The sequence below is a fragment of the Streptomyces sp. DF42 genome, assembly GCF_058267695.1.
The window spans coordinates 7,989,638-8,047,308 of record NZ_CM177859.1 but is presented as its reverse complement, the minus strand read 5'-3'; the positions used below and the strand labels follow the sequence as shown (position 1 = coordinate 8,047,308).

At 67.2% G+C, this 57,671-nt stretch carries 34 protein-coding genes and 7 pseudogenes (2 of these 41 running past the window's edge); 16 read left to right on the top strand and 25 right to left on the bottom strand.

The window, feature by feature from the left end; all coding sequences use genetic code 11:
• Positions 1-444, bottom strand: the 5' portion of a protein-coding gene (locus ACYUED_RS36810; protein ID WP_069762004.1) for a PadR family transcriptional regulator. Its footprint begins 81 nt before the window's first position; only the first 444 of its 525 coding nucleotides appear in the window; it begins with the start codon at positions 442-444; its stop codon lies beyond the left edge, outside the window.
• Positions 445-820: 376 nt separating this feature from the next.
• On the opposite strand from ACYUED_RS36810, the gene ACYUED_RS36805 reads away from it, so the two are divergent.
• Positions 821-1,525 (top strand): SPDY domain-containing protein, encoded by a 705-nt coding sequence (locus ACYUED_RS36805; protein ID WP_491288891.1) that lies wholly within the window; start codon positions 821-823, stop codon positions 1,523-1,525.
• A 242-nt stretch (positions 1,526-1,767) separates the two neighbouring features.
• Positions 1,768-2,628 (top strand): nucleotidyltransferase domain-containing protein, encoded by an 861-nt coding sequence (locus tag ACYUED_RS36800; protein ID WP_491288890.1) that lies wholly within the window; start codon positions 1,768-1,770, stop codon positions 2,626-2,628.
• A 105-nt stretch (positions 2,629-2,733) separates the two neighbouring features.
• Here ACYUED_RS36800 and ACYUED_RS36795 read toward each other — a convergent pair whose 3' ends face one another.
• The 3 genes from ACYUED_RS36795 to ACYUED_RS36785 are packed head-to-tail and all read right to left on the bottom strand — an operon-like array spanning position 2,734 to position 8,489.
• Positions 2,734-5,808: a type I restriction endonuclease subunit R gene (locus ACYUED_RS36795; protein ID WP_491288889.1), complete on the bottom strand. Its 3,075-nt coding sequence runs from the start codon at positions 5,806-5,808 to the stop codon at positions 2,734-2,736.
• 1 nt (position 5,809) lies between these two features.
• Entirely contained in the window at positions 5,810-7,015 is a 1,206-nt protein-coding gene (locus ACYUED_RS36790; protein WP_491288888.1) for a restriction endonuclease subunit S, read from the bottom strand.
• Positions 7,008-8,489 carry a type I restriction-modification system subunit M gene (locus ACYUED_RS36785; RefSeq protein WP_491288887.1) on the bottom strand — a complete coding sequence of 494 codons (1,482 nt, stop codon included), beginning with the start codon at positions 8,487-8,489 and terminating at the stop codon, positions 7,008-7,010. The genes ACYUED_RS36790 and ACYUED_RS36785 overlap by 8 nt, the downstream gene beginning before the upstream one ends.
• Positions 8,490-8,966: 477 nt before the next feature.
• On the opposite strand from ACYUED_RS36785, the gene ACYUED_RS36780 reads away from it, so the two are divergent.
• The 3 genes from ACYUED_RS36780 to ACYUED_RS36770 all read left to right on the top strand — a co-directional run bounded on the left by ACYUED_RS36780 (position 8,967) and on the right by ACYUED_RS36770 (position 10,306).
• Positions 8,967-9,383 (top strand): type I restriction-modification enzyme R subunit C-terminal domain-containing protein, encoded by a 417-nt coding sequence (locus ACYUED_RS36780; RefSeq protein ID WP_491294604.1) that lies wholly within the window; start codon positions 8,967-8,969, stop codon positions 9,381-9,383.
• 139 nt (positions 9,384-9,522) lie between these two features.
• Entirely contained in the window at positions 9,523-10,077 is a 555-nt protein-coding gene (locus ACYUED_RS36775; protein ID WP_491288886.1) for a hypothetical protein, read from the top strand.
• Positions 10,070-10,306, top strand: a complete 237-nt coding sequence (locus ACYUED_RS36770; protein WP_491288885.1) for an RNaseH domain-containing protein — start codon at positions 10,070-10,072, stop codon at positions 10,304-10,306. Before ACYUED_RS36775 ends, ACYUED_RS36770 begins: the two co-directional genes overlap by 8 nt.
• A 129-nt stretch (positions 10,307-10,435) precedes the next feature.
• On the opposite strand, the gene ACYUED_RS36765 is transcribed toward ACYUED_RS36770, so the two are convergent.
• Complete coding sequence (locus ACYUED_RS36765; RefSeq protein WP_142157648.1) at positions 10,436-10,903, bottom strand: NUDIX domain-containing protein; 468 nt, start codon at positions 10,901-10,903, stop codon at positions 10,436-10,438.
• Positions 10,904-11,109: 206 nt separating this feature from the next.
• Between ACYUED_RS36765 and ACYUED_RS36760 the strand changes: the two are divergent.
• Positions 11,110-11,993: pseudogene (locus ACYUED_RS36760) on the top strand (hypothetical protein).
• Positions 11,994-11,996: 3 nt separating this feature from the next.
• On the opposite strand, the gene ACYUED_RS36755 reads toward ACYUED_RS36760, so the two are convergent.
• From ACYUED_RS36755 to ACYUED_RS36735, 5 genes are all read right to left on the bottom strand, one after another.
• Positions 11,997-12,452: an NUDIX domain-containing protein gene (locus ACYUED_RS36755; RefSeq protein ID WP_491288884.1), complete on the bottom strand. Its 456-nt coding sequence runs from the start codon at positions 12,450-12,452 to the stop codon at positions 11,997-11,999.
• A 177-nt stretch (positions 12,453-12,629) separates the two neighbouring features.
• On the bottom strand, positions 12,630-13,277 hold the full coding sequence (locus tag ACYUED_RS36750) for an HAD family hydrolase (RefSeq protein ID WP_491288883.1): 648 nt from the start codon (positions 13,275-13,277) through the stop codon (positions 12,630-12,632).
• A gap of 619 nt (positions 13,278-13,896) precedes the next feature.
• Positions 13,897-14,787, bottom strand: a complete 891-nt coding sequence (locus tag ACYUED_RS36745) for a DUF5655 domain-containing protein (protein ID WP_491288882.1) — start codon at positions 14,785-14,787, stop codon at positions 13,897-13,899.
• An 832-nt stretch (positions 14,788-15,619) separates the two neighbouring features.
• On the bottom strand, positions 15,620-17,725 hold the full coding sequence (locus ACYUED_RS36740; protein ID WP_491288881.1) for an N-6 DNA methylase: 2,106 nt from the start codon (positions 17,723-17,725) through the stop codon (positions 15,620-15,622).
• A 136-nt stretch (positions 17,726-17,861) separates the two neighbouring features.
• Positions 17,862-19,184: a serine/threonine-protein kinase gene (locus ACYUED_RS36735; protein WP_334450383.1), complete on the bottom strand. Its 1,323-nt coding sequence runs from the start codon at positions 19,182-19,184 to the stop codon at positions 17,862-17,864.
• 108 nt (positions 19,185-19,292) lie between these two features.
• On the opposite strand from ACYUED_RS36735, the gene ACYUED_RS36730 reads away from it, so the two are divergent.
• Genes ACYUED_RS36730 through ACYUED_RS36715 form a run of 4 tightly spaced genes read left to right on the top strand, consistent with a single transcriptional unit; the run spans position 19,293 to position 28,609 of the window.
• Entirely contained in the window at positions 19,293-20,951 is a 1,659-nt protein-coding gene (locus tag ACYUED_RS36730) for a PD-(D/E)XK nuclease family protein (protein WP_159083318.1), read from the top strand.
• 11 nt (positions 20,952-20,962) lie between these two features.
• Positions 20,963-22,126 carry a pPIWI_RE_Y domain-containing protein gene (locus ACYUED_RS36725; RefSeq protein ID WP_491288880.1) on the top strand — a complete coding sequence of 388 codons (1,164 nt, stop codon included), beginning with the start codon at positions 20,963-20,965 and terminating at the stop codon, positions 22,124-22,126.
• On the top strand, positions 22,119-25,691 hold the full coding sequence (locus ACYUED_RS36720; protein WP_107446502.1) for a pPIWI_RE_Z domain-containing protein: 3,573 nt from the start codon (positions 22,119-22,121) through the stop codon (positions 25,689-25,691). The genes ACYUED_RS36725 and ACYUED_RS36720 overlap by 8 nt, the downstream gene beginning before the upstream one ends.
• A 47-nt stretch (positions 25,692-25,738) precedes the next feature.
• Positions 25,739-28,609 (top strand): pPIWI_RE module domain-containing protein, encoded by a 2,871-nt coding sequence (locus ACYUED_RS36715; RefSeq protein ID WP_491288879.1) that lies wholly within the window; start codon positions 25,739-25,741, stop codon positions 28,607-28,609.
• A 331-nt stretch (positions 28,610-28,940) separates the two neighbouring features.
• Here the strand turns inward: ACYUED_RS36715 and ACYUED_RS36710 are convergent, their stop codons facing one another.
• From ACYUED_RS36710 to ACYUED_RS36700, 3 genes and pseudogenes are all read right to left on the bottom strand, one after another.
• On the bottom strand, positions 28,941-29,171 hold the full coding sequence (locus tag ACYUED_RS36710) for a DUF6308 family protein (protein WP_367881091.1): 231 nt from the start codon (positions 29,169-29,171) through the stop codon (positions 28,941-28,943).
• 329 nt (positions 29,172-29,500) lie between these two features.
• On the bottom strand, positions 29,501-30,859 hold the full coding sequence (locus tag ACYUED_RS36705) for an AlbA family DNA-binding domain-containing protein (RefSeq protein ID WP_491288878.1): 1,359 nt from the start codon (positions 30,857-30,859) through the stop codon (positions 29,501-29,503).
• A gap of 89 nt (positions 30,860-30,948) precedes the next feature.
• Positions 30,949-31,251 (bottom strand): annotated as a pseudogene (locus ACYUED_RS36700) (transposase); the annotation flags it as partial.
• Positions 31,252-31,499: 248 nt separating this feature from the next.
• Between ACYUED_RS36700 and ACYUED_RS36695 the strand changes: the two are divergent.
• Complete coding sequence (locus ACYUED_RS36695) at positions 31,500-33,023, top strand: hypothetical protein (RefSeq protein ID WP_491288877.1); 1,524 nt, start codon at positions 31,500-31,502, stop codon at positions 33,021-33,023.
• Positions 33,024-33,060: 37 nt separating this feature from the next.
• On the opposite strand, the gene ACYUED_RS36690 is transcribed toward ACYUED_RS36695, so the two are convergent.
• Positions 33,061-35,991 carry a putative dsRNA-binding protein gene (locus ACYUED_RS36690; RefSeq protein ID WP_491288876.1) on the bottom strand — a complete coding sequence of 977 codons (2,931 nt, stop codon included), beginning with the start codon at positions 35,989-35,991 and terminating at the stop codon, positions 33,061-33,063.
• Positions 35,992-36,487: 496 nt separating this feature from the next.
• Between ACYUED_RS36690 and ACYUED_RS36685 the strand changes: the two genes are divergently transcribed.
• Positions 36,488-38,770, top strand: a complete 2,283-nt coding sequence (locus ACYUED_RS36685) for an argonaute/piwi family protein (protein ID WP_491288875.1) — start codon at positions 36,488-36,490, stop codon at positions 38,768-38,770.
• On the top strand, positions 38,767-40,080 hold the full coding sequence (locus tag ACYUED_RS36680) for a PD-(D/E)XK nuclease domain-containing protein (RefSeq protein ID WP_491288874.1): 1,314 nt from the start codon (positions 38,767-38,769) through the stop codon (positions 40,078-40,080). Before ACYUED_RS36685 ends, ACYUED_RS36680 begins: the two co-directional genes overlap by 4 nt.
• A 309-nt stretch (positions 40,081-40,389) precedes the next feature.
• Here the strand turns inward: ACYUED_RS36680 and ACYUED_RS36675 are convergent, their stop codons facing one another.
• Positions 40,390-45,723: a sacsin N-terminal ATP-binding-like domain-containing protein gene (locus ACYUED_RS36675; protein WP_491288873.1), complete on the bottom strand. Its 5,334-nt coding sequence runs from the start codon at positions 45,721-45,723 to the stop codon at positions 40,390-40,392.
• 532 nt (positions 45,724-46,255) lie between these two features.
• Between ACYUED_RS36675 and ACYUED_RS36670 the strand changes: the two genes are divergently transcribed.
• On the top strand, positions 46,256-46,684 hold the full coding sequence (locus ACYUED_RS36670; protein WP_445042639.1) for a helix-turn-helix domain-containing protein: 429 nt from the start codon (positions 46,256-46,258) through the stop codon (positions 46,682-46,684).
• A gap of 954 nt (positions 46,685-47,638) precedes the next feature.
• On the opposite strand, the gene ACYUED_RS36665 is transcribed toward ACYUED_RS36670, so the two are convergent.
• From ACYUED_RS36665 to ACYUED_RS36645, 5 genes and pseudogenes are all read right to left on the bottom strand, one after another.
• Positions 47,639-47,953 (bottom strand): HNH endonuclease signature motif containing protein, encoded by a 315-nt coding sequence (locus ACYUED_RS36665; protein ID WP_491288872.1) that lies wholly within the window; start codon positions 47,951-47,953, stop codon positions 47,639-47,641.
• Positions 47,950-48,726 carry a site-specific integrase gene (locus ACYUED_RS36660; protein ID WP_491288871.1) on the bottom strand — a complete coding sequence of 259 codons (777 nt, stop codon included), beginning with the start codon at positions 48,724-48,726 and terminating at the stop codon, positions 47,950-47,952. Before ACYUED_RS36660 ends, ACYUED_RS36665 begins: the two co-directional genes overlap by 4 nt.
• Before the next feature lie 118 nt (positions 48,727-48,844).
• Positions 48,845-49,173, bottom strand: a pseudogene (locus tag ACYUED_RS36655) (transposase); the annotation flags it as partial.
• Between the two features lie 511 nt (positions 49,174-49,684).
• The gene (locus tag ACYUED_RS36650) at positions 49,685-51,034 is read right to left on the bottom strand and encodes a hypothetical protein (RefSeq protein ID WP_491288870.1); all 1,350 of its coding nucleotides are present in this window, start codon (positions 51,032-51,034) and stop codon (positions 49,685-49,687) included.
• A 366-nt stretch (positions 51,035-51,400) separates the two neighbouring features.
• Entirely contained in the window at positions 51,401-52,546 is a 1,146-nt protein-coding gene (locus tag ACYUED_RS36645) for a glycosyltransferase family 4 protein (protein ID WP_491288869.1), read from the bottom strand.
• A 484-nt stretch (positions 52,547-53,030) separates the two neighbouring features.
• Here ACYUED_RS36645 and ACYUED_RS36640 point away from each other — a divergent pair.
• Positions 53,031-53,216: pseudogene (locus tag ACYUED_RS36640) on the top strand (transposase family protein); the annotation flags it as partial.
• 138 nt (positions 53,217-53,354) lie between these two features.
• Here the strand turns inward: ACYUED_RS36640 and ACYUED_RS36635 are convergent.
• The 4 genes and pseudogenes from ACYUED_RS36635 to ACYUED_RS36620 form a co-directional block, all read right to left on the bottom strand.
• A complete protein-coding gene (locus tag ACYUED_RS36635) occupies positions 53,355-53,828 on the bottom strand; it encodes a hypothetical protein (protein ID WP_491294849.1) in 474 nt (157 codons plus the stop codon).
• Between the two features lie 196 nt (positions 53,829-54,024).
• Positions 54,025-54,411 (bottom strand): annotated as a pseudogene (locus ACYUED_RS36630) (hypothetical protein); the annotation flags it as partial.
• 88 nt (positions 54,412-54,499) lie between these two features.
• Entirely contained in the window at positions 54,500-55,192 is a 693-nt protein-coding gene (locus ACYUED_RS36625; protein ID WP_491288868.1) for an IS110 family transposase, read from the bottom strand.
• A gap of 223 nt (positions 55,193-55,415) precedes the next feature.
• Positions 55,416-56,230, bottom strand: a pseudogene (locus ACYUED_RS36620) (IS630 family transposase); the annotation flags it as partial.
• Between the two features lie 187 nt (positions 56,231-56,417).
• Between ACYUED_RS36620 and ACYUED_RS36615 the strand changes: the two are divergent.
• Entirely contained in the window at positions 56,418-57,158 is a 741-nt protein-coding gene (locus ACYUED_RS36615) for a tyrosine-type recombinase/integrase (RefSeq protein ID WP_491288867.1), read from the top strand.
• A 482-nt stretch (positions 57,159-57,640) separates the two neighbouring features.
• Here ACYUED_RS36615 and tnpC read toward each other — a convergent pair.
• Positions 57,641-57,671 (bottom strand): annotated as a pseudogene (gene tnpC / locus ACYUED_RS36610) (IS66 family transposase); its annotated part runs 959 nt beyond the window's last position; the annotation flags it as partial.

The following is a 57,671-nucleotide window of genomic DNA, read 5'->3' as shown; positions in this document are numbered from 1 at the left end:
CACGCCGTGATCGGCCAGCAGCGAGTCGATCGTGCTGCCGGTCCGGCGCAGTTCGGTCAGCTCCCTCATCCGCTCCATATGGGCGGCGCGCTGGATGTCGAGGTACACGCGGGGGTCGCGCTCGAGCAGCACCGCGAGTACGACCTTGGTGAACAGCACGGTCTGCAGGTGCGGTTCACCCGCGACCGGCTCGGTCAGCCAACTCTCGACCTGCGTGACCCCGAGCTCGGTGATCACGTAGCGCTTGCGGTCCGGCCCCGAACCGGGCCCGGTCTCGCCGATCTCGACCTTCCCGTCACGGGCCAGGCGCCCCAGGGTCGAGTAGACCTGCCCGGCGGGCAGCGGCTTACCTCGGCCGAAATAGGTGTCGTAGTCGCGCTTGAGGTCGTATCCGTGGCTCGACTCCCGTTCAAGGAGTCCGAGAAGTGCCAGAGGAACAGTCATACCTCAGTATCTACACTCAGTACCTAGTTGGCGTCAATGGATGACTTGACCCGGCACCAGGCTGGGATTACGTGAAGACAGCGACGGCTGGTCAGCGGATGCGGGCCCCTGGAAGCGCATGACCGCCAGGGCGGGCAGGCCGGTGCGATCGCCTTTGGGCCCAGCCCTCACCGAGCATTTCCATCTTGCGGTATGACCGGGGTGTAGATCGTCAGGCTCAGAACTTCCTGTTGATCGGCTCCAACCTGGACGCCGACGACGGTGCCCGCTACCTCCCCCGCCATAGTCCGCCCCGCGTTGCCTCACCTACCAACGCACGGCGCACTTCGCCGGCTGTAGGACGCGCCTTCAGTGTCTCCCGTGGTCCTGCGCAACCATGGACGGAAGAGAATGGAACTGGGTCTTGGGCCAGTGGCGCAGGCCAACAGCACTTCAACACGCAGAACTTGACAGGGAACGAACCTGGTCAGACGAGACCACCCACGCGATCCACGAATCGCAGACCCTGCGCATCGAGCGGATCCACGAAGCCCACCCCCGCGAAACCGCCTGGACCGTGGCCGCGTACGAGACGCCAGTGTCCGACCGCATGTGGCACCTGACCGCCACGGGCACTGCCCCCGCCCCCATCCTCCAGGCACTGCTGAACCACCTCGCCGACGGTGACGGATGGGACACCGCCCTGGGGAGCCCCGTTGACGAGAAGACCGTCACCGCCGCCACGAGACCCCTCGCTGACGCCGGATGGAAACACACCGTGGACGGACGCTGGCTCCGCTGGACGAACGCCTCCCAGGATGCCGGTGTCCAATTCGACGCCTTCGCCGCCCAGCAACCGAACAGCCCCCTCGCCACCTGGACCATCTGGGCCGGCCCCACCATCGACCAGCCCACCTGGACGATCCACGCCTCCCCCTGCACACCCGCCCCCATGATCGCCGACCTGGCCGAGGAACTCGCGCACGGCACCGGCACGCGGCAGTTCAGCCCCAGCGTCCAGCGGCAGCCTCCGCATCTCACCGCTACCGCACCGGCCATCGCGACGACCGCCGCCAGACCTCAGGCGAACCGAAGTCGCTGACCAGCACACTCACGCACGCGAACAGCAGTGTGGCCCTGCGGACGGGGGATGCCGCAGGGCCACACTCGCACCGTACCGCGCCTGTCCGTTTCACGGGGGCTTACTCTCGCTGAATGCCGATGAGGCCCCCGCCATCGGCAACCCAGCGCGGGACGCTCGTGGGTTCACTCTGCAGAGCGCTCTCTCCTTAGCTTGTGGCCCCTAAGGTCCAAGCAGTGCTCGTGCGCGGCAAGGGAGTCCAAGTGAAACGTGAACGGGCAACGGAGATGCTCCACGAGATGCTCGACAATCTGGACGCAGGCAGTCGCCCCCTCGACCTCGTAGACGAGGTCTATGTATTCGGTTCCTACGCCCGAGGCGCGCTGCAGCCAGGCGACCTCGACGTGGCCGTGGTCCACCGGACCGACACCGAATTCACCGAACACGTCGTCGGCGCCCTCATGTACGGGCGGGATCCGATGGCGGGCATGAAGCGCGCACTCAAAGGCAGCAAGCGCGGCTTCCAGTTCCAGTTCAACCAGAACGACCGCCTCCCCGAAGGCTCCGAGCCGAAGCTGCTGTGGAAGCGCGGCGACACCCGCGCCACAGCAGAGGCACGGCTACAGGGGCTGACAGCGGACCCGTCCGCCGGCCGTGCGCCTCGTGACGCGATGGTCGAACAGTTCGAAGGACTCGACCGGTGGACCCCACTCCCCGTGCGCACCCAGCTGGTGGAACTGCTGAACGCCGGCGGGATCGAGATCCGCCGCATCGAGCTGGCGGCTGCCGAGCCCACGAGCCCCGCAGCCGTGGCCGCGCTGGGGCGCCGCTGGAAGCCGGACAGCCCACTGCGCCGCGCAGCCGCTGCCGCAGTGCGCTTTACGGAGGACACCGGCATGTCCCCGCCGTCCATGTGGGTGCAGGGACAGCCACTCGACCACCGCCGCGACCAGTACGGCGCCGGCGCCCTGTGGATCAACCTCGGCTGGTACCACTTCGACCAGCTCGTCTTCCGGCTCCGCGAGGGCGCACAGAGTCTGGAGGTCGTCCGCCCCACACGGACGCAGCCCCTTCACGCCCTCCACATCACCGTGCGCGACGCCGCGGCCCTGCCCCCGATGTAGCACTCCCGCCAGCCACAATGACGACGAAACGGCGTAGCTCAAGAGACAGATCAGGGCGCCCCAGCGCTTGGGCACTCTTTGCAATGGTCCCGGTCGTGACGTCGTTCAATAGTTCTCCCGCACGTACTCGTACGTTCGGTCGAACAGCTCGCCCTTGATCGGCAAGCTGTACTCCTTCAGGACGGAACGCAGCTCGCGACGGACGCGTTTGTCGCCCGCGTCGCTCGCGCTCCAACCGGCATAGGCGACCTCGACGACGATCGAGTCGATCCGCGAGGCTATGTCGGGGACGATCTTGTGCAGCCCGGGCGGTGTGTTCTCCGCGACGATCTGAGTGAGCGCCCCACGCTTCGGATCGGCCAGCCGGTCGAGCGCTCCCTGGTCGCCCTGTTCCGCTGCTCGGTCCGCGGCAACCACGTCCTGAGCGATCTTCAGCGCTTCCTCGAGGAACGCCAGCGAGTCCTCGACGTTCTCGATCGCCTTGGCACGGAGCTTCTCGATCCGCTCCGCCAGCGACTGGTACGCCGGGCTCTCGGTATCGGCGAGCCGACGCCTGAGGCGCGCCTCGATGGAGTCGAGGACCTCCTGGTACACGTCATCGGCTTTCGACTCCGGCTTCTGCTGCTCGGAGAGTTTGAGCTGCTCGGCGATCTTCTTGACCAGCGCCAGGCCGGCAGCGTCGAGCGTGACTGTCTTCGACGGCATCGACTTCACGCCCACATCGGTCATGTGACCGTGGATCAGGTCAGTGGTCTTCGCGCCGAGACGTGCCCAGAGGAACGTCTTGGAGACGTCCTTGGGCCGGATCGACTCGTACACCTTCGCGAGCCAGAAGTACTGCCCCTTGAATGGCCGGAGCATCGGGTGCGGGTCGAGGAACTCCCACACCGTCTGCAGCGCGACGTAGGTCTCGATGAACTCGGTGCGCTGCGCGCCGCCCTCGGGGATTCGCTCGTGGGCCTCGGCGAGCGACTCGAATGACGAGTCACTGGTGTCGATGCCGTCGAACAGATGGAGTAGACGCGTGAGGTCGGCGACGAATTTCCCCGCCAGCTTGGAGGCGTCGGTGACGTTGAGCTCGTCCTCTTCGTCGTCCTTCACCTTCGGGCCGGCGACTGCCTTGCCGATGGCCCTCGCGAGCCCGATGTAGTCGACGACCCGCCCGAAGTCCTTGCGCTGACCGGTGACAGGGTTCTTCCACGGACGGTTGGGCCGCGTGATCGTCTGGAACAGGTTTGTGTCCTTGGCGGGCTTGTCGAGATACAGCACGCCCTCGATGGGCGCGTTGAAGCCGGTCATCCACTTCGCGGTGACGACGATGAACGACATCGGGTCCTCGACCTTCTTGAAGCGGCGCTTAAGTGCCTCCTCCTGCTCCGGAGTGAGCAGGTGCTTCTTGTGCTCCTTGGGGGTCTCCTTGCTGTCGGCGACGTGCATCACCACACCGACCTCACGGAGTCGTCCGTCCGGCATGACTGCAGCACGGCGCTCCAGCTCGGCCTCGATGGCCTTGGTGTACGCGATCACAAGGCGCTGGTTGTAGGCCACGACCTGAGCCTTCTGCCCCAGAGGCGCGACATAGGTAAGGAAGTGGTCGACGATGTCGGCACACACAGCAGCCACACGCTCGGGGTTGGAGAGGATCGTCTCGATGTGAGAAGCCTTTCCCGACAGGAAGACCTTCTCCTCCTCGTCCAGGTCCTCCTCCCTGGCCAGCTCGTCGAATGCCTCGTCCAAGGCTTCTTTGTCGAGGTTGAACCCGACAGACCGGCCCTCCACGATTACGGGCTTGGTGAACCCATCGGCGATCGATTGTTCCGGCGTGTACCGCGACATCACAAAGTCCGGGTCGCCAGGGTCGCCGAACAGCTTGAACGTCGAACGGTCCTTGTCCTTGATCGCGGTACCGGTTGCACCAAAGAACTTCGCGTTCGGCACCGCCGCGCGCCATGCGTCGCCGAACTTCCCCTCCTGTGAGCGGTGCGCCTCGTCAACGAGGACCACAATGTTCGACCGGTTGTTCAGATGGCCGGCCTCAGCGAACTTGTGCACCGTCGTGATGACCACGCCCGACTCACCACTGCGCAGCAGAGCGTGCAGCTCCCGCCGGTTGCGGGGCACCGACATCCGCGGCATGCCAGCAGTCTCGAACATCTCCGCCGTCTGCCGGACCAGATCCTTACGGTCGGCGATCACGATGACCGTCGGCGCGCTCCCAAACTTCCGCGTCACCGCGTCATCGCGCAGCAGACGGGCAGCGGCGAACGCCATGAGTTCGGTCTTGCCCGACCCCTGGTGATGCCAGATCAGTCCGCCAGGACGGCCTGCAAGCACCTTGGCCTGGATCGCCAGAGCCGCCTCGAACTGCGGGTAACGAGGCAAGAACTTGATGTCCACCTCGGAGGCGTCCCGAGCATGACGGAACATCACCAGGTCCTTGAGGATCGGCAGGATCGTCTCAGGCCGCAGCAGCAAGCGTGCGGCCCGCTCGACACGAGCCGGACCCGTAACGGTTTTTGGGTCGTCCTCAGTGGCCCCCCACGGGGCCCAGATCTCGGAGTCGGGGTCCGGCACGGCACGGATCGGAGCCATCCGGAATTCCAGGCCCTCGGTGGCGACGTTGAAGACATTCGTCGCGAAGAAGCTCGGGTACTCCTCCTCGTACACGTCGTAAAGGTCCTTCGCGGCGTTGACCCACGAGACCTGATGCTTCACAGGCGTCTTGGTCTCGGCAACGACCAGCGGAAACCCGTTGACGTAGTAAACGACGTCGAACCGGCGCGGTTTGGCCGCGCCGTTGACGGTAACCTCGTGAGCGACGGTGAAGCGGTTGTTGTTGAGGTCTTTAAAGTCGATCAGCCGACGAGGCACATGCCTACCGTCGATCGTCGTGAACGAGTGGTCGCCACGAAGCATCACGGTGAGTCGCTCGTTGGCCGCGACGAGACCGTTGTGCGCATCGAGGACAGCCTGATTGAGCTCATGCAGAACGAGATCCGCCGAGTCGGGGTCGTCGACCAGCTCCGGGTTCAGCGCGAGCAAGGCTTCGCGTGCCCAGTCCTCGACGATGACGTCATGCTCATCGCGCGGTAATCCTTCCCCTTGGAGACGCTCCCAGCCGGCTTCCTCCGCCCACTCGAGCAGTGAACGCTGGATCGTGCTCGCTTCCGTCCACCCCATGTCAGGACACCTCCTCGAGTAGAGCGTCGTACGCCTCCGGGATCTCGATTTCCTGGTTCAAGAGGGAGGCCATCAGCGCCGAACGGAAGGCTCGGAGATTGGCGAGCTCCAGATCCAGGTCTGCTACTGCGAACGCGACAGCATCACAGTGCTGAACGTACTTGGCTTGCTCCTCAAGCGACGGGATCGGTAGACGCAAAGAACTCAGCAGGGCCTTATTGATCTTCCTCATCGATGCGGTCCCGCGCGCTGATGCTGTGATAGTTGAGCGCACTGACGGGGAGCACAATAGATGTGCCAGGAACGTCGCCTGGCAGACTTCGGGCTTTGTTTGAATTCGCCAGATAAGGTCAGACAGGTAGGTCTGGGGTGCTACATTTCGCGCGATGGCCGCATAGCCGACGCGATCGAATGAACCACTGGCTCTAGTAATAAGGAGGTCACCCTCTGTCACTAGATGGGCATTGGTGTAACTCGTCAGATCAGCAAGCCGCTTTGCTTCGGTGCCCACGAAAGCGCCAAGTTGGATTGCACTCAGTTTCAGGACAGCCGGATCTCCGGTTCGCGGCTTTTCATCCGAAGTCTGAACGCTCTTTCCGCCTTGGATTCCGGAAATAATGCTGCGTAGTTCGTGTTCGGTGCCTTCGGGATGCGCGTTGCGAACGAGTGCCAGCAATGAGGCTGCCTTCTGCTTCTCGGCATCCAACGCTTCAATCTGCGCGTCCACCGATGCCATAACGTCGACGATGCGGTATTGCGCCGGCAAGGACGGGAGGGCAACTTCAATCGTCAAAAAGTCGGCAGGCTTGACCCGTTCCCGCCTGCCGCCCATGCCGGTCGACAACGCCTGCAGTTGCTCCCACAGCCGTTTTGTGGTCGTAAGGAGCCGGAAGTATTCGGGAAGCATTCGTTCGCCGCAGGTGAACGTGGGAAACTCTTGCGACGCGTAAACCTCGCCCAGATCGTTAGGAGCAACGGTGATCGCTCCTTCGAACGCCTTCAAGCGGCTGTAGACGATCTGGTTCGGCCGGATGCGATTCAGTGTCTTGTACGAGGTCTCATCGCCGCCAATCGGATCCCGGAGCAACAGGCCCCGACCGCGGTTCAAGACGCCGACGATGTTGTAGGAGGCCGTCCCCGTGATCGGGACCGCGTCGACGTCCAGCGCGACGACCTCGTTGAGCCGGATCCGCTCCCACTCACTCACTGGACACCCCGAACACGCTCAGGTCGACGCCGGCCGCTGCGAGCCGCTCGAACATGACAGCCTCGGTGTCGATGCGATGCTGCCGGGCGTCGGCATACGCCACGAGCGCGGTGCCCATATCGGCGGTCTCTTCTGCAGCGACCTTGATGTAGCGGCCGATGTTCAGGTCGAAGCCGTTCTGCTCGATCTCCTCGAGCGGCACTAGCCGGACGTTCGCACCGCCTTCACCCGCTGAGTCGCTACCTGTCTGGTAGGCCCCGATGACAGCTCTGACGTCATCCTCGGACATCAGGTTCTGCTTCTTGCCCTTGGCGAACCGCGCCGAGCCGTCAATGAAGAGCACGTGATCCTTGCGCTCAGCTGGCTTCTGGTCGCGGAAGATCAACAGGCATGCTGGGATTTCAGTCGAGTAAAAAAGCTTGGGTGGCAGCCCGACGACGGCTTCCAGGACGTCTTTCTCGATGAGGCCCTGGCGGATCTTCGCCTCCGCGCCTCCGCGGAACAGCACGCCGTGGGGCATCACCACACCGACGCGGCCGGATCCAGGCTTCATGGAGGAGACCATGTGCTGGACAAAGGCGTAGTCGCCGTTCTTCGCGGGCGGAACGCCGCAGATGGCTCGCGGGTCCGAGGACCAGCGGTCTGCTCCCCAATCCGTCAGCGAGAAGGGCGGGTTGGCGATCACGGTGTCGAACTGGCGGACGGCACCGCTGGGGGCCTTGAACGCCGGAGCACGGAGGGTGTCTCCGCGCTTGATGTCGAAGTCCTCGATCTCGTGCAGGAACAGGTTCATCCGGGCGATCGAGGCCGTCGTCAGGTTGATCTCCTGGCCGTATGCCCTGAGCGTGCGGTGGTCCTTGCCGGACTCGCGCAGCTGGTTGATCGTTGCGACCAGCATGCCGCCGGAGCCGCAGGCCGGGTCGTAGACGGACTCGCCAGGCTCGGGCTGGAGGATCCCGACGAGCAGGTTCACGACCTCGCGGGGGGTGAAGAACTCGCCGGCCTTCTTGCCCGACTCGTCGGCGAAGTTCTTCAGCAAGTACTCGTAGCCCGCGCCGAGCAGGTCGTGCGAGACCGTCGACGGATCGAGCCTGATCTTGTTGAATGCTCGGATGAGCCCCAGCAGTGCCGACTCCGGGATGCGCTCCTGGTTGCCCCACGAGGCGTCGCCGAAGACGCCGGCGAGCGAGCGGGGGTTGGCCATTTCGATTCGCTGGAAGGTCTTCGCGATCTCCGCACCGAGATTGGTGACCTTCTCGGTGACCTCGCTCCATAGCGTGCCTTCGGGCAGCTCGAACCTGTGAAAGTCGGCCTCGATCTCGTCGTCGAGGTCGTCGCCGTACGCATCGAACGCCGCGTCGTGCTCGTGAACCCAGGTGTCGCTGATCCACTTCCAGAACAGCATCGGGAAGACGTAGGTCTTGAAGTCAGCGGGGTCGACGGGGCCGCGGAGCGCGTTCGCGGCGTCCCACAACCGGGATTCGAGCTCGTGCTGGGTGATCGTCACAGAGATGAGGTCCTTCGTTGAAGACGGTGCCCCGATTATGGCGGAGGGCACTGACATCTCGGGAGTCCGGTACGGCAGGCAGCGACGATCTGTAGACGAGGACCAGCGCCCATGCTTCGAACCGAGCGTGATCGCGGACAGACTGAGAGTCTATCTCTGCGCTTCCAGTCCGAGTCTCGACATATGAGACGGGCCCGTCTCCTCGGAGCGAGAACATGAAGGCTAAAGAGGGAGGCCGAAGAGCCGCAGGCTGGCCTACTCGGTGAGGTCGGATAGGCCCTCACCAGGCTGGCACTGCGTGAGCGGACAGGTTGGCACCCGGGTGGACCAGGCGGCATGGCGGTCACAGCCATAGGCTTCTGATCGGCGAAAACAGGACTCTGTGGCAAGGTCCCGCACAGTCCAGGATGATCTTGCAGGCCCTCGTAACTCGCCGTCCAGAAGATCCGCCGCAACAAGCAGATCACGGCCCTGGACCTGTCGGAGCTGGAGCAGATCTTCGTCGAGGCCGGCCTCGGCACCCCGACAGACATCGACTACATCAAGGACACCAAGGGCGGCCTCGGCCTATTCCCGCGGTCGCTGACGGGGTTGGAGCGGGATGCGGCTGCGCTAGCCTTCGATGCCTTCCAACAGGGCAAAGCGCTGACCGCCAATCAACTCCGCTTTGTCAACGAGCTGATCGACTACCTGGCACACAACGGCACGATAGACGTCGACGCGCCGTACGAGTCCCCGTTCACTGCGCTCGCCCCTACCGGCCCCGAGGCGATCTTCGCTGGGCCGAGGTGGACGTCATGGTGCCCGTCATCCACTCGGTCCGCTCTACCGCCGTTGCCGCGGAAGACGCGGCCTAACTAATCAACCGGGTGCGCAGGAGAAGCGAAGCGTCAAGAAGGTGTCACCGAAGAGTGCCCCAGGAGGGGCAGCAGGGGCACAGGGAGCGGGAGGCTACCAGGCGCGAGTACTGGGCGAGTAGCAGTCCGTTAAGGTGATCTGTATGGCGTCTACCCACCTCGTGATCCTCGGCGAGCGTAGCGCGTTGCGATGGGTGTTGACCGAGCAGCGCATGGCTTTTCCTGCAGGGCGGGTGCGGCAGGCACGTGCTCTACACGAAGGTGACGAGGTCATGCTCTATACGACGCGTGGCTGCTTCAGGAACCCAGCCCGTGACGTCGGCCGCGTTATTGGTCATGGCGTGGTGGCCACGCCGGTGAGTGTCCTGACAGACCCCGTGCGCTTCGGTGAACGCGAGTTCACTATGGGATGCAATATCCAGATCCAGGGCCTTGCTCTGTACCGTGATGGGCTGAACCTCCGAGAACTCGTGCCTGCACTTGACATGTTCCCCAACCCGCGAAGTTGGGCTGCGAAGCTCAGGAGGACCACACTTGCGCTCCCTGCGCAGGACGCAGAGTTGCTCCGAAGGAAGCTGAAGCCTTATCTCAAGCCGTATGCGGAGGCCATTGCGGGATACAAGGAGCTTCCGGTAGCTCCGTCGGTTCCCTCGCGTGGCCTGTCCGAGTCATCGCCTGCGGCAGCCCGTCATGCGTGAGCGGACGCTCACCAAATTCGACCCTGCCCAGACCGCCAACCGGACCTGGACCTGCTCCAACCCCACCTCCCTGGAGATGGTGCCCGCCTTCCTCCAAGACGGCGACAACCCAGCCGACTGGGCCATGTACGTCCACGCCCAACGACGCCTCCACGCCCACACCAACATCGCCACTGCCTGGCCAGCCATCGTCCCCCTCACCGAACTGATGGAGGAATACATCTTCTGATCGGCCAGCCCATGCCACAACTGACTGGTCAGGTCACACGCGCTAGCGGCGCGACCACAGCGCAGGGGGGCGGGTATCGCAACCGCCGGGTCGGGTGACCTGATTATCTGAAGATGTACGCGGGTCGGGTCAGCGCAGGACGATGGGACGCTCGGGCACGCCTTTGGCGAGTACCTTCCTGATGAGGTCGAGGAGACCAACGGGGTAGATCGTCTCCGGGGTGTCCCTCAGCTCCTGAAGCGTCCACCAGCGATGGGCCTGGATGTTGTCGGGCTGAGTGGCACGGGCGGGGTCGACATCCTCGGGCGCGAGGTGGGCGAGAAAGTACCGCTCGACCTGCCGGACTTCCCGCCCGCCGACTGCGTGATCCGTGCTGCGCTGGGCGAGCTGCGTGCCCAGTACGACGTCCTTCTCGTCGACGCCGAGCTCTTCGCTCAGTTCGCGGAGCGCGGCTGCGGCGTGGTCCTCCCCTGCCTCCAGGGAACCGCCGGGAGTGGCCCAGTAGCCTCCGCCCTCGCGGTAGCGCAGCAGGAGGACCCGCTGGGCATCGTCAAGGGCGATGACGCGTGCGGCTTCCCGCAGGGGTGAGGTCGTCATGCCGCCCATTGTGTTAGTTCAGCCCCGTTCGACGAGGCGGCTCCGACCCAAACGGTGTCCTGCTCTTATGCCTGAGGGTCACGAGTGCGTGGGCTGGGAGTTCAGACCGGCCTTGCGGCGGAGGTCACGGCCGGCGCCGCCGCACAGACCGAGGCGGCTGCCCATCTCGGGATTCGGCCCCCTGCGTGGTTGCTACGGTCCCGCATATGACGCTGCCTGTACCTCGTGCTGTTGATCTACGCCGGGAACCCCTTGACGGGTGCTGGAGCGTGTAGAGCGGTCGCTGCAGGTATGTCTCGACCGGGAGACAGCGGTGCGCAAGCGCCGGACGGTTGGGGCACGGACGGACCGCAATACATGGGTGCGCATCGAGCGGCGAGGGTTCGACCGGATCGGCGCCCAGGGATGGAACGGCCCCGAATCCGCTGCTGTCCTGAGCGGAGTCGTCATGCCGCAGTGGTACACAGGGCTCGCTTGGCACGAGCCGGGGGAGCCGGTGATGTGGCGGGCGGATGAGATGGAACTGGTCAACGCCGCGCCGGTCGGGCAAGCCGCTCTCGTGATCGAAGACCCTCGTCTCGCGGATGCGTGGTGGTCCGCGCTGAACGCCTCGCTGGACGCGCTCGCTGCCCAGTCCGCACCCCGCGTCGCCACGCCGGATACCGAAACCATCAGGCAGGAGCTGGTGACAGCAACCCTCGGGAAAGCCTTTCCCGAGGTGACCGACACCACGGTGGAGGAGTGGCTGCCGGCCCACGCCGACCTGACGTGGGCGAACGTCACCGGCCCGGAGTTCTGCATGATCGACTGGGAAGACTGGGGCATGGCGCCACGAGGGTTGGACGCGGCAACGCTATGGGGCCACTCCCTCGCTGTCCCGGCCTTGGCGGAACGTGTGTGGAGCGAGCGTCGGCCGGACCTGGAGAGCAGGTCCGGCCGGCTGATGGCACTGTTCGTGTGCGCGAAGATCGCAGGGCCACACGCGCGCCCCGAGGATCCCCGGCTGGAGCCGGCCAGGAAAGAAGCCGCGCGGCTCATTTCTGAGCTTCACGACTTCGGGCGACGGCCCTGCGGCAGCTGCCCGGACTGACCGTCATCCGGCCTCTGGCCAGCCGTCGAATGAGAGGATCGGGCCGCCGTCCAGGTACCGCTTGACGGCGACCAGGGTGGTGTGTGTAAAGGGTTGGGGCAGGTCATCCGGCGGCACCCAGGCGATGGTGTCGTGCTTGTGCAGCTCCGCGTTGTGGGGAGTACCGCTCCACTGGTCGGTGTGGAAGACCAGGGCCATGAACATCCCTGAGACCTCCGCCCCCCAGGAGCCGTGGACGACGTGGACCAGGCGTAGGTCCGCCTCGGCGGCCACGACGCCCGTCTCCTCCTTCAGTTCCCGTGCCGCGGTCGCGGTGATCGGTTCACGGGGCTCGCCCTTGCCACTGGGGACGTCCCACTCGCCAGGCGCGAAATCCAAGTGCGCGCTCCGCCGAAGGACGAGGAGTCTGCCGCTGTCCGGATCCGTGACGAGAACAGCGGCGATGAGCCGCGTCGTCATCGGTTCGCTCTTCCACCGGGCTGCCGGCTGATTCGACTCAGTCAAATCGCCTTCCTCCAAACGATCTCGAGCTGTGGGCGCGATACACCCAGCACAGGGGATCGGTCAGTCTGCCGCAGCAGCCGTTTGGGCCGCCTCGATTTTTTCGCGCTCCCTGGGGCGGGCTCGTGGCGTCTATCACGTCGTGCTGATAACGAAGTTGATCGCGGAGGAGACATCGCCGGCAACATGAGTGGGTCGGTAGGCGTCCTGGAGCCACCGCCGCCCACCCGACACCCACACGCTTCGAAGACCGAGCGCATTCGCGCCCGCGATGTCGGCGTGCGGTGAATCACCGATGATCCATCCGCCAATGAGGGGAGCTCCGACGGCTTCCGCCGCCGCTTGGAAGATCTCCGGGCCCGGCTTCTTATGACCGACGTGTTCGGAGATCACCCAACCCTGGACGAGCCGGTCAAGCCCCGTGTTGCGGATCTTCGCTTCCTGCTGCACGGTCCGGCCGTTGGTGACGATCACGCAGGTCCAGCCGCGGGACAGCGCCTTGGCGAGCGCCTCGCGAGTGGTCCCGGCCAGTACGACGCGATCAGCCGCGCCACGGTCAAGAAGAGTCCGGATAGCACTCTCAGGAAGCGCCGTCCCATAGCGGTCCGCCATGGCCTCGGCGACAGCGGGTTTGGGTGTGTAGCCGCTCGCGTCGAGGGTCATCAGCCAGTCGATGTCGGTTTCAGGCAGTACATGCTCCGCCAGGAGAGCGGTCGCCGCGGCCCGGAAGGCGGCGTCGCGGTCTACCAATGTGTTGTCGAGATCCAGCATCAGCAGCTGCATGAGCGGCAGTAGACCACGAGCCATAGCCTCCGGGCGGGTGGGTTTCCCGGCCGCGAACCGCGTGATCTCAAGATGAACCAACGTAGGTGGTCGCGCTCGGACTGGCCTTCGAACCGGACCGACGTCAGTGTGAGAGCCGGGCATCCACGAGTAGGCGCACACGATGAGCGCTCCGTCCCGGAGCCCACTCGACGAGTTCGGCCGGGGCCTGCCTCCGGGCGCTTGGCCCTGCCCGGCCCATCGGCTGGGGCCCGCACGACGAGTACGGCCTAGCCGGCGCACCGTCGACTGACCAGCATCGGTCGGCGCGGTCGGTGACGGCTTCGGTCTCCTCCCTTCCCCCGATGGCTCAGGGAGGGTGCGGGCTGGCATCGCAGGCCGCCCGGCACCCGAAGCACCGCTGACGATTGCGGCGAGCTGATGACGGCTCGGGCAGGTGAACGCAGCCTGCTTCGAAGTGGGGCAACATAGCGCGGGATCGCCGGTTGGCCAAACCGGCGATCCCGCGCATCATCGGTGGTCCACCGCCATTACCTGCCCGTACGTCGGAAGGCACGACCACCACAACATCCAAAGCAGCCCAGCCCCGTACGCCCTCACGGTCACAAACACCGGACGGCTACGCCGCCGCGTAGCTGGCGCGGAAGAGGTCCACGGCCCGCTCCATGTCACGCTCGGAGCGCAACTGCACCTCCAGGTCGCCCGTGCCGTGGTGGCCCAGCACCGTCACATCCCGAGTGAAGCCAGGTATGAGGTCGACCTCCTTCGGGTCGGCCTTGAGATAGACGAGGAGCTTGGTCTTCTGCGGCGGGCAAACGCAGGCGAAGTTCCGCAGGCGCTGATACGCCCGGTACTGCTTGCGCTGCACCCGGCTGACGCCGTCCCCGAGGCCGAGCAGCACTTCATCAACCGCCTCCGCCAACTCCGCCAGCGCACCGCCCTGCTCTCGGGCGGGTGGCAGCCCGGCAGCGCTCCGGCGAACCCTCCGCGCGGCCGGCGTCCGCCCGGTGACGGAAGCCACGGTCTCAAGTCCGATCAGGTCCTTGCCGAAGAACCGGTAGCGGACCAGGTCGATGCTGCGCCTGTGCTCGCGTACGGCGTGCGCGTCGTAGCGGGTGAAGTCGCCGGCGACACAGATCAGCCGGGGTGCGCTCCACAGCACCTGGGACGCGGCCGATACCCCGAGCCGGTCGCGGACCAGGTGCCGGAAGGCGTCCTTGTGCGCCATCAGCCACGCCATGTAATACAGGCCCTGATTGATCACGCCGGCCGCGGTACCGCGCTTGAACTCCACGACCACCGGCGCCCCGTTCTCATCGAGCCCCAGCGAATCGATCCGGCCGCCGTCAGCACAGTCGATGACGTACTCGCTCGCCAGGAACCGTACCCCCAGCATCGTCTCCATGTGCGCCTCGACGAGGCCCTGCACATCCGCCTCGACCTCGGCAAGACGCGGCGCGACCTCCGTCACGCCGCCATTCGTCGTGTGGAACAGCTTCAGGCCCGACACCTTCCCCTCCTCGGCTCAAAGATCGAGAACGCAGGAGAGGGGTAGATCTATTTCCGCGCGGGCGCACCGAACAGGTGAGGAGATCTGAGACGGTGACCACCTGGCCCAGTCGGGAACCCCTGCATCCCATCCGTCCCAGAGGTGCCCTCGTCCCACATACGTCCCACAAAACCCCTGACAGCGTGTCAGTGAGGAAGAAAGTGGCAGGTCAAAGCACCTGTCGACGAGATGCGCCAGGCGCCTTCTAAGCACCTGGCGCTTCCAGTTCGGATTTTCCGGCACAAGTCGCTTGCAACGCTCGACGATCATCCGTAAGCCAGCCGACGCGGTCGCCAGCGCGTCGTTAGTACCACTACCCAGCCGTTCCTCAGCTGAATGCCGGCAAGACTCACGACTCGTTCCATCGAACTCGCCGCCCGTCAACGAATTCGCGACGCTGCAGTCGAGAGTGGGGTGCGCCTCCTCGCACAGGGAGCCACCTGGCAGGGCCCGCCGCCTCTCCTAGCCCCCGTGGATGCAGCGAACACGCCAGAAAACGACATCGAACAGGCATGCACATTGGAGTGAAGGCGACGAGCAGACCCGCGCGACGGGCACTCTGCCAAACTGCGCGTACGTCTGCCGGCACGAGCGGAGATCGTCGGCGTTTTGCCGATCCCCGCCCCTTGTCGGCGCTCGAATCCCTCGCTCGCCGTCGTGGTCTGCCAGTGCCCCGGATCAAGAACGCCGGACTCGAGCCCTGGCTGGATCAGGCCGATGCCGTGCGGACGTGCCCGCCGGTGAGGCGAGGAACGGCTTCCCGGATCCGTTCTTCACGGCTACTGCGTCCGATTCATTTGTCCAACGCGTCGAGCGCCCCGTCAACCAGGGCGCTGGTCAGGGCCCGAACGGCTTCATGTCCTGCCTCGGCAAGCCGGGACAACGCCGCATCCCACTCGGTAAGACGACGCAGGGTTTCGCTCCGGCGTCGTTGTTCCTCGATTGCCAACACGGGCAGACGCAGCCGTTTCACATCGATGCGGAGGGCTCCGCTTGTTCCGGTGGACGTTCGGGCTGCCTTCGTGGCGTTCTCGGAGCGTGTGAGAGCGCCGGCCGCGAACCACGGGTCGAGGAACTCCAGATCCACGCGCACGGCGTGCACGCCCGGCCCCAGCCGGGCTCCGATCTGCTCATCCGTCGCGACCCGGGCGACCAAGGTTTGGGCGATTGCTGGGATGAGGATGTCGTGGGCCCGTACCCGGGCCGCCGGGTCGTCGTCGGGGCTGACGGGAACTGAACCGCTGGCGGGTCGGCCGGCGATGACGTCCTGGCTCGTCAGCGCTGGTTCGTGCCGATCAGGGTCGGGGGCATCGCGGTGTGCGGCGCGGGCCGCATGGCGGTGCAGGCTCAGCGCCCCGGTCCGAGAGAGTTCGCCCAGCGTCGCAGTGGGACCGCCAGACGCCGTAGGCGCCTGGGCGGGGGCAAATTCTGGCAACGTATTTCGGAGGGAATTGAGTTGAGCCTTCACGACCGCTGGCATCTTGAGCAGGTCGTCGGGCGGGCACGGAATGGAGTCCGGGTTCGGCACGCGATGCCGGGGGGTGAAGTCAACGTCCTCGTCGAGCAGCTCGGCCAGCGGCACATCCCGGGCGAAGTCTGCATCCGTGGCCAAGGGTCCGTGTCCCTTACGGTAGCGGTCCCACAACGGAGCAATGTGGCGGCGCAGCGCCTCGAGACGGACCTTCGGGCGCACGTTCGCATCCAGAGGCACGTCGTCGCCGTTGACGAACAGCACACCTGTAGGTGGGGTGCTGTCCTCGTAGGGACGTTGGAGAAGCCATACATGCACGCCGTTGCCGCTGCCGACGGTCGCCGTCGGGGGGAGCCCGACGACTGCCTGCAGGGCGCCGCGCCGGACCAATTCGCTGCGGATGCGGCGTCCCGCGGGACGCGCAGCCACTGCGGGCGGCAGGAGCAAGGCGGCCCTCCCGCCGGGCTTCAGCTGAGCCAACACGTGTTGTACCCAGGCAAGTTCGGGTTCGGTACGCGGGGGCAGACCTCCATAGGCCCACCGGGGATCGAAGGCGAGGCGGTCGTGGCCCCAGTCGCGGGGACTGTGGGGAGGACTGCCGACGACGGCATCGACGTGGTCGACGGGGAAGGCGCCCTCAAGGAGCGGATCGCCGACGCGCAGGCACAGTTCGTCGCCGGTGCCCGAAGCGGCCCTGGCCTGCTGCCGCAAGACCAGCAGGCGCAGCAGCGCGATGCGCACGTGTTCGGGACGGGCGTCCAGCCCCAGAAGCTGTGGCGTGCCGCCTGCCGCGTTCACCCTGTCGAAGGCGGCGCGCAAGAATGTGCCGGTGCCGCAGGCGACGTCGAGGACAGAGGCGGCAGGGCCGACGAGATCCAGCATCAGGCTGACGACAGGCACGGGCGTATCGGTGAGGCCGGCCGCGCCTCGGGCTGTCACGTATTGCGCGTGAAGGTGCTCCAGAATTCCAACACGGTCCTCTTGGTCGCTCAACGAGCACGAGACCTCGAGGATCTCTCGGTGCGTTGGTGACCATGCGACCGGGAGGTCCGTCAAGAGCACGTCGGCGTGACGGGGTGAAGTCAGCAGACGCACGGCGTCGGCAAGTTGGCGAGGGGTGGGCACTTCGGCAGGCGCCGTCAGGAGTGTCAGGCCGACCAGGACGAGGGCCTCTGCGGACTGCCCGGCCGTCCCGAGCGCTTCCAGACGCTGCTGGAGTCGGTCGAGCGGGCCGACAGTGCGGAGCTTGCCCTGCTGGTCGAGCCATAGCTCAACCTCGTCCAGGTCGAAGGCGGGGCTCGCGGCTGTGCCGGCGATCGGCCGAGGGAAATCCTGGTGGCGTCGGCGCCAGTTACTCACTGCGGCCCGGCCGACACCTGCGATCCTGGCGATGCCCGTGGCCGTCACGGTGGTCGGTTCTTCTGTCACGCCATGCTCCCTGCGTCCTACCCTGTTTCTGCAGACAGAGCGTGAAGCGTACCTTCGTTCTACCGTGCGTGTATGTTCTTCACGCGTCGATGACGGCACCGCGCTCGGAACCGCGTGCAGTGCATCGAGGCACGGATCAGTTCCACGTTCCGTCCTCCTCGCATCCCTCGATGCCTTCGTCGATCTCGCGCACTTCTGGACTCTCCTCTCCGAATGCGAGGACGGCGTCGGGGCGCACGTCGACGTAAGCGGCGTGCGCCTGCTTCGACAACCCCTGTTCACACAGCAGGCCGGCGTGGTCGATGCCCAAGCGGACCACACCCTTCTCGATGCGACCGAAGTGGCCGACGGCCGATGCCAGGCACTCCTCGATGCGCTGGACGGCGCCTCGCAGATCACCATTGGCCGCCTGTGCGGCAGCGTCGGCGCGAACCTGGGCCAGGTCGTCCCGTCTCAGGTCGGTTCGCCGCGTCCGGCTGCGGGCCAAGGCATCCATCCGGGTACCGGGAGAGCGCCGCGGAGGCGGCGTTGACGGTTGCGGCGGGGGCGGTGGTGAGCACGGGGCACGCCAGAGCAGGGCCGGATCGAAGCGGCCGAGCCGGGGGCCACCCGTTCCCCTGAGGTCGTCCAGATGCGGGTGGCAAGCCCCGTACAGGGCTCGCGCGTCGGGGAAGCGCAGTTCCGGGTCCTTGTGCAGCAGCCGATCGATGATGTGGGCCAGCCATGGTGGGGTTTCGGGGCGCACGTCCCGGGTCTTGCGGGGCGCCTGATCAATGTGGGCGCGCGCCATCGCGTGAGCGGTCGGCGCGTTGAAGAGGAGTTCTCCCGTGACGAGTTCGAATACGAGGCAGCCCGTGGAGTAGAGGTCACTGCGGGGCTCGGCGAGACCGTCCGCGGCCTGCTCAGGGGCCATGTACGCCGCGGTGCCCGGCACCTGGCCGGTGGCCGTCAGTCGCGTCGCGTGGGGGTCGGAGACGGCGACGATGCCGAGGTCCACCACCTTGATGACGCCGCCTGACGCGATCATGACGTTGGTCGGCTTGAGGTCGCGGTGGACGAATTCGGCGTCGTGCAAACAGGACAGCGCGGTGGCGAGTTGAGCCAGGATCGCCGTGATCGTGGAGAAGGACAAGGGGTGATGGTTGGCCGCCAGCTCCGCCAGGGTGGGTCCCTCGATGTACTCCATGACGAGATAGGGCTCGTCGGCGTGGTATCCGAAGTCGTACACCTGGGGGAAGTGCCGGCAGCGGCTGAGCCCGGTGGTCGCCTTGGCCTCACGCTCCAGGCGATCCGCGTAACGCCCCTCTTCTCGTTCGACGTTGTGCGCGTGAAGCTGCTTGACGGCGACCTGCCGGTCAAGGCTCAGGTCGTACGCCAGGCTCACCTCGCCCATCGCGCCGCCACCAAGCCGGCGCACGAGGCGGTACCGCCTGGCGATGATTTCGTTCTGTGAACCCACCTGAGGTCCGTTCTCTGCAATGAATTTGACGAATCATCCGCGCGTGAACCGTAGCAGCATGTAACCTCCGGTGAATGTTGTTCACAGACACGGGTGTGAGGAGTGCGCGTGACTGAGTGGCCGCTGCCCGCAGGAACCACGGGTGACTCGGGCCTGATCAGAGTGTTCACCGGAGGCGCGAAGGAGGGGGACGAGGACTGCCCCACGCTGCGGGCCGTCAAGGCCCGGCCACGCCTTCGCCCCACGCACCGCACCCCCTACAAGCCGGCGGACTACGAACCGTTCGCCCTAGCCGCCGTAATGCGCCGGCTCGACACCGTAGAGTTCGGCCGCCCCCGGGACGATCCGGCCCGAGTGCGCCCCTCGCACCCCGGGCTCGAGCGCTATGCCGAGCATGCCGCAGCCCAGTACCTGGACGCGGTCAAATCCCTCGATCCAAGAGGAGAGTTGCTGCCCGATCCGCAGTACTGGGTCAAGCAGTCGAGGACAGCAGCCGAGGGTCAAGGCACTTCCACCGTGTACGAGTTGAGAGTCTGGGGGCGCTGCTACGCCAGCCGTGACCGTGCAGTGTGTGAGCTGCGCCTGCTCCGGTTCGGATCGGTGCAGCCCGGGCGACGCGGGCCGGCTGAGCGGGATCCGGCGGAGGTCGCGATGGCGGCATACGTCGCTGCCCACGGCGGCCGTGCACCGGAACCCACCCGATGGGGTGACGCGCACGACGTGCACAGCGCCGTCACCCCGCAGCGGGTACGGGTCGTGGAGATCGGCTGCCTGGACGGCTCGGTCCGTCCCCCGCTGTTCGACGGGACGCCCCAGGAAGCCGAAGCCGCCTATCACAAGCTCGCCGCGCCCCGCCTGCGCGCCACGGTCGATGCCGTGGACAGGCGCCCGGGCCCCGGATGCGCGACCTGCAAGCTCGCCGCTTCCTGCCCTGACCTGGCGCGCACGCCGGGCATCTTGCAGATCGCGGACGGGGCACGGCCTCGTCGCACCCTGTCCGTCACCGATCTGCGCCGCCATGCGAACTGCCCCGCGCAGGAACATCTGCGGCGCATCCATCTGCCCTACGACAAGGACGTCGAGCACGACCATCACGTGGTGCGCGGGCACGCGGTGCACGCCTGGCTGCAGCATCTGCACGCGCGCACCCCACAACGCCCCTGCACGCCGGACGACGCCCCCGCCGACCGGTCCGACTGGGCGGTCGACGACTGGCACCTGACGGGGGACGATGCCGAACTCGGTGCCCGCCTGATCGCCCGTCATGCCGCCGTGTGCCCGCTGCGCCACGCCGATCCGGATGCCGCGCTGGTCGCGGAAAGGCTCCTCACCTTCCACGACACACAGGCCGATGTCGTGCTCGTGGCCAAGCCGGACCTCCTGTACCGCAGTGGCGGTTCGGTGGTGTGGCGTGAGGTCAAGAGCACCAAGTACCGCACCCCGCGCGGGGGCAAGGACATCCTGGAGCTGTATCCCCAGGCGGCCCTGGCCGTGGTGTTGCTGGCCGACGGTGCGCTCGGCGGTGACGTGCGCCGCTCCCGCGTCGAGGTGGAGATCCTGCGGCCCACCGGACCGGACCTGGAACTTGTCTCCCCCCGTCAGGCCGACCGTGTTGCCACAGCCCGGCAGGTGCTCCACGACCTCGCCGCCCCGTGGCATGCGGACCGCACATCCGCCCCGAACCCGGGAACCCAGTGCGCCCGCTGCGAGGTGTCCCGTTGGTGCCCCGCCGCACCCTCCTCCTCTGCTTCGTCGTCCCTCCAGTGAAACGGACCACCGTGCCCCCCGATGACTCCGCGCTTGTCCCGCACCAGGGTCTGACTCTGCTGCGCACCGTGGCCTCCGCCGTCCTCGATCTGGATGCCCTGTCCGACCTCGGTACCTTCACCCTCCCCTACCCGGACGAGGCACAACGCGCCCTGGACCGAACCGTGCTGGCCTGCCTGCTGCGCGGCGCCGACCCACCCCTGAGCGTCAGCGACCTGCTCGTGTGGTGTCGCCAGCGGCCGGTGACCGAGTGGCCGCTGGACCTCCCCGACGGTCTGGCGGGCTCGGAAGACCGCCTCATCGACGAGGACGCCTGCGTGCCCACGGACCTGTGCTACGAGTGGGCCGTCGACCGGCCCGACTCGGCGACCGAGCAGATCGACCGGGCCCTGATCGGCCTGGCGATGGACCGCTGCCGCAGCGCCAAAGCCCCGGCCAGTTACGTGGCCTTCCGGCGCCTGCTCATCGAACATCCCGTGCTCACCCGGGACAAGGCCGCCGAGATCGCGCTGGAGCCGGCCTTCACCCCACTCGACGGACTGCTCCAGCAGATCTACCTGCCGGCCCCCATCGGCTGGGCCCGCGGGGGCCGGTTCACGTCGTGCCGGCGCTGCCACACCCTGCTCGCCCCCATGCGGGAGGGCGGTTGGTGGTGCGAGAACGCGCGCTGCCGGCACCAGGGTGACGCCCCCGTCGGCCCCGCGTACGACGAGCTCGAGGGCGGCGGCGTGCTGCTACTCACCCGGCCTTTGCGCCTGTTCGTCACCTCCCCCGGGGTCGCCGAACTGAGCCTGGAGCGGGCCCTGTTGCGCCTTCTCCTCACCCCTGAGCTGTGGCCGAACTACGACGCATACGACCTGCGGATCCCGCTGCCGGACGGGCGAGTATGGGCCGTCGATGTCAAGGACTGGGCCAACCCAGCGCTTCTCGGCCGCAACGCCGGGCCGCTGCCCAAAGATCCTCCCTACGACGAGGCGTTTCTCCTCGTACCCGACCACCGGATCGCCTTGCGCCGCGACTACGTGTCCGTAGTCCGCCGGTACCTGAGGGCCGAGGTACGCAAGTCGACGACCGTGCTCAGCCACCGGCAGCTCATGGCAAGGATCCGAACCACCCTGGCCGACGGCCCCGGCGGGCCGTTCGCCGACGACCAGGCGGAGGACGCCGATGCGTGACCAAAAGCAGTGGCGCGACGATCTCATCGCGAGCCTTCTTCCGTACTTCGCCGACGATCCCCAGCCGGACCTCGCGGCAGCCCGGTTGTGCGAAGTCGAACTCGGGCTCTGCCTGGTGGAACAGCTGCTGCCCGGGCATCCCGCACAGGCCGGCTGGACCCTCTTCGGCGGATACCCCTTCGCCGCCGCACTCGGACACGCCCAAACGCCCGCACAGCAGCGCATGCTGCGCATCGGCCGCCACCTGCTGTGGCCGCTGCGTCGGCGCCGCATGTGGACCCAGTCCCTCGACACCTATCTGACGCTCCCGCCCGAGCTGCGCGGCTTCCATCTCGCCGGCAAGGACGACACCCCCCGGCGGCGGAGCGTGTCCATCGCCCACCACCGGTGGGCCATCTACGCCCAGGCCCTCGCCGCGGCCCCGCCCTACCAGACCCGGTCGCTGCCACTGGCCGAGCCCGGCGCATGGCGCTTTCTGGAAAGCCGCACCTGGACCTCGGTGGAGCTGCCCAAAGAACTGCCCGCCGAGGAAGCGACGCCCCACGCTCTCGGATCATCGGCCGCCCCGGACGGCAAGCCACTGGAGGCCCCCTGGGAGGAACTCCTCGCAACCGCCACGTGGATGGAGGACCAGCTGCGCGGCCCCGACGACCCCGACGGCGGCGACTGGCGGCACAGACTGGAACGGGTCGAACTGTGCGTCCGCAAGCCCGAGTCGGGCGACTTCGCACCGGAGCACGAGGTGCTGCGGATCGACCGGATGCTGCATCTGCTCGGCATGGTCGGTGCCGGAAAGAGCACCCTGCGGGACATCCTCGCAGTCTGGGCGGCCACCCACGACAAACGCGTCACCTTGGTGGTGGGCGATGTCGCCGAGGCCCTGCACCTCGTGTCCCTGTTCACCGCGCTCGGCCTCAAGGCGGCTCCCGTCCTGGGGGTGACCACACGCGAGCAGCATCTGCAGCGCACCCACCGCCGCCTCGCCGCACAGGACGGCGGCACCTCCCTGCTCACCCACGACGCGCTGAGCCTCGACTACCTCAGCACGGCCTGCCCGCTCGATGCCCTGCGCGGAGTCGAGGCAGCGGAGCCACTCGCCTACCGGGCCGCTCCCTGCACGCAGCTCTTCCCGCCCAAACGGCGGCCAGCTCAACGCCCGCTCACCGCTCTGGCCACTGACGGATCGCAGGACACGCCAGCCCCGAACCTGCGCAAACGCCACGGCTGCCCTCTATGGCACCGATGCCCGCGTCATCACGGTGCCCGCGAGCTCGTCGCCGCGGACATCTGGGTCGCCACCCCCGCTGCCCTGGTCCACAGCGCCGTACCCGCCCACCAAAACGAGGAGCGCATTCGCTTCCTCGAACTCGCCTGCCGGCGCAGCGACTTGATTGTCGTCGACGAGGCCGACCGCGTGCAGATGCAGCTGGACACCATGTTCGCCCCCGCCGCCGTGCTCACTGGGCGCACGCCCAACTCCTGGCTCGACGAGATCCACCAGCACAAGATCGACGAACTGGCGCGCGGCGGACGCATCCAACTGTCCAACTCCACCGTCATGGAGTGGACGGCGGCCCTGCACACCGTCACGGTCGCCGCTGACCGCATTTACCACATGCTGCTGGGCCACCGGAGCCTGCGCGACTGGGTCGAGGCCGACTACTTCAGCTCGTGGACCCTCCAGTTCAAACTCATCTCGGACTGGTTCGGCAAGCCCTCCGACGCCGACACCGATCCGGCCGACACCCCCGACCAGCCCGCCCCCGAATGGGACGAGGACATCGGGCAGGCCGCCGACGGAGACGAGGAGACGCAACCTCCCGAAACCCGTCAGCCGGTCACACCAGACTCCTCAGGCGACGCGCGACGCGACGCCGTCGTGGCGGTCCTTGACGCGTTCCGCGACGACCCGCTCGGCGACCGCGAACCACGCGACCCTCAGGTCGACTCGCTGGTGCGACTTACCCGTCAGCTTCTGCACGCCATCCGCCCCCGCAACGCCCGCCGCCTGGTCGAGCGAGAACTGCTCTCGCTTGCAGGGGACGCCGTGCTGGAAAGCCCCGACAGCGTGAAAGAGCAGGTGCTGCGCTTCGAATTCACCCTCCTGCTGTCCGCCCTGCACACCCGGCTCGACCTGCTGACGGAGCTATGGCCGGGGGTCGAGGCCGCCTTGAACTTCGGGGCATCGAGCAACGTGCTGTCCCGCCGCCCGCCCGAGGACTACCGGCCGTTGGTCCCCGAATCACCCATGGGCAACATCCTCGGCTTTCAGTTCCTGTCCGAGGACGCAAGCCTGGGACAGCTGCGCAGCGGCGAACTGCGCTTCTTTCGCTGCGCCGGAAATGGTCGCGAACTCCTCCTCCAACTGCCGGAGTTGACCATCGCGGACGGTCTTCCCGGACCGAACGTGCTGCTCATGTCGGGCACCAGCTGGGCCGGCCGCTCCACCCGCTACCACGTGCTCACCGAGGTAGGAGCCCTCCTCAAGCCCCCGCCGGCGGAACGCGCCGCCATCAACGAGACCGTATTCACCACCCGCTTCCTGACCGGTCCAGACGGCCGCCCCCTCAAGCTGTCCGGCACCAAACCCCACCTGCGCCCCCTCGTCCTCGAACACATGCTGGACCGGCTGGCCCGTCGCGGCACCGACGGCAAACCCAGCGTGTTCGAACAGGAACTCGCCGCCGTGAACAACGAACGGCGCGAACGGCTCCTCGTACTGACGGGCTCCTACGACGAGGCACGTCGCGCGGCGGACATCCTCAACCGCATCCCCCGGTGGGCCGGAAAGGTGTGCCGCCTGGTCGCCGACGACGCGGACGAGGAGCCCGCGTTCTACTCCAGCCCGGCCATGGGCCCCGACGGCGGCACGGTCGTAGCCCTGCGCCGCGGCGACGTGGCCAATTTCGCCTCAACCGGCATGGAGATCCTGGTGGCTCCCCTGCTCGCAGTCGAACGCGGCCACAACATCCTCGACCGAGGAGTCGCCGCGATCGGCTCGGTGTTCTTCCTGGCCCGCCCCCACCCCCGCCCCGACGACATCGGCCTCGCCGTGCAGGCCGTCAACGACTGGGCGGCACGCCTGCAACGCGACGGCACTTTCGATGAGTTCGTCCGCGCACAACCGAGCCTGGACAAGGCCGGCGCCCAGTTCCGCACCCTTGCCCGCGCACGGTGGCGACACCTGCTCAACCATCCTCTGGCCTGGAGCCGGCTGAACGAGGACGAGAAGATCTCCTTCACCTGGGACCAGTTGGTCGTCATCTGGCAGGTCATCGGCCGTCTCGTGCGCGGCGGCGTCCCCGCCCGCGTCGTCTTCGTCGACGCTCCATTCGCCACCCGGGCCGCCGCAGGCAAGACGGTGCCAGATACCTGGCGGACGAGTCTCCTGCTCGCCATGCGGCACGTCCTGGACCCTTACCTCGCTCCGCCCCCGGCCGACGAGACGACCCCCGGCGCTGTACCGATCACTGCTCTGGACCGAGCCCTCGTCAAAGCCCTGTACGAACCCCTACACACCGCGCTCGCCGGCATCGTCCCTTCCGCCCCGGACCCGACCGACTGAACCGCACGGCCATTCCCTTACCCCTGTACACGAAGGGACCTCCACACGTGCCCTCCTACCCCACCGTCAGATTCACCGCGTTCGAGCCCGCCCGCGGCACGGACTTCATCCGCCAGACCCACGGACTCGCCTTCCCCGCCTCGTGGCGGGCCGAGGTACTGGACTTCTACCGGATCGGCAAACGCGAACCGAAAAGGATCAACCAGGTACCTATCCGCAGGCTCAACGAGGTCATCCGTGCCGTGGCACCCGACCTGCTGTGTGTCGCGCGCGGCGCCACACTCGACGACAACACCCCATGGCTGTACGCAGAAACGCCGCTTCCGCTCCCTGTCATGCGGCAGCTCATCCACGCCTGGATCCGTGACCTGCACTCCCCGCGCACCCGTAAGAAGTACCCGGACATCACCGAACGGGCCACCAAGCTCAGCGCCTCACTGGACGTGGCCGGGCTGACCTGGCAGCCACACACCGTCGACCTCTTCGCGGGCACAACCTCGCCCGGCGGCACCTTCGAGCCGGACCCGCTGATCCACCAGCTCCTGCCCGACGCCCTCGCACAGAGCATCGCGAAACTGGATCCCTACCGCTTCGAGGGCGTCGAGATGACGTTCAAAATCGCCGCCGCCGAACGCGGCGCCGAGCTCGTCTCCTGGCCGCCGCGTGACCACCAGGATGACGATGGAATGTGGTGGAAGTTCTCGTTCGTCATCACGCTCACCGTGCAGACCGTGCCCTTCGCTGGCGACTTCCGCCTCCATGTCCGCACGGGAGTTCGCCGCTGGCGCACCGGTGGGCCCGTGCCCGTACCGTATCGGCGGGCCGTGTCGGCGTACCTGCTCGCGCAAACGCCCTGGCTAGGGCAGTCGACAGGAACCGGACGGCTCTCGGTGTGCCGACTGGCCATCGACCGCAACACGTCCCTGCCCCAGTGGACGCGCGGAGGCCCCCAAGGCATGCTCAGCAGCCTCCGGTTCTCTCGCGAACTCCCGAACGCAGCGGCAGTGCAGGAGAACCCCGACGCCTGGATCCCCGGGAAGGAAGGCATCCAGATCAGCGTCGTGCATGCCACGTCGATGGGCGGCCATGGCGTCGGCACCGGTCTCATGCCGCGCGACCGTTCCCCCCTTACCGACTGGGCAGCCGGGGCGTTGCTGCCTCACCTCACCCAGCTCGGCGACTTCACCCGCAGCCGATTTCCAGTCCTCCCACGCAATCTCCCCAAGACTCCGACAGCCAAGACGAAGGAGGAACGCGCCCTCCAGAAGGTCGAGTTGGAGCGGAAAGGCCACAACGAACGACGCGCCGCCCTGGCACGGGTACTCGACGGCCGGCCCCTGATCGTCGAAGCGCGCTGGCAGAACGACCGCACGCGTGACGCCCTGATCGAGCAACTGGCAGTCTTGTTGGGCCTGGACGGCCCGGGCGGAACGGACAAGGCCGTACGTACCTGGACGGCACCAGAGCTGACCGTGCGCCTGTACCTGGAAGACGCCGGTGTCGTCGCCGCCCGGCTCGACTTCCCCGACGGCCAGCCGAAACGAAAGACCCTCACCACAGCGATCAGTGCCCGCCGGCGAGAGATCGCCGAACTGTGCGAGCGCGACGAACGACCAAACGTCCAGGCCGTCGTGGTCGAGATCGGCCACCCGAAGTCCTTCCGGCCCGACATCGTGGACCCCAAGTTCGCCGTACGCCTCGGGTATGCCGATGCCGGACGGTTGACAAAGTTCATCACCTTGCCGAGCTCGCACTGGAACACCGCCACCAAGAAGAGCATCGCCCACCGAGCCCTGCAGGCGTGGAACGACGTCCTTCGGCAACTGGGCGTCTGCACGGCACCGGAACACAGTGTGGACGAACTGCCCAAGGACCTGGAGTACGTCGCACTGTGGATGGTCAAGCGCCGCGCCGACGGGCCCACCCGCAAACGCCGCACCTCCCCTGTCGCCGTCAAAATGAGCGCAGCCGACAGCTCGGTCATGGGGTGGGACCCCGATCGTGGGGACTGGATTCCGTACCCGGAACTCCTGCTCTCTCTCGCCCGCCACGCCGAGATCCCGGGCGAGTATGAAGAGTTCGACGAGGAAGACCAAGACGGCGAGGACGGTGAAGTCACAGGAGCGACCGGGGAGGAGGACGCGCCGAGGCAAGAAGCCGAGGATGGAAAGAGACAACGCACCACGACCTGGGTTCCCGATCTGGACGATCAACGGGCCGAGACGGCCCAGTTCATCCGGGCGATGCTCTACAGCCTGCGCGACCGCCACGTCCTGCTGCTCTCGCACGCGCAGAACTCCCGTCTGCACTGGCCATGGCTGACCAACGGCCGACTGCGCCCCGACGCCCTCCAGTTCGGCCCCAACCCGGCCCAGCACATCACCCTGTACGGCGAGAATCTGTGCCATGTGCGGGTACGCGACCACGCATCCGACGAAACCCCCCAGTGGTTCGCCCCGGACGACGACACCGCCGATCACGGCTTCGCGAGCGGCCTGTGGGCCCACCCGGGCGCCGACGACGACCACCGCGTGTACTACAGCACCGGCGAAAAGCCCCACACAGCCAAGCACGCGGTGAAGACCGCCTCGAAGATTGCCACCCGGATCCCGCTGAAGAAGAAGAAGCGCTCGGAGGATGAAGAGGACAAAGAGCCGGAGCCCGTCATCGACACGGGCACCAACGCATGGAACCCGGCCGCACTGGAGATCGCGGTTGTCGCCGTGCCAGAGAAATCCAGCGTGCCGGGACCTTGGGCCGCCATCACCCACCAGTTGCGCCGCGCGCCTGACTACAACGTGACCCTAGGGCTTCCACTCCCGCTCCACATGGCGGCAAAGACCGCACAATACGTCCTGCCACACGACGGCGAATCCGACGAGTCCTCCGGAGAGGAAGGTTCCCCACCGAGTCGGTGACTTGCAGGCTCATCCCGCACGGGCATGCGTGGCGGGCCGGCGTCGTCACCTCGCGGCACTCGACTCCGGCCGCCCAGCGGCTGAGGTCTTGGTCTTGCCCGCCGACCCACGGTCGGCACACCGTCCACCTCGACGTAGTCGGACCATCGGTTTACCCAGCCGGGATACTGCTCGGGGAGGTTTTCCCGCAGTTGCTTCTCGACGGGCGACAGCGTCGGGCACGGCTTGAGCTCTTCGGGCACCGGCAGGGCTCAGTAGTCTGCGCTCAGCGTCGCCCGCCTCGGGGCATCGGCCTCCGCATGCGCCTCCCCGCCACACTCCGCCTCAGAGCTCAACTCGTCGCGACCTGACCCTGCCGGCCTTGGTGCATCCAGGCGACGACGTCGAACACACGCAGGACGCCGATGTCCTCACCGATACCCGCCTGATCGCGGAGATGGACCAACTGATCATGGAAGGCACCGTTGTCTACCCGCAGGGCCGCAGCCAGCGCGGTCCAGAAGGAGTGGTCCGCCTTCGGTCGCTCGAACAGCTGCTTGATGCGGATGTCGTAGATGGGGATGAGGTGCGGCCGCTTGCGGGCCAGCAGTTTGCCTGCGACAACCGGGCCGCTGCCGTCGGGTTTGCCGGGGTATTGCTTGCTGCCGGATAGGGCTGCACCGGTGGGGTAGGGATACGACCCGGCAGATGCGGTCCAGTGAATTCCAGTCCAAGTCCGCTGGTATGCCCGTCGACCCGCCGTAGGAACGACGGCCCGACGAGTCCGGGTCCGGATCGAAGGGAGCCAGGAACAGACTCGTCCAATTGTTTGTCACAGTGCGAACCTAGAGGACGCCGCTGATAGGCCACGCCGATCAACCGTAGAAGCCCCTTCTGGCCAGCGGTCGACAGTCAGTCAACGGTGTCGTCGGTCATGTCGACGTTGGCTTGAGTGGCCCACTGCTGCACGCCAGGGCCGTAGCGCTGTGAACTCCAGTATTTGGTCCGGATGACGCCGTCAGTGGTCATCTGGAGGGTCTCCGGGTAGCCGAAGTGCTGGATCAGGCCAGCTGCGAGGACGGAGGTGGCCGCGATCAGACCCGGTCCGTCTTCGGCTAGGTCATCGATGTCGAAGACGGAAGTCGCTTGGGGTGGCTCGGTCACCTGGTGAGTGCCAAGACTGCCGCCGAGATTGGCGTGTCCGCGTGGGTGACGCAGTTCGGCCGGAAGGTCGGCGTTGACAGGGGTGATGGTCACGCGGACTGTGGCAGTGCCTCCTGCGGCAGCTCGGTCCCGTGCGTGGCGAGCCAGGAGCCGGAGTCCGGACCAGATGTCGAGGACCAGGTCCTCATCTTCGATCCGACTGACCGTGGTGTTCTCATCCACCTGGCCGGGTCGGGCAAGGTCGGTGCGGTTGGCGGCGACGGCGGCGAAGGTGCCGGCGCCGCTTTGGTGGAACTCGCACGCGATCCACTTGGCCGTCGCGGGCTCGGAGCCACCGTGCGCCATCAGACGGCGGCTGCCTACCGTGACGTGCCGGACGTACGCACCACGCGGGATGACGAGCAGGTCCTTGTCGCGGGTTTCCTGCTGGAAGGCTCGCAGGGCCTTGGTGTCGAGGATGAAGTCCCCACTGAGGTCCGGGACCAGGGTGACAACGACGTACGTCTGGTCGCTCACGTCCAGGCGGCCGATCAGGTCCCGCTCGTAGCGGAGCAGGTCGTCGTGGCGGGACTGGCGACGAGCGAAGCGGTCCTGGTAGGCGGCGGCCACTTCGGCCTCCGTCAGGTAGATGATGCTGGCGCCATTGCGGCGCGGGTAGCGCAGGCCCTGGTTGACCAGGACTCCGTGCGGAGCGGAGGGGCTGCGGGGCACAGCGATCATCAGAATCCCATGACCAGGTTTGTCCGGGTCCTCGATCTGCTCAACGTCGAAGACGGGCAGGGGGTGGACCTGGTCGGCCACGATGTTTCGGATCCGCAACACCTCAGCGTCGCTGAGCGCGACCCCGGGGAGCTCTGTCGCCCGGGCCTGGTCGTCTTCGGCAACTCCCAGCAGCAGGACTCCACCGGCGGTGTTGGCCAGGGCCGCCACGTCACCGGCCAAGTCCCGCTTGGCCTTGTCGTTACCGCCATAGAGCTCCCCCTTGAACTCCAGGTCGTAGGACTCAGAGACCGCGTTCGTCCTCAGGGTGGCGATCTGAGCGTGCGAGACCGCGGCGAGCCGGGCTCCGAAGAGCCCCTCCAGACGGCGGGAGCGAAGAGCAACCATGACGCCCGATGCTGCCCGAACCACCCCCATCTGTCACAGGATTAAGCAGATCCACCGGCGCGCGCCGAAAGCGCTCCGTGCCGTGGCAGACGTTCGCAGTCCCGGACCAGGCGGCGCAGGAGTTCATGGATGACCTGGTCGGTTCCGTCGTCCCGCCAGGCGGCGAAGTAGTAGTACGTCGCGTTCTTCTGCGGCAGGTCGTGCTGGAGGTAGGCCCATTGGCAGCCGGTCCGCCCCTGGTAGAGGATCGCGTTCACGATCTCCCGCATGCCGTAGGCGCCTTGATGACCGCAGACCGAGCGGTGCCGGTCCTTCCACGCGGTGATCATCGGCTCGATCAACGACCACTGCTCGTCCGATAAGTCGCTGGGATGCGGCTTGCGTTCACTCACCCCGCCAACCCCAGCAGAGCCCGCACCGCGATCCTGCGGATTTCAGCCACACCCCACACCCTCAGGCGACCAAAGAACGACCCAAAGACTCACGAACCACCCACCGTGGGTCGGCGACAGCCTGACTTGAGCCGGGCGCGAGAGCGGGCGATCCGCTCCAGTCGGATGCTGCCCGGAGCATACGCGCGTGCAGTACCAACCAGGAGAAACCGCTCGAATAATCTATCGGCGGCGAGGATCATGGCGGGATGGCTGCGTACCTGTATGACCGGCTGGTGACGGAGGACGAATACCGTCAGCGCATCCGGCGTCATCGTCCCAGCTCGCTGCTTCCCCTGATCGCTGCAGCGGCGGCTCGCTACAGCACGCTCGAGCGGCCACAGCCCTGGCTGGAAAGCCCCTTTCTGAAGTACACGCCCTGGGCTCTGGCTGATGCGGCCCGCGTCTGCCTGGCATACGGCACCGAGCACCAGAGGGCCGAAGCCACCGAGCGTGACCTGCTGGAGATCCTCGCGGCGTATTCCAGCTTGAAGGAACCGACCTTGCACGGTACCGACGAGGATCCGATCCGCCTGAGGGACTTCATGATGCGTCTGGGCGGCGAGCAGATGGCCTTCCAGACCCCGGAGTTCGCCACTCTCGCCCGTACCGCCGCGCTGTACCTGCACACACCGTTCCCCGCACGCCGGCAACCCCGCTGCATAGTCCCCGGCTGGGACACCGAAGTCTTCGGCTGCCCGCTGCCCGACTACGTCGGCACCGCTCAGCTGCTGTGGGGATGTGCGCTGTTGAACGCCGGGCGTTTCGATCCCGCGTTCTACGACGGCCCCGATGGGGACAAGTTCAACCGCGCCGTGAGCCGGGACACGGTGCTGCGCGTCGTCGAACGCCACTTCGCCACCGACGTGGCCTCCCTCAAAGCAGCCGAGAAGCGAACCACGCAGAACCTGGCGAAGGTGGCTGGCGGCAAAGCGGCCCAGCTGCGCCGCTTCACCTACAACCCGCTGCTCGGCCGGCCCGCGGTCACCGGCTTCGGACCCGGCCTGCTGTGCCCCTCACCTCAGCTGGTCTGGCGCAAAGCGACGCCGGCCGGCATATACCACACAGGACGCGAGCACTTCGGACCCGACTTCCTGCAGGAGACCGGCTACCTCTTCGAGGAGTACGTCGGCCGCCAGCTCCGCCTGATGCCGGACGCCGATGTCATCTCGGAGATCACGTACCGGGTCAAGCGGAACGAACTGCAAAGCGTCGACTGGTTCGTCGTCTTCGACGACCTGGTGCTGCTCGTGGAGGTCAAGTCCATGATGCCGACCGAGAACGCCCGCCTCGGCCTGGAACTTGGCGTCGCCGAGACCGACAGCAAACTCGCCCGCGCCTTCCGCCAGGTCAACGCCACCTCGGGCCAGATCGACCAGCGCCATCCGGCATTCGCCGAAATTCCGACCGACCGTCCACGGCAGGCACTGATCGTCACCCTTGAACCGTTCCCCGTCGCCAACGCCAACCTGCCCCACCTCGACCTACCCACCGCCGACATCCCGACCACGGTCGTCGCAGCCCACGAAGTCGAACGCCTGGTGACCCTCACCGACACCACACCCAGCTCTCTGCTCCTGGAACGGGCGGCCGACCCCGAGCGCTCCACCTGGGCGCTCAACGAATGCCTGAACGGGCACGAGAACTCCCTCAACCCGATCCTCGTCCAGGGATGGGCGTCCTACCCCTGGGCCAGCGGCCGACTGGAACCGGGGTCAAGGACCGTCCTCTGAGCGGTGGCGACGGGGCAGTTGGGGCCGGTGGCCGGGCTCACGAGTACGGCTGCACGTCCTGTGCTCCTATTGGCCCGTCGGTGACTTCCCTGGTGAGCCTCCGCCGATCAAGCGGCACGGAGACGTAGGCATCCATGCCCGCTGTGGCCAGGGGATGGAGGGAAGCCGTCTCGAGATCGCCGTGCAGGCGCAGCAGTACATGGTCGTCACCGACCAGGCAGTCGGTGAACGGAAGGGTGTGGGACAGCAGGCGGGCGAAATCGTCGCAGGCTGCCCGGATGTCCACCTTGTCGAGGCCGAGCCAGACGTGCAGGGTGCCGTCCTGAACCGTCAGCTCGACGTCGATGCGGGTGCCGGCTGCCTCGGCGGCTTCGCCGCACCACGTCAGGGTCTCGTCCAGCGCGCCGAGGTGGACGGGTAGCGGGCGGAAGACGTCCTGACGCATGTCGTCGCGGACCGTGACGCCGGTGGCCGGGGCCTGGTCGCGCCACCAGTCCTGCACGATGTCTCGGACCGAGGCGGCCTGCGGCCCGCTGCTCAGGGCTCGCCGTACGGCGTCCGTCGCGTTTCGCCGGACCACGCTCGCGGCGTCGGGTCCGGGGCTGGCGGCCATGCGGCGCAGGAGCGAGCCGGGCCCGATGCGCGTGTCGTCGAGGACCTTCCGGTACAGCTCGCGCAACGCGTCCGGTACGGCCGTGCCGTCCGGCCCGAGCAGGGGGCAGACGCGTTCTGCCCAGGCAAGAAACGCCTCGGTGTCGCCGGTGGTGAGGAGGTCGGTGCCGAGGTCGCCGCGGGCGAGCATGCGTGCGCGTTGCCGTTCCGTCGGCCGGCCTAGGCCATCGAGCTGGGCGCGCAGGAGGAAGACGAGCAGGCCCCGTTCCGGGGCGGGGAGATCGTCGACGACGCCGTTGACGGGGGTGGCGAGGATGTCGAGGACGGCCTCGGCGGTCGCCTTCTTCGCCTCCGGCTTTCCGGGGGTTCCGGGCAGAGGTTCGGTCCACCGGTGGACCCGGCCCCGAGCATCCCGCAGCCCGATCGTGGCGGTGAAGCTCTTCAGGTGGTCCGGCCCTGAGACGTCGTACGTGTACTCGTGTTCGATGCCGTACATGGTGGCCATGGCGGCGAGGACGGTCACCGGGTCGTGCTGGTGCTCCAGGCCGGAGAGCCAGTCGTCGAGGACGGCGGGCCGGCGCCCAAGCAGCCGAGGCCCGTGGACGCGCCAGGCCGCGGCGACGACCGCCTGGGCGGCGTCCGACACCGCTGTGCGGCCCTGTCCGCTCTCACCACGGCTCGTCAGCAGCCCTTCCGCGAGCTGGAGGGTCGCACCGAGCCGGGCGGTGTCGTCGTCAGAGGCGGTGAGGATGCGCGCCTCGTCCTCGTCGGGGGTGAGGCTGTGCGCGAGGGCCTGGCGGACGCGAAGGTGGGCGGCGAGGTGGTTCACCACGTGCGAGCCGTGGTGGGCGAGCAGGTGGTTGTCGCGCTGGCGGGCAGCGGTCGCCGCTGCCTGGTTCTCGTGGACCCAGGAGACATGGGTGAGGGCCTGGGCGAGGAGCCCGTCCGCGCGATGGCCGAGCTCGAACATGGCCGCTAGGTCGCTCACCGCGTCCCGGTGCCGATTGCCCGGCTGCGCGTACGGCAGCGGCGACGCGGCCGGCAGGGTCGCGGGTGCCGCCTTCCGCTCGGCGCCCGCCGCTGCGGCCACCTGCGGGTATGCGTCGAGCAGGGCTCGTGCCGCCGCCGTCCGTGCCGCCTTCTTGGACTGGCCGGTGCCTTCCGCCGTGCGGCCGGTTCCGGTGCGGACGGCGGCGCGGAAGACCTTGCGGTGGTCCGGGCCCTCCTCGTCGTAGTCGTAGGTCAGTCCTTCCTTGTGGAAGGCCGTATGCGCCAGAGTGACAGGATCGGCTCCCGTCTCCGCGGACGGGCGGTCGAGGTCGGGCCACACGGAGACGACCAGCCTCCGGGCGATCTCGTGCTCGCCACAGAGGCTGAGCACGCCGAGGATCTGCCGGGCCACTCCTTCGAAGACGGACCTGGCGGGCTGTTGCGCCTCCCCCGCGCCCATGCGCACCAGCCCCTGCTTGGTAACCCACGCGCCGAGCGCGAGGTCGGCGGCGGCGCGCCGCCGGGCGTGTTCGCTCGACTGTTCGCCCGCCTTCCAAGGGGTCGCCCATCGCGCGTAAGCGTCGAGCAGGATCACGTCGAGCGCGGTGGCGCCGAGCCGGTCGAGCAGGCCGAGCACGTGCGGTGTGACCTGGGCGGCGTGGTGGCTCTCGTAGAGGTGACTGCGGTGTTCGACGGCCAGGCCGAGCCAGGCGGTGACCTCGGGGCTGGCGTCCCATCCGCGCACGGCCTTCCCCACGACCTCGCGGACCTCTTGCCCGTACGTGCCCACCAGCGACACGGGTGGGTCGCAAAGCGCCGGGTACGTGACGTCGTGGACGTCGAGCCGCCGTTCGGCGCGGGAGTAGGGCCGGACCGGCTCGGGCGACGGAAGCTGTCCGGTCGCGGGCGGGGCCGACCGCGCCAGCCGGGCTGGGCGTGCGGCTTCGGGGGGTGTGTTCCGGCCCCGGCGGGTGGACGCCGGGCGCTGGTGGACAGGACGCGAGACAGCCCGCCGAGGGGCCGCCTGCGCCCTCCGCCCGCCCGTCGGCGGTGTGCCGGACCTGCCGTCCAGGAGGTTCTGGAGTTTGTTGGTGAGCCAGGAAGGCAGGCCGGTCGGGGGGTGGCCGCCGTCGAAGAAGTCGCCGGCCAGGTCGACGCAGTACTCGTACCGCCCCCACTCATGGTGGCGCGCGTGCTCCTGACCGAGCGTGCGCAGCGCCGACCGCATCCGCGCATACGGCACCGTCCGGCCGGCCAGTTGGTACGACGTCCGGTTCCGCGCGGCGTCGATGGCGAGCGCGATGCGGTGCACGGGTGTCGGCGGCGCAGTCTCGCGCAGCGACACGATGCCGACCCAGCGGTTCATGGCCCTCCCCCTGCCGGGCGACGCGGCCCTGCCCGGCCACAGCACGCGCTCCCAGACGGCATCGGTACAGTGCCCGGTGCTTGCGTACAGGCGGGCGGCCTGCCCCGGTCCTGCTGTCCTTCCTCCCGCCGCGCCTCCCGGGGCTCCCGGTGATCACGGCGGCACTGGCTGGCCAGCGTATGCCGCCGAGCGCAGGTTCGGGGAGGGTTCACCCAACACGGATCGTTCCGTATCGCTCGCAGGATGAGGTGGCGGTCCGCCAAGGGCAGGGGCGCGGCTCGCGGGCACACGGAGAACTCAAGGAGAGCTCCGGTTGTGGCGATTACGGCTGACCGGCATCACGTGATTGATCCGGTCAAGCGGCTCTTCCCCGCCCGTTGTCATACCCCGGTGCCACAATGCTCTGAGCGTGAAGGGCACCTTGGTGACGAGGTGCCGTGACGTGTAACCGCCTCGATGCCGGGGAGGGAATGGGGCTTGGACGCAAGGGGGCAGAATGAATCCGCCGGTGCTGGCTTTTAACTTCCTGCCGGTCCGCTTTTCGGCGGACGAGTTCAAGGGTGGGCTGATCGAATTCGAGTCACCCGAGCAACTCGCTGACCTCCGAGCCAAGCTTGGCGACAGCCACGTGGTCGCCAAGACACGAACAAGCATCGCCTGCATTCCCGTGCAGGCCGACAGCGACGTCTACGGCACGCCTACAACGTTCCGGACACGCGATCACCGGTCCCTCACCATGCGTCTCGTCCAGGAGGCGTTGCTCCGGTCGGTGCTGGGCTGGGGGTACAAGGTGCGTCGGCTTAGCCCACCGGTGTTCGTCTCTCGCCTGGCGGGCAGGGATCTGCTTGAGCCTTCAGTCCGCGGCCGGCGTCAGGAGGCCCTCGGAAGGCTCCACGTCTATCCGGAATACCGGCTGGACAGCAGGACCATCGGTCCCTCGAACCACCCTGGTGTGATCGTCGGGGTGAAGAGCCGCTACGAGATCGACATGACGGTGGACGAGTTGATCCACCAGGGCCTCGACGTGCGCGGGCGCTACGTGCTGAGCGAGGACGCGGCGAGCACACCCGACCCGCGCATGGATCACCACGCCGCCCGGCAGGCGGTCGGTGCTGTCGACCACGTCGACGGCACCGACCTGGTACTGCGCGATGCCCCCGGGGTGACCCGAATCTCTGCCAGCAACGCGTGGCTGGAGAGCCGACGGGAGACCTTCGACGACGTGGTCCGTGCCCTGGCCGGAGGCGACAGCGCCAGGATTCTCAAGGAACTGGACCAGAAGACGTTCGATTTGCTCGGGGCCTTCGGCCGCTACGAGGGTGCGGTCAGCATTGCCGGCCGCTTGCAGCGACTCGGCCAACTACAGGTGGCCGGTGACCTGTCCGTGGTCATCGAGCCGCCAGTCGGGTCGAGCAGCGGCAGGAAATTGAGCGGGACTTACTACCAGTCCCCGACGTTCCAGTTCGACCAGGCCGGAGATAAGACGAGCCGGTCACCCGACCGCGGCCTGGACGAATACGGCCCGTTCGACGTGGAATTCTTCGCGAAGAAGAAACCGAGGATCGCCGTCATCACACCCCGCGCGCACAAAGGTGTCGTCGAGAACTTCCTTTTCAAGTTCCTCCACGGGATCCAAGGAGAAAGGACGTTCGGCCTCGGGTTCATCCGCAAGTATCACCTTTCCGGCTGTGACGTCTCCCTGCACCCCTTCGACGGGGCCACGACCGATGCCAACGCTTACCGCGAGGCGTGCCGGAGGGCACTGCTCAGCGGGGACATCGACCTGGCCATCGTCATCACCAGCGAGGATCAGGCTCATCTCACGGGCGACAACAGCCCGTACCTTGTGGCGAAATCAGCCTTCATGGGACAGGGCGTCCCCGTCCAGGACGTGAGAATCGAAACGGTCCGACTGAGTAAGCTCGCCTACCCGCTCAACAGCATTGCCCTGGCCTGTTACGCCAAGCTGGGCGGAATCCCCTTCGTGATCGCCGCTCCACGCTCACTCACCCACGAATTGGTCATCGGCATCGGAAGCGCGCACGTCAAAGAGAGCCGGCTCACCGCGCCGGAACGAGTAGTGGGCATCACCACCGTGTTCAGCGCAGACGGCAACTACCTTCTCTCCAACACGTCCCGGGAGGCCGACTACGACGACTACCCCCGGGAACTCCTGCGCTCCCTGACAGAATGCATCGACGCGATCAAGATCCGCAACGCCTGGCAGAAGGGCGACGAACTGCGCCTTATCTTCCATGTGTTCAAACCGCTCAAAGACATTGAGGCCGCTGCGGTCAAGGAGCTGGTCGAGCGCCTTACCCGGACGTACGCCAGGGTCGAGTTCGCGTTCGTGCACGTGAGCACCGACCACGACTGGGTCATGTTCGACCGGGCCAGCGCGGGAGTGAACCGGGGGGCCAGCGGCCGGGCCAAGGGGCACTATGTGCCGGAGCGTGGCCATGCCGTACCCATCGGCCAGCGTGAGCTGCTCGTGGCTGTCAGCGGGCCCATGGATCTCAAGAGCGCTCTGCACGGTGCCCCCAAGCCGCTTCTGCTCAAGCTCCACCGCCATTCGACCTTCACTGACATCGAATACCTGGGACGGCAGGCGTTTCGGTTCACAGCGATGTCCTGGCGGAGCATGTACCCGTCACGCATTCCTGTGACGATCTTGTACTCAGACCTGATCGCTGAGTTGCTCGGACAGCTGCGCCACGTGCGGAACTGGAACGCCGACGCGGTCGCCACCAAGCTGCGCTCCAGCCGGTGGTTCCTGTGACCGAAGAACCCGGAAGAGCCACACCCACCGGACACCTGCTGGCCGCGCAGACCGCCCGCCTGGAGGAATGCATCCGACGCGCGAACGCGCCCGGCAACCTCGACGGCCTGCTCGCCTATCACATCCTGAGCCGACGACGCCTCAGCTTCGACTGGGACGTCAACCCCCTGGCGCCGGCATGGCTCGCCGACAACGAGCACCGCTTCGCCCACTCTCACGGCCTGGCCGTCCTCGGCTACGGCCTCGCCGGGTTCTCCTCAACAGCCGCCTCCCAGTCCGCCGCCCGGAAACACCTGACCGTCGGCCTGCCTGCCCTCATGCGGAAGAACCCCTTCCAGGACGACGGGGTCACCTTCGTCAACGACCCCGGACAAATCATCGGACTCGCGCTCGCCGTCAACTCAATGCAGGATGACACTCCGCGAGCCCGCACATGGCTGGCCGAGGTCCTCCAAGACCCGAAGCTGCGCCCTGCCAACATCCTCCTGAGCCTTTTCCAGGAACACGCCCGGCGCATCCTCGGCACCACAACCGCCGTTGCGGTGGACGCCCGCAGCATCCGCGATCCGGTAGAAGCTGCCTGTATTCACTGGCTGACCGTCTCAGCCAGAGACGTACCGCTCACGGACCAGGACGAGTTGCGGCGACTGCAGTCCCGGCTGCTCAGCGACATCCTCCTGACCGATACAGGGCAGCCAACCGCGCCTCGGGCAGCGCTACTCCTTGAGGCAACCGCCCAGATAGTCACCGCCAGCATCGACGAGACTCTCCTGAGCCGCACCCATGTAGGCGTTCTCCTGAGCCGTTTCGAGGCTGCGATGCGGCAATGGCGCTACGACGGTGACGACCTCGACAACCCCATCAGGTGGCCCATCACCTCGGAACGCGAGATCCAGAACATCCTCTGGCTCATGCTCCGGCCCGTATTCGACGACCTCGTCGAGGAAGAAACCCTCCGGCGGCTCGGCCACAGCACTTACCGCGCGGATTTCGGCATCCCTTCGCTCGCTCTGCTCATCGAGGTCAAATACGCGCGCAAGGCCGCCGATTTCAAGACCTTCGAGAAGGAGATCTACGATGACTACATCGGCTACCTTGCCGGAAACTCGTCCTACCGGCAGATGACCGTCTTCATATACGACGAGTCCTCCTCCGTCCAGGAACACGACACGACCCGCAACGCTCTCCTGAAGCTTCCCGACATCACCGATGTGATCATCGTCTCCCGTCCCAGTCACATCCCGAAACCCAAACGAACGCCACGACGACGACGCAGGAATCAACAGGCCGACGGCGCTCCCGATGCGTGACCCAGGCATACGAAAGGGCATGTCCAGCCTCGCATTCGCACCAAGGGCTCCGTCGTTCTCGCGGCTGGCCTGAACCTGCCGGTGTATGCCCGAACGCGTCTACGCGATCACGAGTCTGACGGTGCACCAGGCGAACGCTGCTGACCTTGCGGAACGCGTTCGCGGGCACTGGGCCATCGAGGAATCGTGAGCACCACGTCAGGGGCGTGTTCGAGGAACTCGGCGGCAATATGGACCGAGGGCGGGCATGCCTGGATGGAGCGAGCCACCTCCGTCGTCCCACAGTCAGCCGGGCACGAACTTGTTGATTCAGCCATGGTTGAATCGGAGCCTCAGCTGGGTGCTGACCAGTTCGTAGCCAGCGAGGTTGGGGGCGCCGAATGGGTTGGGCAGGACGGTGATGTTGCGACGGTCGCGGTCGAGGACGTGAGAGACGTACACGATGAAGTACGTCTCGTCCGACTTCAGGCGAGAAGCGCGTCGAACCTCGGACTCGCCGAGGATGATCTCGCCACTGTCGCCGGTGGATGCCTTGACCTCGTAGAGGTAGGTCGCGTCGCCGTCGTGGATGAGGAAGTCGTATCCGAGCCGGTCGTCTCCCGGCTGCGCGCCGGCGAGCCCGTGGACTCGCAGACCGGACTTCCATGAGTCCTGTGGTTCGACCCCAAACTGCTCTTGCAGCCACGCGCCCACCGCCGCCTCCCCCGCAAGGCCCACGGCCAATGTCCGGTCCTGGTCGCTCGCGGGGACCTGGTACGAACCGCTGTGCGACCTTGCACCGGACGACGACGAGGTGCGTGGCTGCGGAATACGGGGCGCGAGCGCCGTGGCGGACGTGGCCGAGGTGGCCCGCTGCTCAGGCGTGAGGTCTGCGGCCACCTCGCGGGCGAGCGCCGCCAGGTCGTCGGGCAGGGCCGACACGGGCCTGCCGTTCAGCACTACATGGGGGCCGGGTGCGGACCCTCCGGTTCGGCCTTCGCCCGTGGCTCCGCCCGTGTTCCCCGCGGGCTCCGGGGGACGTGTCGCGGCCAGTCCGAGGTCCGCGCGCCGGTCCGACAGAGGCATGTCTTGGGGCCAGTGGCCGCGAGCCCTAAGCCAGGCGATCGACGCCTTCACGGACAAGACTTCGAAGTCCAGCAGGCCGTCGCCGTCCAGTTCCCGCAGGACGTCCTGGGCCGGGGGCAGCACCGTGGGGCGACTTGCGGGATGGAGGCGCTCCCACTCCTCGATCAGTTGCCGCAGCCGCGGTACCTGCTTGTGCACCGCTGTGCTGGATGCCTCGCGTACCTCGGCCAGTGGCCTCAGCGGGCGTGACGTCGACGAGGGTGCGGGAAGCTGTTTCAACAGCCAGGCGTCCGCGTGGGCTTGGAGGAGTTCGTCGGAGAGATGCCACAGCGTCGTGTGCCAGGCCGGGTCCGGCGCGAGTAGGGAGAGGTCGCGCAGCTTCACGTACCCGGCCCGGGACCGTCCGGACCGGTGGACGTCCCTATAGGCGTCCCTGATCCGCTCGGCGAGCGCGGGACGGTTCCGCTGAAGCCATGCCGCGAAATGCCGTTCATGCCGGTCCCTGTTGTCGATCTCCGGGAGGCCGAGGGCGCGCCATGCGCGGTTGGCGTCGGCCAGGGGCACGGATATGGCGCTCAGTTGCCGTTCCCGGTCGTCGTCCTCCAGCAACCGCATGAGCTGTTCCGCGTTCGGTGCGCCGATCCGGTCGGTGAGCCAGGTGAGGAGGGCGGCGCGGTCGGAGAAGTCCTCGGCGCGTTGCCGCAGTTGCTCCGCGAGGTCGAGATCAAGGCAGGCGAGGAGGGGGACCAGCCGCGCGCTGCCGGAACGCTGTGACGCCCGCTCGGCGAGGACGGCGTGCAGTTGGTGCGGCCGCAGGTCCAGGACGTCCGTGAGATCCTCCTCCGGGACGTGGTCGGTCTTCAGGCCGCGTTCCTCCAGTTTGGTTAGCGCCTTCCACAGCAGGTCTGCGAGGTAGGGCGCGCCGATGAGGGCAGCCACGGCGGGGGCGGCGGTGCGGAGCACTCGCCAGCCGGTACGCGGCTCGCTGTGCACGACGACCACACGGGGCCGGTCTGGGTGCGGGTGCAGCAGGGCTCGGTCCGCTCCGTGCTCGGTGAGGCGGTGGCCGGCGATCCAGAGGACGGCCTCGCCGGCCACGGTCACGTCGCAGCGATGCAGTAGGCCGGCCACGTCGGCCGCAGCCACGGGCTCCGGACGGGACGCTCGTTCCTCGTCGAACTCCACCAGGGCCGCGACCAGGGTGAGCAGCCAGGATCCCGCGTACTCCGTCAACGGCACGTGCGGTGCATCACGGACGGGCAATCCGTCGGCCTGGATGTCGTGCGCGGCCTCGCCGCACCGCTGGACATCGAACGTCGTCCTCCGTTGGAGGAAGGCGTGGACCCGGCCGCCCAGTGCCCTGTCCCGTACCGGGATCACGGGCACGAGGACCCGGTCCAGAAGGGCTCGGTTCTGGGCCCCGTCAGGATCCGGGACGAAGACCGTCTCGTCCGTCTCCGCCGGGTCCAGCGAGGCGAGGGCACCAGCGCGGGTCACCAGCAGCCGGCGCGGCGCCGCGGGCTGCCCGCTGTCGGCGGTGCGCGTCCCGCCCTCCGCCGGCAGCAGCTGCGCCCACGCCTTCTCGTACTCCCGTCCGATCTCGTGCGCGAGTCTTCCTTCCCTGAGGTGGACGTTGGCCTGCACCAGGTCCGGCAGGTGGCGGAGCCGGTCGAGCGCGGTGCCGGGATCGTCCCAGGAGCGGATGCCGAGCAGGCCGAGCCGTGCCACGAGCTTGGCGGACCGCCTGCTGCGCAAGGAAGCCGGCACCACGCCGAGGAACTGGGGCGGGGGCTGCGTGCCGTGCCACCACCAGGCCGTGCCGGCGGTGGCGAACACGGTCCCCTCCGAGGTGGCGCTCGGGGCAGCCGTCTGCGGGATCCACGGTGCGTGGGTGAGGAAGGCGGACAGCGGAGTGGGCCAGGGCGTCCCGGTGGGATCGCTGTGGCGTACGAACTGCATCTCCAGTGCGGAGTCGGCCCAGGCGAAGGCGAGGCCGTGCACGATGAGCTCCGCGTAGAGTCTGCGGTCCTCCTCGGAGAAGGCGGCGTAGTCGTCCTGACCGGGCAGCATGGCCGCGGCACGGGAGCGTGAGTGGTACTCCACGCTGATGTAGCCGACCCTACGCCGGTTCCGCCAGCGCTCGGCGCTCGTCCGCCACTGCGGCAGCAGATCCTGCCGGTCCGGGGCCCAGAAACGGGAGGGCCGGTTGAGGGCGTCTCCCCTGACACTCGTGCGGAAGGTCTCGTTCCGGGGACGGAGGCCATGAGCGACGTGGTGCCGTTCGAGGAAGCGCCGCATGGCCTCCACGGGGATCGCGTCGCCGCACAGCTCGTCGGGGCGGACGAGGAGCCGTCCTTCCGTCTGGGTGAGCACGGGAGACAGTTCCCGGACGCGCTCCAGGAATCGGGTCAGGGTGTCGTCGACGGAGGAGTGCTCGGCGGGCCATCCCGGCCCGAACATGGCGCGGCTCGCGTCGATCCAGCCGGCCCGGGTCAGTACGTGGAGATCCCCCAGGAAGGGAGCCCTGCGGCCCTCCGTCTCCAGAGCGTGGGAGACCGCGCAGGCGTAGCGGAGGCAGGCCAGGCGTACGCCGTTGTCCTCGCTGTCCGCGCTCAGTGCGGCTGCGACGACCGCGAGCACCCGGTCGGCGCCGTAGTCATGGACGAGGTTCGCGGTCCTGAGCCACTTGCGGCCCTGGGCTCTGCGCTTGCGGCCCTTGCCTGACCAGGCGATGCCCTCGTGCACGAAGTGCAGGCGGTCGGACAGGCCGTCGGGCAGGGTCGGCAGGGAGCCGCCCTGCGGAGTGTCGCGGTCGAAGAAGACGCCGTCCGCGCCGGCCGGTGCCGTCGTCGACCTGGAAGTAATGACGATCCGCTTGCCGGTCAGGGCCGAGCCGTCGGGGAACGCCTGGGAGAGGTCGTAGTAGAAGTCCGCCCACCATCCGGGATCAAAGGTGTCACGAACGGCGGCCCCGGCGAGCCCTTCCGCCCACGACGCGAGGCGCTCTGTGGGGGGTTCGAGGCGCGTGCCCGCGCTCCTGGCCAGGGACGCCAGCCGCCGCAACCGAATGGGGTGCAGATGCGGATCGAGGAGATCCATGACCCCCGTGGCGGCGACAGCGTGCGGGGTGAAGATCGTGGAGCCGATCTTCCCCTCCCACAGAAGGGCACGGTGCAGGGAGGTGCGAGCCCCGGGTGTCGTTCCGATCACCGGGATGAACGGCACGTGGGCGATGCCATGGTCTAGCCGTTGGAAGGCAGACGTCAGCCGCGCCAGTGCCTTGGGCTGCCAGCACATCAGGTCGACGAGCGCGCCAGGCGGAATCGATGCCCGCCCATCCGCCGCTGCGAGCACCGCCCGGGCGCACACCTCAGCCACTGTGTCGAGCAGCAGGCCGTTCCACGGCACCGCCTCGTTGAACGAACGACGGTTCATCTCCGCGAAGAACGGTGCGTGGACATAGCCGCGCACGGGCGCCGGGATCTGCTCGCCCATCGGCAGGAAGGCGTAGAGCCGCCCGTCCCGTAGGGGATCGGCGACCGGTACGGCGACGCGTACCTCGGCCTTCTTCTCCCAGGCCATCCAGTCGCGTCGCATCCCGCTCTTCTCGATCGACGCGGCGAGCGCCTCCCGGGCGCGGTCCGGGTCGGCCTTCCCGCAGATGACGATCAGACGCATCCGCCGACGCAAGGTGACCTGCTGCACCTTCAGGCCACGGGCGTGGTGCAGCACCTCCACCTGACGGTCATACACCCTGCGCCGGGTCTCCCCCGCAGCCCGCCACTCCAACCGGACACGTTCCAACCGGTCGAGAAACAGCTCGAACGGGGCGTTGTCGTCCATGAGTTCCCGCACCTGCGCCCCGGCGGCCGAGCACGCGTCGGCCGACTTCAGCGGCAGACGGACGACGGTGACAAAGCCCCGGCGCGCGAAGCCTTGGACGGTCTGCGGTGCCTCCTCCAGGAAGACCGGCACCTTCAGCGTGAGCAGGTTCTCCTTCAAGTAGTCAGCGAAACCCGCGCGTTCGGGCGCCACCTCCCGGGCGAGCGCGTCGTAGTCATCGAGCCGGGCGAACCGGAAGGTGAACCCGTCGAGGAGCCGAGACCCCTCCCTGGCCACGCTGTAGACCTCGGGCGCGTCGCACAGGTGCAGCACGCTCTTGAAACCGACGCCCTTGTGGCCGATCCCAGCGTCGGCACGCTTGCTGGAAAGGGCGATGCTGCAAAGGTCCTTGAAGTTCTTGCCGCCGAACGGCTTGCCGCGATTGGCCACATAGAGGGTGCCGTGCTCACCCTCGTCCTCGTCCAGGCGGATCTCGATACGTCCGTCGGTGGCTCTGGCCGGGTGCGCGTCGTGCGCGTTCTGCAACAACTCGATGAGCACCCGGCCCTCGTACTCGGGCGCGATGATCGTCTCGGCCACGGCCTTGGCCTCTCGGGCCGCGTCACGGCCGTCGTCCCAGTCCCGCAGACAGCCGCGCACCTCGACCAGCGCCTTCTCGTGCACCCGCCTGCGCACGGCGGCCGACCGGCGCTGCCGCACACGCTCCGCCGACGGTCGCCGGCCCCCCGTAGCCATACCGCTTCTCCCCACCCCGTGCGCCTCCCGCCCCGCTCTGCCGGTGATCCTACTGAGCGGGAAGAAGCCCAGGGCTCCGTCGTTCTCGCGGTTGGCCCGACGTGGCCGGTATGGGCCTGATGGCCCAAATCGCTTGCACGGTGATGGTTCGCACGCGCACGCGCAGGCACGCTCCGGCACGTTGACCGTTCGAAGCGAAGCAACATAGCGCGGGATCACCAGTTAGCCAAACCGGCATTTCCCCGGATCATTGATGGTCCACCGCCACAACCTGCACCTACGTCGAGAGGAATCGCCAAGACGGCTGTCAATTCAAAGTGTCGCGCGGCTGTCAGCTCTCTGGGCTGCCGCAGAGCTCGTATGGAACAGGTGCCGTGGGCGCTCGAGGTCCCGCGAAGCCCGTAGCGGCATCCCCACCTCCCCCGCGCCGTAGGGGGTTGGCTTCTATCGCATCCCGAGTGCACCCAGGAATGAAGTTGACCTGCTGCGGGGTGGCCTGCTCATCGGCATCAACCTCAGCGCACAAGGCTGGGTGACCTCAATTACGTCACTAGCTGTCTTGATCAATTTCCGGGTCGGCACCGTGATCCACTGTCCCTGCCGCGCAGCGCGGCACGATTTCAGCAGCTTCAAACCCCATCGGCTGCGCGCAAGCCGCACCGCCTTAGCAACTGGAGAATTCGAATTGCACGGACAGACCAACGAGGTGCAAAGCACCCGTTACAGCCCTACACACATCCGCGCCACCTGGGACGGAACGGGGAGCGTGGAAGACGCCTCCAGGGCGTTGGGGTTCTCTCGGGCGAAGGGCTACGACCTGGTGCGTCGCGGGGAGTTCCCGTGCCGCGTGCTACGCATCGGACGTAGCACGCGTGTCGTCACCGCGTCCTTGCTCCGCGTGCTCGAAAGCGGAGAGCCGGAGTACAACGGTGCCCACGCCAGCCGCTGCACTCCGTCATAGCCTCTGTGCACAAAAGCCCCGCCGAGCCCTGAGTTCTAGTGGTCGTCGCAACACCCCAGTTCAGGGGATGCAATGGACTTCGAGATCCGGAAGAACCGAGGGCCCAGAGGCAGGCGCAACATGGCCCGCGAGCGGGCAGCGTTCGGCAGCGGGCGACATGCAGGGATGCCACCCGCTTCCAGGCCAGCGGAGCGATGCGGCCGCGAGATGAAGCGGGCAAAGTCCTCGGCGGTGACGCGTGACGGCCTGCGACCGTCGTCTCCGGCAACGCCGTGGTAGTCGCCGCACGCGGTCCACGCAACATCGGAGAGCACTGGCAGTGCCGCAGACGCCTCCAAAGGCGTTCGGCTTTGCAGGAGTGAAGGCTACGACCTGGTGGGTCGCGAAGAGTTCCCGGGGTCGGATGCTGCGCGTCGGCCGTAAGACTCCTGTCGTAACCGCGCTCTTGCTTCGGGTGCTTGAGAGAGGAGAACCCGAGTGCAACGGTGGCCACAGCAGACACTGAAACCCACCTACTCAGAAGCCCCGCCGGGCCGCACCCGCGGGGCTTCTCGTCGCACACCGCTCTCACACGCCTATCACCGACTGCGTCGACTCCATCGGACCAGAGTGCCCTGACCTGGCATTACGCGCTCATCTTGGACTGGCCTGGACGCCCACAGACGGTCTCTACAACCTGTGCCATGTGGTACCCAGGGAGGGACCGAGGATCAGGACCGGGGCGTCTTCTGGCCCGTCAAAGCGGTATTGCAGGGGGTTCGGTGGTGTCTCACTCACGCCCCAGACCCTCCCACGTCTCACGAAATCTCACACGGTCATGGGAACCCGGCGGCTCCTTACCCTCTCGGCGCAGCACGTCCGGCACTGCCGAAACCCTCGGGGATCCAGATACGAGTTCTCTGGCGTGTACGCGTGGCCGTGGGGACAGTGCGTCCTCCTGGCTCGCGCGCGCTCCTAGTCCCTGCGCCGCAGAGCTTCCTTCTTCGGCACGGCTTCCAGGTGGTCCCGGTTGCAGCAAAGCGTAAAGTGCCGTCCCCAAGGATCGGCATGACGCACCTGGAAGCCCTCCGGAATCTCACCGACCAACAACCCGAACACCACACGGTGGACAAGCTGTGCCTTTCCCTCGTAGGAGACTTGGCCGTAGCCTGACTGCCCCTTTCCGTTGCAGCTACCGGTCCACAGCCAACAGTCGGCCTCCGCGTCCACCTCGATCTTGGCAGACATGCCGCTGGGCAGGTCGCTCGGTCGGTAAACCGCCAGACTCACACTTGCCCCTCCGTCGGAGCACCGTGCAGGCCATCCCACGTTGTGGCGGCTTCCCGAAGATCTTCGACGTCCGGCTTCACGTACCACTTCTTCGTGGTCTTCACATTCGTGTGTCCGGCCCACCGGGCAAGGATGTGATCCGGCACGCCGTTGTTGGCCAGGTACGTGAGGCACGACGAACGAGCGTCGTAGAGACGGACTCGGCGGAGACCGAGGATTGCCATGAGTCGATACACGCGTCGGCGGAGCTGCTTGATCGTGAAGGCTGCTCCGGTCTCGTGCACCAAGACGTAGCCGGCCTCTGCGTATGCCTCACCAAGGGCCAGCTTCTCCTTGGCCTGAAGGACCTTGAACGACCTCAGTGCAGCCAGCACCGGAGCCGGCAACGGAAGTTCCCGTTCACCGGCCAGGGACTTGGTGTCCTTCTCCACGACGTACCGATTGCCCATCATGGTCCGTGTGTTGGCTATGGTGATCGTGGCGTTGTCCAGGTCGACGTCTTCCCACCGGAGTCCGCAGACTTCCGCTGGACGTAGACCCATGAGGGACAGCAGGAGCGGAGCGTAGAGACGTTCTTCGCTGACGCCACGGACGAAATTCTGAACCTCCAGGACGTTCCAGGGCTTCACCTCCTGCTTGTTCTTCCTCTCTTCCTTGCGTGCTCTGCGCGGAATGGTCACGTGCTGGGCCACATTCATGGGCACCAGTCGACGCGTCACGGCTCGGTTCAGAGCGTCCTTCAGCCGAGCAAGGCTCATGTCCACGCTGGTCACCCCGAGCGGAGTGCCTGCCTTTCCACCGCGTACGCGCCCGTGCTTCAGAGCCCAGTGCATCCACCCTTCTACGTCCTCTTCAGTGAGCTCCTGAAGACGGATGCTGCCCAACTTCCCCCGAACGAAGCCATGGCGACACATCGACGGCCAGAATCAGACGCCCGCCGTCGAACCGCGGCAGAGACAACCTGGCCAGCACCCTCCGCACCTGGCCGACATCGATCCGGCCGTGGTTCAGGCCTCCGTACATCGCTCCGTGCCCACGCCGATGCTCGGGCAGCAGCGTCAGGCCACCGGGGACTTCACCGCCCCGTCCGCACACAACACCGCATCCGTCAGCTCGAACAACTCGTCGCGCCGAGCGGTCAGACACTCGTAGAACTCGCCCCGGAAGGGTGACGCTTCCGCGAACGCATCCCTCCGCACAACGTCAGGCAGCAGACTCACCCTCACGGCCTTCGTCTTGGTCACGTGCACCTTGGTCGGAGCACAGGATCAGACGAAGGCCGCCCCCACGTCCGGCAAACCCTCAGGTGAGCGACTCAGTACGAGACACCGTTCGAGGCCGGAAGAAAGAGAACAAGCTGAAAGCCTGTGTCTGAACTTCTGCTAGGCGAGAGGTCGTTGAGCCGGGATGGACAAGGAGATCGAGCGGATGCCTGTGCAACTTTCCCGGGATGTCGTTCCGGCCCGTCCCCGAAGGCCGATGCCGACCGTCACTTGCTACCCATCCAGGCGCCCATAGCGCGACTACACCGCAGACCCGCACAACGCTCCCGCACGCCCTGCCCCGCACCGATGTCACGGCGCAGGCTCCGTTGGTGGCGACCAGCACACTGCTGGCCGCCCGGGCCGCGTGAGTCGATGGTGCCGAGCCCATGCGCTCTGCTCAGCGGGCTATGAGGTCTGCTGCTCGCCGCGCCCGCGCCCCGTCGGGGCCCCGGCGCGGCCTTGACGGTCAGAGGGAACGGACCTCGATGGAGGTGCTTTGGCTCGTCTCGCTTCCCACCTGGAAGGTCAAGGACGTGCGGCCCGTGGTATCCGGGTCAGTGGCCCTGACCGCCACCCAGGCGGTGGATTTGGAGGACTTGCCCGGCAGCGCCAGGTTGACCTTGGAGCAGGTGAGGGTCTGGCCGTCCCGGGACAGCTGTCCGACGAATTTTTTCGTCGCTCCGTCGGAGTCCAGCACGGTCAGCTGGTAGCCGGGGTTGCCTTCCTCCACGAACTGCAGCCCCATCCCTTCGGGCAGGCTGACCTGGACGGTCTGCACGGGGACCGGCCCTTCGCTGGTCTCGAGACGCACCCCCGGATAGCCGACGGGGCCGCCGGCAGTCAGCCTGACGTCCGGCGGTCCGCCCGGAGCCACGGAAAAGCCGGCGCTGCGGGTAGCGGTGTAGCGGAAGTAGACGCTGCCGAGCTGAAAGGCGTCTTCCGGCTTGTCCGGATCCCAGCTCATGGTGGTGCTTGTCTTGCCGTCGGCGGTGTTGGTGGACTGCGGCCAGACCAGGAACCGGTAGTACCCCGGCTTGTCGCCCTCATCCCGCAGGTTGACGGCATCGAGGATGCGCTTGTTGCCGGTTTTGGCGTCCGCGTGGCCCTTGACGTAGAACTTGACCGGGGCGGGCGTGAGGTGGGACGGCGTGCCATCCTCGTGCACCAGCTGGTAGTACACGTGGTCGCTGTTGTTGCCGGCCACGTTGCCCTTGCCCTGACGGGGGTTGACCAGGTCGATGATGAACTTGTCGGCGATGTAGCCGTTGTCCGACACGTAGCCGAAGCCGGCCTGGCTGTTGGGAGTTCCGCCCCAGCCCGTGTCGTAGGGGAGGCGGACTAAGGGGCGCCCGATCCGCCCGTTGGCCGGGTCATAGGCGGGCCAGAGGACCTCGATCGCCACGTGCGTCGTGCGGGTCGTGCCGTCGCTGAGGCCGACCTTCACACCGAGCTGGTACGTGCGGCTGTACTGACCCTGCTCCGGTGCGGAGTCGACGTTGAGGTCACCGCGCAGGGTGAAGGTGATGACGTCGGAGTCCTCGAGGAACGTCAGGTCGATCACCTCGTACTGCTGGTCGATGCCCATGCGGCCGCGCGGCACCTCGACGGCGTTCCAGTAGGTCTTGTCGTCCTGGCCGTAGTAGGCGTAGTCGACCCTTGTGATCTTGATGCCCACGGGGACGCGGATGCGGCCGTCGTAGCGGAACTCGGAGTCCCAGGTGGCGAACCGGTTCGCGTACCCGAGTGTTTTGATACTGGTCCATTCCGGGTCCGACGTCTGAGCGTCGACCGGCAAGGCCAAGACTGATGTGCTCATGCCATTCTCCTTCGTTGGAAGCCCCGGCTCACTTCTGGCTCGGGTCATGAGGGGACGATGAAAGGCCGATGTCCGCCCGTACCAGGCGATGTCCCCGGTGGCGAAGCCGCCCCGCCTCCTGGGTTGGGTCCCGCGCTTCCGTCGCCCCAGGAGCGGGCGTTGATCGTCGTGACGCCCCGCCGGAACGGTGAAGTTCGCCGCGTTGCCCTAGTAGTTGAAGCGCTGGATGTGCGTGCAGCGAGCGAGAGGTGGGCTTGTGCCCTGCGCAAAGGCGGCACGGGGCCCGGCTGCGAGATGTCGATGGGAGGTGGAGACGAGGGTTTCCTGGGGCATGGTCTGCCGTCCTGTCGTAGCGGGTCGACCGAATCAATCGCGGTTGGCCTGTATTGAGAAGCACCGTGCCGCACACGGACACGGATGCGGTTCTCCCCCGCAGGCTGCACCGCTGTCCCGCGTGCTGCGGCGCATCTCCCTGGCGTCGACGAGCGTGCCGAGGGCACGCCGGCGGAGGCTGTTCGGGGTGCCCTCGGTTGTCAGTGATTCGATGGCGTCGCACCACAGGTCGAGGTCGGGAGCGGCGCTCAGTTCGATGGAGCGGGCTTTGGCCCGGTGGGAGGCCCGGGCCCAGTTTTCGGGGTCCTGGAGGGATACGAGGGCGTCGATCCAGGCGTTGAGGTCGTCGCGGTAGGCGAAGATGCCGGCTTCGCCCAAGGATTCAACGAGTCCGGGGGTGGGGTGGGCGATGACCGGGATGCCCGAGGCGAACGCCTCCACCGCGACCCGCCCCCAGGACTCGTACAGGCTCGGCATGAGCATCACTCGGGAGCGGCTGTAGACGTGCTCGCGCATCTGCTGCCCGGGCACCGACTCGAGGACCTCGCAGTTGGGCAGCCGGGGTGGCGGCATGATCTGCTGCCCGTAAGCCCCTCGGACGCCGAGGAACTTCCACTGCGGAGTCCAGGCGGCGATCTGCCAGAACAGCTCGCCGCCCTTGTCGGCGTTGAGATTGACCAGGGTGGCGCAGTCGCCGGGCTGCGTGCGGTATTCCTCCACGATCACCGGCGGGCGCACGATGATGCTGTGCCGGGGCAGGAACTCGCGCGGGTAACGGGCGTAGAAGATCTCGCCGTCCCGACGGATCCACTCACTGTTGTAGACGACGAGATCAGCACCCGCCGCATTGTGGAAGCTGGCGGCGAAGTTGTCGTGGCAGATCACGGCCAGCGGGATGAGACGGTCCCGGGCGAGGCCGGCCACCAGGGGCACGTTCTCGTAGTGGGAGACCAACACATCCGCCTCATGCGCCCGGGCGGCGAAGTCGATGCCTTCCTGGAAAGGGATGACCCGTACTCCGTCGATCTCATAGGTCTTCTCGCTCTTGCCGGGGTGGGACAGCCAGACCTCCACCTTGTGACCACGCTCGGCCAGGGGGCGCAGCATCGAGTGCAGCATCCACTCCGAGCCGGCGTTGTGGTCCGGTGGATACCCGTACACCCTGGCCACGATTGACACGCCCCGCACGCTCGGTGCAACGGCCAGGCGGTACGGACGTAATTCCAGCTGGTCCACCAAGAAGTCCCTCCGGATAGGGTGATGCGTCGAAAGCGCGCCAAATCAGGCGGAACGCGTCGTCTGCCGGCTCCGGCCTCGCATCCATTCAGCCCCGACACACCCGAGCGGAACCAGTGCCTCCGCGCGAAACCACCACATCGTGGCCTGCCGAGGCATGGCATAAAACGCACAGCTCACAGGCACTCTGGCTCACGCCGGTCGCAAACCGGCCACCCGCCGCCCCCTCGTCGCCATACAGCGCCGGCAGGAGGGCGCAGGTGCCGGTCAGCGTGTCGGCGTCGGCTGAACTCGGGCTCCTCCAAGATTTCCGTGAAGCCGATCACCGCTTCCGGCCGCCGGTGACGGTCTGTCACCAGCGCACGATACTTGCCGAGTGTGAGGAGCTGCTGAAGGTGTGTCAGGCGGTCTTGCCGACAGGGGGCTGATGGAGCAAGTGAGCCCGGAGATCGGGGTGTTGCGCATCGTGGCCAGAACCTCGGAGTCGGTGGCTGTGTCATGTCCGGACTGCGGGACACCGTCGGTGCGGCGCCACAGCGGATATCAGCGGCGCCTCGCGGACGGTGCGGTCGGCGGGCGGCAGGTGTGCATTGAGCTGATGATCCGGCGTCTGTTCTGCGATGCGCCGGGATGTCCGCGGGTGACGTTCGCCGAGGAGGCGGACGGGCTGGCCGGGCGGGTCGGCGTGGTCTCGCGGCGGAACCCCGGACGCCTTGGCGTCCGGGGTTCCATTGGGCGGGCCGCGACAGCGTCAGGCCACGTTGGTCAGGACAGTGACCTTGCGGCCGGCGGGGACGGACAACACCGCGGTTCCCTCGTTGTCGACGACGAGAGTGAAGCCGTCGACCACAGCCCTGCGGGCGGTGCCGCCGTCTTCGACCTCGGCGGTGCCGCCGACCAGCACCGCGGTGTCGAGGTATTGGATCGGCCGGGCCATGCCCCGGACGCCCCAGGGCTTGCCGGGGTTGGGGGTGCCGATCAGGTGGGACCACTCCGCCGACGGTGTGCCGGGGAAGGTAACCCGGCCCTCGTCATCGCGGTGGGGCTCGCCGGTGACATCGAACGCGCTGACGATGGTGTTCTCGAAGATGCCGAGCACGGCGTCGCTGTATTCGGCGAGGGACGAGTCGCTGATGTTGAACCACTCTCCCAAGGTGGCTTGCCCTGGGGTGAGTTGACCGTCCAGGACCTGGGGCCAGGTGGCGGAGACATGCACGAGGATCACGTGTCGCGTTTCCCTTTCCGATGAACACCGGTTCATAGCTGATGAATGATGGAACAAAGATGGCAGGGGTTCTGGCTGAGCGCCACCGGTTTCTGGAAGGGGATCAGGTTCGACCCGACGGATCGGCAAGGCGGGCTTCGAGCTCGGCAATGCGCCGGTCCTGGAAGCGCAGGTTCGAGCGGGCTGCCTTGAGCTGTTAGTCCAGGATGCGGTTGTCGGTGGTGAGCTGACGGACACGTTGTTTGAGGGTGGTGTTCTCGGTGGTGATCCGCTGGATCGTCTCCTCGGTCCATTCGGTTTCCAAGTCGCGGATCTGGCCGAGGAGTTCACCGATACCCTCTCGCTGGGCGAGGATCTCGGCGCGGGCGGCCTTGAGGGCGCCCTCGGCGTTCAGTGCGCGTTCGCGCCAGGCCGCCTCGCGTTCGTCGTCCTCGTCGACGAGGATCCGGATCCGGTGTTCACCGACCTCGGCCGTTGCCGCGGCGATGGCGCCTCTGGCCTCGGGATTGCCGTAGAGGGAGGTCCTGGACACGCCTACTCGTCGGGCAACGGCGGCGACGCTGATCTGCGCCTTCTCGCGGCGGAGCCGGGCGACGGCCTCGTGGACGCGTCCGACCGCCGCCTTGGTGCTGCGGCGGCGGACGTCCGCGGTTCGGGAACAGCGGACGCGTTCATGCGCATACCTCTTCCTTGGTGGTCCAGCGGGCGAGCTCCTTGACCTCGGTGGTCAGTTGCTGGATGCGCCGGGCCAGCAGCCGGAGCGTGAACACGGCTGCATCGTCGCCGTCGGGAAGGTCGGCGCATGTGGCGATCAGGGCTGTGTTGCTGAGGTTGGACAGGGCCTCGCGCAGCTCGGGATCCACACCGAGGAGTACGGCTTTGAGCTGGTTCTTCGCCTGCGTGCGGGCCTTGACGGCCGACTCCTTCGCCAGCCGGAGCACACGCATGTCGGCCGCTGGGCCCTCGCCGGATTTGGGTATGACGTCAGCGCGCCCGGACAGCACCGCACGAGCGGCGGCCTCCGCGTCGACGGCGTCGGTCTTGCCGAGCTTGCGGCGGATGGCGCGGTCTGGCTGGTTGACCTCGACGACCTGGATGTTCTCCCGCTTCAGGTAACGGGCCAGGGCCGCTCCGTAGGATCCGGTGCATTCCACACCCGCCCGGCGCAAGGGGCCGAAAGAGCGGGCCCAGGCCAGGAGTTGGCGGTATCCGGCGGCGGTCGCCGGGAATTCTTGGTGGGCCAGCATCGCCCCGAGCACCGTGATCACCGCGGCGACATGCACGTCTTTGTGAGTGTCCACCCCCAGGATCACGTCCTCGGTCGGCGGATCTTCCGGCTGTGTGGGCAGAGTCGGCTGGGGCATGCTGGTGATGGTCACGCGGCTCCTCGATCGGCATGGGGCTGTAGCCAACGTCGGGCCGGTGGACGGTCAGAACTGTGACGGTGCCTTGTGAGGCAAGGCCCCTATCGGGACACATCCACCGGTCCGAAACGGCAGCAAGCACCGCCCGGGACCAGGGCCGACAGATCCTCAACAAGGCAGCCTGGGCCAGTTGTCCCACGGGTCAGACCCTGGCCCCGGACGGCGCCCCATGAGTGTCACAGTTGTCCCAGACGACGATGATCGGGGCGCCGAGCTGCAGGTGGGCGCGGACCAGGAGGTCACGGTAATCCTGCCAGGAGAAGCTCTTGCGTGCGACCTTCAGGAGCGCGTGGAAGCGGGGCCGGTAGATCAGCCGGGACCTCTCGCCGGGCCGGTAGCAGCACATCGCGGCGACCGAGATGCGTCGCCTGGACCGTCCACGCACTGTGACCACGGGAGTCTGTCCGCGCCGGCCCCACGTTCGGGCTCATGGCGGCGTCATCGCGAACCCGGCCTCGTCCTCGAAGACGATCCAGGCATCGAGCGCCGCCGCGGTCCTTCCACCTGCGGCCACACGTCCTTCTTCCACAGCTCGACCGCGTGTTCGTCACGTTCCAGCGCGCGTCGGGCCGGGCTCTGCCAGGACCAGCCGTGGCGGTGCAGGAGCCGCCACACTCCCGCGATGGAGCAGCTGATCTGGAACTGGCGGCCGATCAGTGCTCTGACGCGTTCCAGCGTCCACCGCTGGTCCTCCCAGCCATGCGCGGCCGGACCTTTGGCGAGCTCCTTCTCCAGCAGGGCGAACCGTTCGTCCGACAAATTCGGCAGCTTCGCGGGCCCCTTCGACTTCAGACCCTCCATGCCGCCCTCACGCCAGTTGCGGCGCCATTGCTCCACCGAACGCTCACTCACCCGCAACTCCTTGGCGATGTCCGAAGTCTTGGCACCTCGTACGAACATCTGCCCGGCCTCCAGCCGGATCCCTTCACGCGCAGCCCGCCGCTCAGCGGTCAGGCCCCCACCATCCGCGTACCGCAGGACAACGGCATACCGCAAGGATCACCCAACGTCACCACCCGAAGGCAAGCCGAAAAGCTCAGTAACCGTCCTTCTGGAGAGTCCACGACGTCCGTAACGGTTCGGTGGGAGGGGCGTTAGCCCAACTGTGGACTTCTTATCTTGCTGCGTCCGCGACGCGGCCCGTGTTTCGGGTTCAGCAGCTGGTATGCCGTCGGGCACGGAGTCGACGACCCTCCTGTCCGACGGGGTGGTTGTCGATCCGGCGGAGCGGTTCCTGGCTCATCTGACGGCGATTGATCGCTCTCCGAACACCGTCCGTGCCTACGCGCATGATCTGCGGGACTACTTCGAGTTCTTGGACCGTCATGGCCTGCGGTGGGACGGGGTCGCCCTGGAGGACCTGGGCCGATTCATCGCTTGGCTGCGGCTGCCGGAGGGGGCTCGCGACGGGCAGGTGGTGGCACTGCCGTGGGTCGAGGCGAATCTTGCTGCGTCGACGGTCAACCGGAAGCTGTCGGCCCTGGCGTCGTTCTACGAGTTCCATCATCGACACGGTGTCGAGCTCGGGGAGTTGCTGACGCGGTGGCGTCCTGGCCGACGCGGCGGGTCGTGGCAGCCGTTCCTGGCGCATTTGGGGTCCCGGCCGAAACGGCACCGCGCGATCTCCCTGCGTGTCGACCGCCGGCCGCCGCGCGAGCTGAGCCAGGCGGAGATGACGACGTTGATCGAGGCATGTGACCGGTTGCGGGACAGGTTCTTGCTGAGCTTGTTGAAGGGCACGGGTCTGCGGATCGGTGAGACACTGGGCCTGCGGCACGAGGATCTCGACCCCCGTCGGCGGCTGGTGGCGGTCCGGGCCCGCACGAACGTGAACAGGGCACGGGCGAAGACGTGGTCACGGGAAGTGCCCGTCGACGCCGACCTGTTCCACCTCTACAGCGACTAGCGAACGCGGCCACATCGAACGCCGCTTCCTGCTGGACGCGATCGGCTACCTCCGGGACGTCGTGGAGGGTGTCGGCTGGGACGCGGAGTTCCCGCGGGACGTCTGGCTGCTGCGTCGCCTCGGGTTCCCCGGCCGGGACGCCCGCTTCCGGTTCACCGGCATCGAGCCGCTCTGGCTGAGGCAGTTGACCAAACGGTGGGCCCGCTGGAGATTGTCGACCGGAGTCGCCCTCGCCACGGTCGGCGCCGACATCCGCGCGATCACGCTGTTCGCCCAGTCATTCCCCGTGCTGAGGACCGGCCCCGAGGCCCTGACCCGCCAAGTGATCGAGATCCATCTGGCTCACCTGGCCGAACGCTTCCCCAACCCGAAGAGCCGAACCGGCCAGCTCAGCAGCCTTGCCGGGCTGTTACACGCGACGCGGCAGCATGGCTGGGAACCACGGCTTGCGCCGCAGGTCGATCTGTTCCCCGAGGACTATCCCCGCTTGCGGACTGGTGGCAGCCGGAGATC

Coding starts and splice junctions, on each gene's coding strand:
- ACYUED_RS36755 (WP_491288884.1), bottom strand. CDS start 12,452: ATGACGACGCGGCTCATCGCCGCTGTTCTCGTCACGGATCCGGACAGC.
- ACYUED_RS36675 (WP_491288873.1), bottom strand. CDS start 45,723: ATGGCTACGGGGGGCCGGCGACCGTCGGCGGAGCGTGTGCGGCAGCGC.
- ACYUED_RS36750 (WP_491288883.1), bottom strand. CDS start 13,277: ATGCAGCTGCTGATGCTGGATCTCGACAACACATTGGTAGACCGCGAC.
- ACYUED_RS36705 (WP_491288878.1), bottom strand. CDS start 30,859: ATGGTTGCTCTTCGCTCCCGCCGTCTGGAGGGGCTCTTCGGAGCCCGG.
- ACYUED_RS36765 (WP_142157648.1), bottom strand. CDS start 10,903: ATGACGACCTCACCCCTGCGGGAAGCCGCACGCGTCATCGCCCTTGAC.
- ACYUED_RS36690 (WP_491288876.1), bottom strand. CDS start 35,991: ATGAACCGCTGGGTCGGCATCGTGTCGCTGCGCGAGACTGCGCCGCCG.
- ACYUED_RS36685 (WP_491288875.1), top strand. CDS start 36,488: ATGAATCCGCCGGTGCTGGCTTTTAACTTCCTGCCGGTCCGCTTTTCG.
- ACYUED_RS36695 (WP_491288877.1), top strand. CDS start 31,500: ATGGCTGCGTACCTGTATGACCGGCTGGTGACGGAGGACGAATACCGT.
- ACYUED_RS36650 (WP_491288870.1), bottom strand. CDS start 51,034: ATGAGCACATCAGTCTTGGCCTTGCCGGTCGACGCTCAGACGTCGGAC.
- ACYUED_RS36615 (WP_491288867.1), top strand. CDS start 56,418: ATGCCGTCGGGCACGGAGTCGACGACCCTCCTGTCCGACGGGGTGGTT.
- ACYUED_RS36805 (WP_491288891.1), top strand. CDS start 821: ATGGACGGAAGAGAATGGAACTGGGTCTTGGGCCAGTGGCGCAGGCCA.
- ACYUED_RS36625 (WP_491288868.1), bottom strand. CDS start 55,192: ATGCCCCAGCCGACTCTGCCCACACAGCCGGAAGATCCGCCGACCGAG.
- ACYUED_RS36775 (WP_491288886.1), top strand. CDS start 9,523: ATGGCGTCTACCCACCTCGTGATCCTCGGCGAGCGTAGCGCGTTGCGA.
- ACYUED_RS36720 (WP_107446502.1), top strand. CDS start 22,119: ATGCGTGACCAAAAGCAGTGGCGCGACGATCTCATCGCGAGCCTTCTT.
- ACYUED_RS36770 (WP_491288885.1), top strand. CDS start 10,070: ATGCGTGAGCGGACGCTCACCAAATTCGACCCTGCCCAGACCGCCAAC.
- ACYUED_RS36795 (WP_491288889.1), bottom strand. CDS start 5,808: ATGGGGTGGACGGAAGCGAGCACGATCCAGCGTTCACTGCTCGAGTGG.